General features: G+C 63.8%; 53 protein-coding genes (2 of these 53 running past the window's edge). 31 read left to right on the plus strand and 22 right to left on the minus strand.

All coding sequences use genetic code 11. The features are described from left to right. On the minus strand, positions 1 to 910 hold the 5' portion of the coding sequence (locus Amn_RS03445) for an AIPR family protein (RefSeq protein WP_286294568.1). Its footprint begins 863 nt before the window's first position; the window shows 910 of its 1773 coding nt (coding positions 1-910); the start codon lies at positions 908 to 910; its stop codon lies beyond the left edge, outside the window. A 163-nt stretch (positions 911 to 1073) separates the two neighbouring features. Then, entirely contained in the window at positions 1074 to 1538 is a 465-nt protein-coding gene (locus Amn_RS03450) for a hypothetical protein (RefSeq protein WP_286294569.1), read from the minus strand. A 163-nt stretch (positions 1539 to 1701) separates the two neighbouring features. Here Amn_RS03450 and Amn_RS03455 point away from each other — a divergent pair, with 163 nt between their 5' ends. The 7 genes from Amn_RS03455 (at position 1702) to olsA (ending at position 9719) form a co-directional block, all read left to right on the plus strand. Next, on the plus strand, positions 1702 to 1881 hold the full coding sequence (locus tag Amn_RS03455; RefSeq protein ID WP_067954483.1) for a hypothetical protein: 180 nt from the start codon (positions 1702 to 1704) through the stop codon (positions 1879 to 1881). Between the two features lie 400 nt (positions 1882 to 2281). Beyond that, positions 2282 to 2920, plus strand: coding sequence for a CDGSH iron-sulfur domain-containing protein (locus tag Amn_RS03460; RefSeq protein ID WP_286297828.1), 639 nt, complete (start codon positions 2282 to 2284; stop codon positions 2918 to 2920). A 174-nt stretch (positions 2921 to 3094) separates the two neighbouring features. Continuing rightward, a complete protein-coding gene (locus Amn_RS03465) occupies positions 3095 to 5113 on the plus strand; it encodes a hydantoinase/oxoprolinase N-terminal domain-containing protein (protein WP_286294571.1) in 2019 nt (672 codons plus the stop codon). Positions 5114 to 5260: 147 nt separating this feature from the next. Further along, on the plus strand, positions 5261 to 7432 hold the full coding sequence (locus Amn_RS03470) for a malate synthase G (RefSeq protein WP_286294572.1): 2172 nt from the start codon (positions 5261 to 5263) through the stop codon (positions 7430 to 7432). 281 nt (positions 7433 to 7713) lie between these two features. After that, on the plus strand, positions 7714 to 8397 hold the full coding sequence (gene tsaB, locus Amn_RS03475) for a tRNA (adenosine(37)-N6)-threonylcarbamoyltransferase complex dimerization subunit type 1 TsaB (RefSeq protein WP_286294573.1): 684 nt from the start codon (positions 7714 to 7716) through the stop codon (positions 8395 to 8397). Beyond that, the gene (locus Amn_RS03480) at positions 8394 to 8882 is read left to right on the plus strand and encodes a GNAT family N-acetyltransferase (RefSeq protein WP_286294574.1); all 489 of its coding nucleotides are present in this window, start codon (positions 8394 to 8396) and stop codon (positions 8880 to 8882) included. The genes tsaB and Amn_RS03480 overlap by 4 nt, the downstream gene beginning before the upstream one ends. Positions 8883 to 8918: 36 nt before the next feature. Continuing rightward, on the plus strand, positions 8919 to 9719 hold the full coding sequence (gene olsA, locus Amn_RS03485; protein WP_286294575.1) for a lyso-ornithine lipid O-acyltransferase: 801 nt from the start codon (positions 8919 to 8921) through the stop codon (positions 9717 to 9719). A 109-nt stretch (positions 9720 to 9828) separates the two neighbouring features. Here olsA and Amn_RS03490 read toward each other — a convergent pair whose 3' ends face one another. Further along, positions 9829 to 10539: an outer membrane protein gene (locus tag Amn_RS03490; RefSeq protein WP_286294576.1), complete on the minus strand. Its 711-nt coding sequence runs from the start codon at positions 10537 to 10539 to the stop codon at positions 9829 to 9831. 252 nt (positions 10540 to 10791) lie between these two features. Between Amn_RS03490 and miaB the strand changes: the two genes are divergently transcribed. From miaB to trmB, 8 genes are all read left to right on the plus strand, one after another. Continuing rightward, positions 10792 to 12192 (plus strand): tRNA (N6-isopentenyl adenosine(37)-C2)-methylthiotransferase MiaB, encoded by a 1401-nt coding sequence (gene miaB, locus Amn_RS03495; RefSeq protein WP_502874747.1) that lies wholly within the window; start codon positions 10792 to 10794, stop codon positions 12190 to 12192. 74 nt (positions 12193 to 12266) lie between these two features. Further along, positions 12267 to 13259 (plus strand): PhoH family protein, encoded by a 993-nt coding sequence (locus Amn_RS03500; RefSeq protein ID WP_371746544.1) that lies wholly within the window; start codon positions 12267 to 12269, stop codon positions 13257 to 13259. 18 nt (positions 13260 to 13277) lie between these two features. Next, the gene (ybeY, locus tag Amn_RS03505) at positions 13278 to 13790 is read left to right on the plus strand and encodes an rRNA maturation RNase YbeY (RefSeq protein WP_067954463.1); all 513 of its coding nucleotides are present in this window, start codon (positions 13278 to 13280) and stop codon (positions 13788 to 13790) included. A gap of 26 nt (positions 13791 to 13816) precedes the next feature. Beyond that, on the plus strand, positions 13817 to 14887 hold the full coding sequence (locus tag Amn_RS03510; protein WP_154385953.1) for a hemolysin family protein: 1071 nt from the start codon (positions 13817 to 13819) through the stop codon (positions 14885 to 14887). An 87-nt stretch (positions 14888 to 14974) separates the two neighbouring features. After that, on the plus strand, positions 14975 to 16567 hold the full coding sequence (gene lnt, locus Amn_RS03515) for an apolipoprotein N-acyltransferase (protein WP_286294580.1): 1593 nt from the start codon (positions 14975 to 14977) through the stop codon (positions 16565 to 16567). Between the two features lie 140 nt (positions 16568 to 16707). After that, entirely contained in the window at positions 16708 to 17127 is a 420-nt protein-coding gene (locus Amn_RS03520) for a helix-turn-helix domain-containing protein (protein ID WP_067954459.1), read from the plus strand. Positions 17128 to 17360: 233 nt separating this feature from the next. After that, a complete protein-coding gene (gene metK, locus Amn_RS03525; RefSeq protein ID WP_286294581.1) occupies positions 17361 to 18644 on the plus strand; it encodes a methionine adenosyltransferase in 1284 nt (427 codons plus the stop codon). A gap of 19 nt (positions 18645 to 18663) precedes the next feature. Then, a complete protein-coding gene (gene trmB, locus Amn_RS03530; RefSeq protein WP_067954456.1) occupies positions 18664 to 19365 on the plus strand; it encodes a tRNA (guanine(46)-N(7))-methyltransferase TrmB in 702 nt (233 codons plus the stop codon). A gap of 266 nt (positions 19366 to 19631) precedes the next feature. Here the strand turns inward: trmB and Amn_RS03535 are convergent, their stop codons facing one another. Both Amn_RS03535 and Amn_RS03540 read right to left on the minus strand, forming a co-directional pair. Continuing rightward, positions 19632 to 21023, minus strand: a complete 1392-nt coding sequence (locus tag Amn_RS03535) for a sensor histidine kinase (RefSeq protein WP_067954454.1) — start codon at positions 21021 to 21023, stop codon at positions 19632 to 19634. After that, the gene (locus tag Amn_RS03540) at positions 21023 to 21697 is read right to left on the minus strand and encodes a response regulator (protein ID WP_067954452.1); all 675 of its coding nucleotides are present in this window, start codon (positions 21695 to 21697) and stop codon (positions 21023 to 21025) included. The genes Amn_RS03535 and Amn_RS03540 overlap by 1 nt, the downstream gene beginning before the upstream one ends. A gap of 119 nt (positions 21698 to 21816) precedes the next feature. On the opposite strand from Amn_RS03540, the gene Amn_RS03545 reads away from it, so the two are divergent. The 4 genes from Amn_RS03545 to Amn_RS03560 all read left to right on the plus strand — a co-directional run bounded on the left by Amn_RS03545 (position 21817) and on the right by Amn_RS03560 (position 26165). Continuing rightward, positions 21817 to 22881, plus strand: a complete 1065-nt coding sequence (locus tag Amn_RS03545) for an ABC transporter substrate-binding protein (protein WP_067965754.1) — start codon at positions 21817 to 21819, stop codon at positions 22879 to 22881. A gap of 312 nt (positions 22882 to 23193) precedes the next feature. Then, a complete protein-coding gene (locus Amn_RS03550) occupies positions 23194 to 24138 on the plus strand; it encodes a Bug family tripartite tricarboxylate transporter substrate binding protein (RefSeq protein ID WP_067954450.1) in 945 nt (314 codons plus the stop codon). After that, the gene (locus Amn_RS03555; RefSeq protein ID WP_067954448.1) at positions 24135 to 24623 is read left to right on the plus strand and encodes a tripartite tricarboxylate transporter TctB family protein; all 489 of its coding nucleotides are present in this window, start codon (positions 24135 to 24137) and stop codon (positions 24621 to 24623) included. Before Amn_RS03550 ends, Amn_RS03555 begins: the two co-directional genes overlap by 4 nt. A gap of 27 nt (positions 24624 to 24650) precedes the next feature. Beyond that, positions 24651 to 26165, plus strand: a complete 1515-nt coding sequence (locus Amn_RS03560) for a tripartite tricarboxylate transporter permease (RefSeq protein WP_067954447.1) — start codon at positions 24651 to 24653, stop codon at positions 26163 to 26165. 202 nt (positions 26166 to 26367) lie between these two features. On the opposite strand, the gene Amn_RS03565 is transcribed toward Amn_RS03560, so the two are convergent. After that, a complete protein-coding gene (locus Amn_RS03565; RefSeq protein ID WP_169808283.1) occupies positions 26368 to 26532 on the minus strand; it encodes a hypothetical protein in 165 nt (54 codons plus the stop codon). A 272-nt stretch (positions 26533 to 26804) separates the two neighbouring features. Between Amn_RS03565 and rimP the strand changes: the two genes are divergently transcribed. The 10 genes from rimP to Amn_RS03615 all read left to right on the plus strand — a co-directional run bounded on the left by rimP (position 26805) and on the right by Amn_RS03615 (position 39310). Then, positions 26805 to 27437 (plus strand): ribosome maturation factor RimP, encoded by a 633-nt coding sequence (gene rimP, locus Amn_RS03570; protein ID WP_067954445.1) that lies wholly within the window; start codon positions 26805 to 26807, stop codon positions 27435 to 27437. Positions 27438 to 27488: 51 nt separating this feature from the next. Beyond that, a complete protein-coding gene (gene nusA / locus Amn_RS03575) occupies positions 27489 to 29081 on the plus strand; it encodes a transcription termination factor NusA (protein WP_067954442.1) in 1593 nt (530 codons plus the stop codon). A gap of 32 nt (positions 29082 to 29113) precedes the next feature. Further along, a complete protein-coding gene (locus tag Amn_RS03580) occupies positions 29114 to 29764 on the plus strand; it encodes an RNA-binding protein (RefSeq protein ID WP_067965752.1) in 651 nt (216 codons plus the stop codon). Continuing rightward, positions 29761 to 32445 carry a translation initiation factor IF-2 gene (gene infB, locus Amn_RS03585; protein ID WP_286294588.1) on the plus strand — a complete coding sequence of 895 codons (2685 nt, stop codon included), beginning with the start codon at positions 29761 to 29763 and terminating at the stop codon, positions 32443 to 32445. The genes Amn_RS03580 and infB overlap by 4 nt, the downstream gene beginning before the upstream one ends. Positions 32446 to 32559: 114 nt before the next feature. After that, complete coding sequence (gene rbfA, locus Amn_RS03590; RefSeq protein WP_067954438.1) at positions 32560 to 32967, plus strand: 30S ribosome-binding factor RbfA; 408 nt, start codon at positions 32560 to 32562, stop codon at positions 32965 to 32967. Position 32968: 1 nt separating this feature from the next. Continuing rightward, a complete protein-coding gene (gene truB / locus Amn_RS03595) occupies positions 32969 to 33916 on the plus strand; it encodes a tRNA pseudouridine(55) synthase TruB (protein ID WP_263005041.1) in 948 nt (315 codons plus the stop codon). A gap of 61 nt (positions 33917 to 33977) precedes the next feature. Beyond that, positions 33978 to 35072 carry a magnesium/cobalt transporter CorA gene (corA, locus tag Amn_RS03600; RefSeq protein ID WP_286294590.1) on the plus strand — a complete coding sequence of 365 codons (1095 nt, stop codon included), beginning with the start codon at positions 33978 to 33980 and terminating at the stop codon, positions 35070 to 35072. A 163-nt stretch (positions 35073 to 35235) separates the two neighbouring features. Beyond that, a complete protein-coding gene (gene rpsO, locus Amn_RS03605; RefSeq protein ID WP_154385943.1) occupies positions 35236 to 35505 on the plus strand; it encodes a 30S ribosomal protein S15 in 270 nt (89 codons plus the stop codon). A gap of 368 nt (positions 35506 to 35873) precedes the next feature. Beyond that, positions 35874 to 38015, plus strand: coding sequence for a polyribonucleotide nucleotidyltransferase (gene pnp, locus Amn_RS03610; protein ID WP_154385942.1), 2142 nt, complete (start codon positions 35874 to 35876; stop codon positions 38013 to 38015). Positions 38016 to 38293: 278 nt separating this feature from the next. Further along, positions 38294 to 39310 carry a class I SAM-dependent methyltransferase gene (locus Amn_RS03615; protein ID WP_067954430.1) on the plus strand — a complete coding sequence of 339 codons (1017 nt, stop codon included), beginning with the start codon at positions 38294 to 38296 and terminating at the stop codon, positions 39308 to 39310. A 56-nt stretch (positions 39311 to 39366) separates the two neighbouring features. Here the strand turns inward: Amn_RS03615 and Amn_RS03620 are convergent, their stop codons facing one another. The 4 genes from Amn_RS03620 to fabA all read right to left on the minus strand — a co-directional run bounded on the left by Amn_RS03620 (position 39367) and on the right by fabA (position 43699). Beyond that, entirely contained in the window at positions 39367 to 40905 is a 1539-nt protein-coding gene (locus Amn_RS03620) for a putative bifunctional diguanylate cyclase/phosphodiesterase (protein ID WP_154385939.1), read from the minus strand. A 197-nt stretch (positions 40906 to 41102) separates the two neighbouring features. Beyond that, positions 41103 to 41915, minus strand: coding sequence for an enoyl-ACP reductase FabI (fabI, locus tag Amn_RS03625; RefSeq protein WP_067954426.1), 813 nt, complete (start codon positions 41913 to 41915; stop codon positions 41103 to 41105). Positions 41916 to 41925: 10 nt separating this feature from the next. Beyond that, positions 41926 to 43149, minus strand: a complete 1224-nt coding sequence (gene fabB, locus Amn_RS03630) for a beta-ketoacyl-ACP synthase I (protein ID WP_067954424.1) — start codon at positions 43147 to 43149, stop codon at positions 41926 to 41928. A 31-nt stretch (positions 43150 to 43180) separates the two neighbouring features. After that, complete coding sequence (gene fabA / locus Amn_RS03635) at positions 43181 to 43699, minus strand: 3-hydroxyacyl-[acyl-carrier-protein] dehydratase FabA (RefSeq protein ID WP_067954422.1); 519 nt, start codon at positions 43697 to 43699, stop codon at positions 43181 to 43183. A gap of 273 nt (positions 43700 to 43972) precedes the next feature. On the opposite strand from fabA, the gene irrA reads away from it, so the two are divergent. Next, positions 43973 to 44371, plus strand: a complete 399-nt coding sequence (gene irrA, locus Amn_RS03640; RefSeq protein ID WP_371746543.1) for an iron response transcriptional regulator IrrA — start codon at positions 43973 to 43975, stop codon at positions 44369 to 44371. A gap of 80 nt (positions 44372 to 44451) precedes the next feature. On the opposite strand, the gene Amn_RS03645 is transcribed toward irrA, so the two are convergent. Continuing rightward, positions 44452 to 45009, minus strand: coding sequence for an SH3 domain-containing protein (locus Amn_RS03645; RefSeq protein WP_182575142.1), 558 nt, complete (start codon positions 45007 to 45009; stop codon positions 44452 to 44454). A gap of 160 nt (positions 45010 to 45169) precedes the next feature. Here Amn_RS03645 and Amn_RS03650 point away from each other — a divergent pair, with 160 nt between their 5' ends. Beyond that, entirely contained in the window at positions 45170 to 46171 is a 1002-nt protein-coding gene (locus tag Amn_RS03650) for a 2-hydroxyacid dehydrogenase (protein ID WP_067954416.1), read from the plus strand. A 220-nt stretch (positions 46172 to 46391) separates the two neighbouring features. Here Amn_RS03650 and Amn_RS03655 read toward each other — a convergent pair whose 3' ends face one another. The 11 genes from Amn_RS03655 to Amn_RS03705 all read right to left on the minus strand — a co-directional run. Next, entirely contained in the window at positions 46392 to 46805 is a 414-nt protein-coding gene (locus Amn_RS03655) for an aconitase X swivel domain-containing protein (RefSeq protein WP_067954414.1), read from the minus strand. Further along, the gene (locus Amn_RS03660; RefSeq protein WP_182575141.1) at positions 46802 to 48055 is read right to left on the minus strand and encodes an aconitase X; all 1254 of its coding nucleotides are present in this window, start codon (positions 48053 to 48055) and stop codon (positions 46802 to 46804) included. Before Amn_RS03660 ends, Amn_RS03655 begins: the two co-directional genes overlap by 4 nt. Beyond that, positions 48052 to 48534 (minus strand): GNAT family N-acetyltransferase, encoded by a 483-nt coding sequence (locus Amn_RS03665; protein ID WP_286294592.1) that lies wholly within the window; start codon positions 48532 to 48534, stop codon positions 48052 to 48054. The genes Amn_RS03660 and Amn_RS03665 overlap by 4 nt, the downstream gene beginning before the upstream one ends. Before the next feature lie 3 nt (positions 48535 to 48537). Further along, positions 48538 to 49296, minus strand: a complete 759-nt coding sequence (locus tag Amn_RS03670) for a molybdopterin-synthase adenylyltransferase MoeB (RefSeq protein WP_286294593.1) — start codon at positions 49294 to 49296, stop codon at positions 48538 to 48540. Positions 49297 to 49348: 52 nt separating this feature from the next. Beyond that, positions 49349 to 50500 (minus strand): DNA replication/repair protein RecF, encoded by a 1152-nt coding sequence (gene recF / locus Amn_RS03675; protein WP_286297834.1) that lies wholly within the window; start codon positions 50498 to 50500, stop codon positions 49349 to 49351. Positions 50501 to 50549: 49 nt separating this feature from the next. Then, on the minus strand, positions 50550 to 51668 hold the full coding sequence (gene dnaN / locus Amn_RS03680; protein ID WP_067954407.1) for a DNA polymerase III subunit beta: 1119 nt from the start codon (positions 51666 to 51668) through the stop codon (positions 50550 to 50552). Positions 51669 to 51870: 202 nt separating this feature from the next. Continuing rightward, positions 51871 to 53406 carry a chromosomal replication initiator protein DnaA gene (gene dnaA / locus Amn_RS03685; protein WP_067954401.1) on the minus strand — a complete coding sequence of 512 codons (1536 nt, stop codon included), beginning with the start codon at positions 53404 to 53406 and terminating at the stop codon, positions 51871 to 51873. Between the two features lie 835 nt (positions 53407 to 54241). Beyond that, the gene (gene rpsT, locus Amn_RS03690) at positions 54242 to 54508 is read right to left on the minus strand and encodes a 30S ribosomal protein S20 (protein ID WP_067965745.1); all 267 of its coding nucleotides are present in this window, start codon (positions 54506 to 54508) and stop codon (positions 54242 to 54244) included. Between the two features lie 134 nt (positions 54509 to 54642). Further along, entirely contained in the window at positions 54643 to 55416 is a 774-nt protein-coding gene (locus Amn_RS03695) for an enoyl-CoA hydratase (protein WP_154385934.1), read from the minus strand. A 50-nt stretch (positions 55417 to 55466) separates the two neighbouring features. Then, the gene (gene mutM, locus Amn_RS03700; protein WP_067965741.1) at positions 55467 to 56357 is read right to left on the minus strand and encodes a bifunctional DNA-formamidopyrimidine glycosylase/DNA-(apurinic or apyrimidinic site) lyase; all 891 of its coding nucleotides are present in this window, start codon (positions 56355 to 56357) and stop codon (positions 55467 to 55469) included. Further along, a protein-coding gene (locus Amn_RS03705) for a phosphopentomutase (RefSeq protein WP_067965739.1) crosses the window boundary here: on the minus strand, positions 56350 to 57447 show its 3' portion. Its footprint extends 141 nt past the window's final position; only the last 1098 of its 1239 coding nucleotides appear in the window; its start codon lies off the right edge, out of view; it ends in the stop codon at positions 56350 to 56352. Before Amn_RS03705 ends, mutM begins: the two co-directional genes overlap by 8 nt.

Consider the following 57447-nt stretch of genomic DNA (forward strand, 5'->3'; position numbering starts at 1 on the left):
ATATCCCAACGAGTTTTAAGCGGCGGCCGGATTTTCTGCGGGGTCCGAGCTCATAGTCAATAACAAATGCAGTAAGGCCGTTGTTGTAAACCCAAAAATTTTCGCTCTCGTTCTCCGCGGATTGCTTAATTCCGTGATTAATATTTGAATCACTGGCGCGAGACCCAAGATAGCCGCGCAGATTTGCGGAAAAAAGATTTGCTCCGTGCTGTTTGAAAATCTTATACAGCCACTTGCCAGATACACTTGTAACAACCGAAGACCAATCAGATCCTGCTATCTCAATAGCATCAGGAACATCTGCTGTTATGGTGTCAGTGACAAATATAACCCGTTCCGCCTGAACGTAGAATTTCTCAATGTGCTTTGCAGATATCTCTTCTGCGAATACATTAATTTCATTGCCTGATTCATAGCCGTGCAGAACAGAGCGAGCCGTCCTCTCGACAGTTTTCAGTTCTTCGGCAACTTGCTTTGATTCTGGAAGGTTGTGTACGTACCATATAAATAGTTGCTTGACTTGCCCGTCTTTGATTGCATCTCGCAGCTCAGTCGCCCGACTTTGCAATCCCACAGGCAAGCTCGCTACATCCGCACCAAGGAGCCAAGAAACGGCAGCGTTTAGATCGGATGCTTTATTCGCCGGGGCTTGATTTCGTGATTTCTTGCTTCGGTAGCACTGGGCGATGACTGCAATCTGTTGTTCCTTGTCAACGTATATCACGTCACATTTCTTGTCATCGCCGCCACCGGTAATTGCTTCGGCGGCAACGGCCTCGATATCTTCAAGTCGAAATTTCAGTTGGAGTGCGAAAACACCAATGGCGTCGTCACTAAGGTTGAGGTCTTTTTGAAGAGTATCGAGAGCGACTTGCCAGTCAGGCTCTACTGAATTCACTTTGCGCGCCATCGTATCCCCCATTCTGAACTTTCGATGTGCACATTCACCCACTGAGTGCGGCAAAGCTAGTCGCATCTTGTTTTTAATTACTTTTTTTGATGTGTACCCCACGATTTGCCGGATCGGAGTGAACTGCCGTTCTCCATGACGAAAGCTCGGCCTGGGTATGTCCTTACCGTCCAAACCGCATCACCCAGTTCTGCTCCCACGTCTCGCCGCCATCGACCGACATCGCCTGTTCCCAGCGTGGGTTGTTCCCGGGTGTCCATAGAAACCGCACGCGCACCGGCGCACCACCTTCGATATCGTCGCCATAGAAGATGCCGCGGCCGCCCTCGAACCGCCCGACAGTCGGCGGGAACAGCCGGTAACTCTTGGTGTCGCTCCAGTAGATCGACCACAGCCCTGTCTCGGAGTTGTAGAGCCTGAGCGTCATGCCGGTGAATCCGCGCTCGGGCACCGCCATCTGGTCGAGATTGCCGCCGAACGTGCCGTCGGGTGCCTGCATCACCTTTTCGATGTGCGAGAAGGCCGAAAAAGTCTCCCATTCGGTCGAGCCCACCAGCCGTTCGCGCAGGCGTTCGTTCGTCACCGTCCAGTCGCCGATCAGGAAATCGAAATCGTCAAAGCCGCTCATGCCATCCTCCCCTTTGGTTTGCCCAGGAATAGCAGACCCCTGCTGACAGGCTTCTGTCAGCAACTGCCCGCGAAGGCCGGCAAGCGATGGCTTGACCTTGCCGGCACCTCGGGCTCATCTGCCGCCGCGATCCCGCCACAGCTTCCGCGTAACGCCCGCCCCTATGAAACTGCTCGCCGCTCTCCTTGCTTTGGCCATCCTGCCCGCTTGCGGTACCCGCGCGCCGGTGCCGCCGGCAACAGTGGCTGCTCCGCCGGCCGCCGTGCAGCCCGCCGTCGAACCGCTGCCGGCAGGGGTAAAACCGCTGACGGTCGAGCAGGACGAGCAGATTTCGCAGGGGTGAGGGATAATCTTGCCCCGCAGGCTTCTTCGCTTTTTTCTGCTTGGTATCGTTCCTTCGCACCCCCCCCTCTGGCCTGCCGGCGTTCGATGCTCGAAAAGCCAAGCAATTGGCTTTTCGTCCGCTGCGCGGACCTCATCGCACCCCCCACAAGGAGGGAGATTAGTCGCGTCGCCGGCGGCGCAAGTCCTGCAAGATTGCGGGGATTCAGCTTACTGTCTCGGCGATTGGGCGCGGCGACGATGACAGCGTGATCTCCCTCCTTGCGGGGGAGATGGCCGGCAGGCCAGAGGGGGGTGCGAAGGAACGCAAGCTCTCAGAATCTGCGTCTAGCGCAAGCAGCCCTTGCCAGCGCAGGCGGGAGCGATAAGCTCCACCCATATCCACGGAGGCCGTGAAAAACATGGCCAAGGGCATGGTCGAGGGCGAGAAGATCGATGTCGGCTTTTCCGGTCGCCGCTGCATCCATTCGCGCAATTGCGTTCCCGCCAATCCTTATGTCTTCGAGCCAAACGCGCCGGGCGAGTGGATCCATCCCGACGCAGCGTCTGTCGAGCAGATCGTGGCGATCGCCGAAAGCTGCCCCTCGGGCGCCATCACCTATCGCCGGAGGGATGGCGGGCCGGACGAGGCGCCGCCGGTGGTCAACACCGTGCGCATCCGCGAGAACGGACCGCTGGCCGTACATGCCGAGATCGTCTTCAACGGCGAGACCTTCCACCGCGCCACCTTGTGTCGCTGCGGTGCCTCTGGGAACAAGCCGTTCTGCGACGGCAGCCACACAAAGATCGGCTTTGTCGCGACCGGTGAGCCGGCGTTGAAGGACAGCCAGCCGCTCGCTGCCCGGGATGGGCCGCTGGTCGTCACGCCGCAGCCCAACGGCAACCTCAAGCTCGAGGGCAATGTCGAGATCGTCACCGGCACCGGCCATACCGTCGACCGCGCGACAAAGGTCTGGCTTTGCCGCTGCGGCCAGTCGGCCAACAAGCCCTGGTGCGACAACAGCCACAAGCGCGTGTCGTGGTCGACGGAAGGTCGATGACAAGCCAACGATTTGGCTTGGCAAACGGCTAAGCGCCCGGAACCACAGCGGAGGGCAGGCTTCATTGCATGACGTGCTGAGCTGAGCCGGTCGTTTCATCAGGCTGGCCAATTTTGCTTTGCAGGCGATATCGGCTAAGCGGAACGGAACTCACGAACGCCGGAAGCCCAGCGCATGCACGCCAGCCATCCCCTCTATCTCGGCATCGACACCGGCGGCACCTACACTGACGCCGTCTTGTGGTCCGAGGCGCATGGCCCGCAGGGCAAGGTGCTGGCCAAAGCCAAGTCGCTGACCACCCGCCACGACCTGGCTGTCGGCATTTCGGGCGCGGTCGACGCGGTGCTCGACAAGGCGGGCGTCAATCCCGCCGCCATCAAGCTGGTGTCGATGTCGACGACGCTTGCCACCAACGCGCTTGTCGAGGGCCAGGGCGGGCGCGTGGCGCTGGTCATGATCGGCTTTTCCGAGGCCGACCTCGCCCGCGACGGGCTGAAGACCGCGCTCGGCACCGATCCGCTGGTTTTGTGCGAGGGCGGCCATGACGTCCACGGCAACGCCCGCACGCTTGAACTCGGAGCCCTCGAAGCGGCCTTGCCGGAATTGGCGAAATCCGTCTCGGGTTTCGCCGTCTGCGCCTATTTCGCCACCCGCAACCCGGCTCATGAGATCGCCGCCCGCGACCTCATCCGCGAGGCGACGGGCATGCCAGTCACCACCAGCCACGAGTTGTCGGCCAAGCTCGGCGGCCCGCGCCGGGCCCTGACCACGCTGCTCAATGCCCGCCTGATCTCGATGATCGACCGCCTCGTCGCCGCGACCGAAGGGTTCCTCGACAAGCGCAAGATCAATGCGCCCTTGATGGTGGTGCGCGGTGATGGCGCGCTGGTGTCTGCCCAATTCGCCCGCCAGCGGCCGATCGAGACAATCCTGTCCGGTCCCGCTGCCAGCCTCGTCGGCGCCCGTCACATGACCGGGATCGACAATGCTGTCGTCTCCGACATCGGCGGTACCACCACCGATGTCGCCGTGCTCGACCATGGCCGCCCGCGCCTCGACCCCGAGGGCGCCACCGTCGGCGGCTTCCGCACCATGGTCGAGGCTGTCGCCATGCGCACCTTCGGCCTCGGTGGCGATTCCGAGGTATCGCTGGAGGAAGGCGGGCTGAAGCCGAAGATGTCGCTCGGCCCGCGCCGCCTGGTGCCGCTGGCGCTTGCCGGCATGGTCCATGGCGAGGCGGTCTCGGTAGAGCTGGAACGCCAGCTGCGCGCCCCCAATCCCGGCCGCATGGATGGCCGTTTTGCTGTGCGCACCGGCGTGCCCGAGCAACTGGCGGCAGGGTTGACCGCGCCGGAGGCAAAGCTCTACGACCAGATTACCGGCGTGCCGCAGCCGATCGACCGTTTGCTCACCTCCAACGCCCAGAATGCCACGCTCAATCGGCTGGTGTCTCGCGGGCTTGTCCATGTCTGTGGCTTCACGCCTTCGGACGCCGCTCATGTGCTTGGCCGTCAGGCCAATTGGGACGAGGCGGCGGCCAGGCTCGGCGCCGAGTTGTTCGCCCGCAAGCGCGACGGTCGCGGCCAGCCGGTCGCGGCGAGCCCGGAGGCGATTGCCGAACGCGTGCTGGCGACGTTGACCCGCCTGTCGGCGGAGGTGATCCTCGAAACCGCCTTCGCCGAGGATGGGCTCGACGGTGCTGCAACCGTGGCACACGCCCTGGTACAGCGCGCCGTCGACGCCCATCCTGGCATCGCTCGCTTCACGGTCGCGCTCGACCGTCCGGTCATCGGTCTCGGCGCCTCGGCCCCGCTGCATTATGCCGGCCTGCCGCCGCTGGTCGGTAACGAATGCGTGGTGCCTAGGGATACCGACGTCGCCAACGCGCTGGGGGCGGTTGTCGGCCAGGTCCGCGTGACGGCCGAGGCCCGCGTCAGCCAGCCCAAGGAAGGTCTGTTCCGCGTCGCCGTCGGCGAATTGTTGCGCGATTTCACCGACGAGGAGGCGGCGATGGCGCTGGCGGAAGCCGAAGCGCGCGCCATAGTTGGCGCGAGGGCTCGCGATGCCGGCACCGATGCGGCAGAGGTCGAAGTGACTGTCGATCTCAAAGTCTCGACGGTCGAAAGCCAGCGCATGTTCATCGAGGCGCATGTGCTTGCGACCGCCAGCGGCCGGCCCCGGATCGCGGTTTGACGGCTAAATCGATTTGCAGCGGCAATGGCCGTAAATCATTGCTGCCTTGCAACATTCGACGAATTGACCGTGCGCGTTTTGCATGCCAAACGCCCGAAAACTTTATTTAGAACGCCCCTGCGGCGCCGGAATTCTGGAGCGCATCTCATGACCGATACTGTCTCCCTTCATGGCCTTTCTGTTGCGCGCGAGCTCCACGACTTCGTGGTCGCGGAGGCTCTGCCAGGGACGGGTGTCGATGCGGAGGCCTTCTGGGAAGGTTTCGCCGCGATCGTGCATGATCTGGCGCCGAAGAACCGGGCGCTGTTGGAAAAGCGCGACGACTTCCAGCTCAAGCTCGACGCCTGGTACCGCAAGCATGGCGCCCCTCACGACATGGCGGCCTACAAGGCGTTCCTGAGCGAGATCGGTTATCTTGTGCCGGAAGGTCCGGCCTTTGCTGTCACGACGGAGAATGTCGATCCCGAGATCGCCACCGTCGCCGGACCGCAGCTGGTCGTGCCTGTCATGAATGCGCGTTATGCGCTGAACGCCGCCAATGCACGCTGGGGCTCGCTCTATGATGCGCTCTACGGCACCGATGCGATCCCGGATGCCGACGGCGCCGAGAAGACCAAGGGCTACAATCCCAAGCGTGGCCAAAAGGTCATTGCCTGGGCCAAGGCCTTTTTGGATCAGTCCGCGCCGTTGGCGTCGGGCAACTGGTCTGACGTGACGGGTCTTGCGGTCGAAGGCGGGCAGCTGAAGCTTGCGACCGCGTCTGGTTCGGTTGCACTGGGCGACGGCAAACAATTCGCCGGCTATCGTGGTGCTGCCGGCAATCCCGACGCGGTGCTGCTGGTCAAGAACGGCCTGCATGTCGAGGTGGTGGTCAACCGCGACAGTGCGATCGGCAAGACCGATCCGGCCGGCATCTCCGACATGATCCTGGAATCGGCTTTGACCACCATCCAGGACTGCGAGGATTCGGTCGCGGCAGTCGACGCCGAAGACAAGGTCGCCGTCTACCGCAACTGGCTCGGCCTGATGAAGGGCGACTTGTCCGAGAGTTTCGACAAGGGCGGCAAGCTTGTCACCCGCAAGCTCAATGCCGACCGTGCCTATACCGGTGCCGATGGCAAGACCGTCTCGCTGCCCGGCCGCTCGCTGATACTGGTGCGCAATGTCGGCCACCTGATGACCAGTCCCGCGATCCATGACCGTGACGGCCACGAGGTGCCCGAAGGCATCATGGATGCGGCAATCACCGCTTTGATCGCCCTGCACGACGTTGGAGCCAAGGGCCGTCGCATGAACTCCCGCGCCGGCTCGATGTATGTGGTCAAGCCGAAGATGCATGGCCCCGAGGAAGTGGCCTTTGCCGTCGAGATCTTCGACCGCGTCGAGCGCCTCGTCGGCATGCCCAGAAAGACCATCAAGATGGGCATCATGGACGAGGAGCGGCGCACCACGATCAACCTCAGGGAATGCATCCGTGCCGCCAAGGAACGCGTGGTGTTCATCAACACCGGCTTCCTCGACCGCACCGGCGACGAAATCCACAGCTCGATGGAAGCCGGACCGATGGTGCGCAAGGGCGACATGAAGCAGGCGCCATGGATCAATGCCTATGAGGCGTGGAACGTCGACACCGGTCTCGAATGTGGCCTGTCGGGCCATGCCCAGATCGGCAAGGGCATGTGGGCGATGCCCGACCTGATGGCAGCGATGCTGGAGCAGAAGATCGCTCACCCCAAGGCTGGCGCCAACACCGCCTGGGTGCCGTCGCCGACGGCGGCGACGCTGCATGCCACCCACTACCACAAGGTCGACGTGCATGCCGTCCAGGCCGAGCTGAAGAGCCGGCCCAAGGCGCGGCTCGACGACATCCTGTCGGTGCCTGTGGTCGTCCGTCCCAACTGGACGCCCGACGAGATCCAGCGCGAGCTCGACAACAATGCGCAGGGCATCCTCGGTTATGTCGTGCGCTGGATCGACCAGGGCGTCGGCTGTTCCAAGGTTCCCGACATCAACGACGTCGGGCTGATGGAAGACCGCGCCACCTTGCGCATCTCGTCCCAGCACATCGCCAACTGGCTGCGCCACGACGTCTGCTCGCACATCCAGGTGATGGATTCCTTGCAGCGCATGGCGGCGATCGTCGACCGGCAGAATGTCGGCGATCCGCTCTACAAGCCGATGGCGCCGGAGTTCGACCAGTCGACCGCCTTCCGCGCCGCCTGCGACCTCGTCTTCGAAGGCCGCGCCCAGCCCAACGGCTATACCGAACCGGTCCTCCACAAGCGCAGGCTCGAACTCAAGGCGAAGGAACGGGGCTGATCATTGCCAACGGAATGCTAAGCAGTCCGTGGTAGCCTATCTCGTATGACAGCGTTTCTTCACGCCCCCCTCTGCCCTGCCGGGCATCTCCCCCACAAGGGGGGAGATCAGGCCTTCATGCCCGCCTCAGCTAATCAACTGCGACGCAAAGGAAACTTCTTAAGACCTTGCAGAGCGCGCGGTAGGCAGCACTTGCTGATCTCCCCCCTCGTGGGGGAGATGGCCGGCAGGCCAGAGGGGGGCGCGAAAGAGCTCGCCATACCCGCAAGGTACTGGGCATCATGATCCTGCTCGCCATCGACTGTGCCGCAAGCCTCTGTGCCGCCAGCATCTACGACATCACTGCCGGCCGCGAGCTTGGCCGCAGCGTGCGCGACCTCGGCAAGGGCCATGCCGAGCATCTGATGGCCGTCATCGACGAGGCGTTGGCGCAGGCCGGCAAGACATATGCCGACCTCGGGCGCATTGGCGTTTCCATCGGCCCCGGCTCGTTTACCGGCGTGCGGGTTGCTGTATCGGCGGCGCGTGGCTTCTCGCTGGCGTTGAAAATCCCGGCAGTCGGCGTGACGACGCTGGAGGCATTGGCGGCCGAAACGCGCGCGGCACTGGGGCCATGCAAGGTGCTTGCTGCCCTTGATGCCGGGCGTGCGGAACTGCATGCCGCCGTCTATGATGAAAACGGACAAGCGGTTCATGAACCGGCGGTCCTCACGCTCGATGAGGCCGCAACCATCGCCGCAGCGGAAACGATGGCGCTGGCCGGCACCGCGGCGCAGCTGATCGCCGGCGCTGCCACCGGCATGGACATCACATTAGGGCCCGTGTCGGCCACCGCCGACATCGGTACCTATGCCCGTATCGCCGCCGGCAAGGCTGGCGATGGCGAGCGGCCGAAGCCGATTTATCTGAGAGCACCGGATGCCAAGCCGCAGGCTGGCTTCGTGCTGCCTAGGGAACAGAAATGAAACTGCCGTTCTGGCCGCTGAAGCGCGACTACGCCCTCGAACTCCTGACCATTGGCGACAGCGCCGCCATCGCTCCCTTGCATCGCGAGGATTTTGTCAGGCCCTGGTCGGGCGAGGAGTTCTCGCAGCTTCTGGAACAGGACACGGTGTTCGGCTTTGCCGTCCGCGAGGTCGGCCACGGCACGGAAGCCCCTGCCGGCTTCGTGCTGGCCAGGCTCGCCGCCGGTGAGGCGGAAATCCTGACCATCGCGGTGTCGCGCGTGCACCGCCGCCACGGGCTGGGCTGGCGCTTGATGGACGCCGTGCTGCGCGAACTGCATGCCCAGCGCGCCGAGGCGCTGTTCCTCGAGGTCGACGAGACCAATGCGCCGGCGATCGCGCTCTACCGCAAGTTCGGTTTCCACGAGGTCGGCAAGCGCCCCAATTATTACCAGTCGGCCCAAGGGGCGACGGGCGCGCTTGTCATGCGGCTCGATCTTCGCTAGCCAGAAGCCCGAAATTAATAGGGCATCGAGCACTACATGATCGGAAAGATCCGTACGGGGCTCGCGCTCTTCTGGATGGTTGCGGCCTCGCTGGTGCTGGTGCCGCTGCAGGTCATCTCGATGAAGACCGGCTTGTGGCCGGAAACCGTGATCCTGAAGATCTGGCACCGCGCCATGCTTTGGGCGCTGGGCATGCGCGTGCATGTCGTCGGTGAGATGGTGAAGACCCGACCGCTGCTGATCGCCTCCAACCACATCTCCTGGACCGACATCATGGCTATGGGATCGCGGTTCGACGTCACCTTCATCGCCAAGTCGGAACTGAACGGCTGGCCGATCTTCGGCTTCCTGTCGCGGCTGCAACGCACCGTCTTCATCGAGCGCGAACGCAAGCGCAAGTCCGGCGACCAGGCCAGCGAGATCGCCAGGCGTCTCGCCGCCGGCAACGCCATGGTGCTGTTTGCCGAAGGCAGCACCGGTGATGGCAACATGCTGTTGCCGTTCAAGAGCACGCTGTTTGGCGCCGCCTCGATGGCGATCGCCGAAGGTGCCGCCGAACATGTCGTCATCCAGCCGGTGTCGATCGCCTATACCCGCATCCATGGCATTCCGCTTGGCCGCCAGCATCGCCCGCTTGCCAGCTGGATCGGCGACATGGACCTGGTGCCGCATGTCGGTCAGTTGCTCGCCGAAGGCGGGCTGGACGTCGAGATCCGCTTCGGCGAGCCGATCGACTTTTCCGCCAGGTCGAGCCGCAAGGAAGCGACGCGGCTGATGGAAGAGCGCGTCCGCGACATGATGCAACAGTCGCTCGGTCAGCCGCTGCCGGTGCGCTGAGCATCCGCCGGTCAACGGGCGGCGTGGCCCTTCGAGAGATGCAGGCCGGGCCAACGCAAACAGACAAAAACCCCGACCGGAGCCGGGGGGTCTGATTGTTTGCTGTCGATCAGAACTTCTTGATGAGGCCTATCCGGATCATGTGAAGGTTGTCGGACACGTCATAAGTTTCATCGAAACCATCGGTTTCGATGTGGGAGCCAAAGTCCGAGTAAGCATAGTCCAGGCGCCCGACCCAATCTCCCGCGAATGCATGCTCGATGCTCGCGCCGATCGTGAATCCTGCACGGGCACCGTCTCCGAAGATCGAGGAGTCAGGATCCGGCTCGCCGTTCACGCCGCCGTCTATGTCGCCATAGCCATAGTCGATGTCGGCAACGATTACACCGGCCCGGGCAGTGATAAGGGTCCGGTCAATGGCGAAACCAAGACGGCCTGCCAGACTGCCGTACAGTCCATACTCGCTGCGGGCAAAGTAGTCATCGCCATCTGGAAACCAGAAGTCATCCTTGGCACCGAGATAGCCAACCTCGCTTTCCACACCAAAGACCAACTGATCTCTTTGCCAGTTGTAGCCGGCTACGGCTCCCCCGGCAAAACCCTTGGGGCTGAGGTCGGCTCTATCTTCGGGCGCGGACCCATCGAAGCCGTTATCGCTGATCGCGGAAGAGTCTCCAGTTCCATAACCGAGCAACACGCCGGCATAGAACCCTGACCAGTTGTACGTAGCGGAGCCTGCTTCGGGTGCTACGCTGTCGGCAGCACCAGCTGCGGTTACGATCGCCAGCATCGCCACAGTTGCCGCAAGAATCTGTCTCATCGAAAAGCCCCCAGAACTCATGCTGACCTAGATGTACATACCTGCGTGGTTGAGAGAAAGCGTTTGCTTTCTCACAGGTTGCAAAGGGGCGATGATAGTTGCTTTCCTGCCACATCAAGTTCCGTCGGCAGTTGCTGCATGTGAGCCTCAGCGGTCTTGCCTCGCGGGAGGTCGCGCTGCCACGTCCCCCATCCAGGGCTGGCGGCCTAAACCGTCTGTTTTTTGCCGCGGAAAGGCGCTAAGAGGCGCCGCATGGAAATCGACGATATCGCTGAAATCATTCCGGCCGGCACTGCCGCCGCAGCAAAGGGCGCTGCCAGGAAGGTCTTCATCAAGACCTATGGCTGCCAGATGAATGTCTACGACTCGCAGCGCATGAGCGATGCGCTCGCTGCCGATGGCTACGCCGCGACCGAGACCATCGACGACGCCGACCTGGTGTTGCTCAACACTTGCCACATCAGGGAAAAGGCCGCCGAGAAGGTCTATTCGGAGCTTGGCCGCCTGCGCCAGCTCAAAGCCGAGCGGGCCGAGGCCGGGCGCGAGATGATCGTTGGCGTCACCGGCTGCGTCGCCCAGGCCGAGGGTCGCGAGATCATCCGCCGTGCTTCGGCGGTCGATCTCGTCGTCGGGCCGCAGACCTATCACCGCCTGCCCGAGGTGGTGAAGAAGGCACGCGGCGGCCAGAAGGTGGTCGAGACCGAATATGCGCTCGAGGACAAATTCGAGCACCTGCCGCAGCCGCGCAAGGCCGAGGTCGCCCGCCGTGGCGTCACCGCCTTCCTGACCGTCCAGGAAGGCTGCGACAAGTTCTGCACCTTCTGCGTGGTGCCCTATACCAGGGGCTCTGAGGTGTCGCGCTCGGTCGCCCAGATCGTCACCGAGGCCGAAAGGTTGGCTGAAGCAGGCGTGCGCGAGGTCACCTTGCTTGGGCAAAACGTCAACGCCTGGCATGGCGAGGGCGCCGACGGCAAGGAGTGGGGGCTTGGCCGCCTGCTTTACCGGCTCGCGGAAATCCCCGGCATCGCCCGGCTGCGCTACACCACCAGCCACCCGCGCGACATGGATGACGAGCTGATTTCAGCCCATCGCGACCTGCGCGCCCTGATGCCCTATCTGCATCTGCCGGTTCAGTCTGGCTCGGACCGCATACTCAAGGCGATGAACCGCAGGCATACTGCGGTTGATTATCTCAAGCTGATCGATCGAATCCGCGCTGCCCGTCCCGACATCGCCATGTCGGGCGATTTCATCGTCGGTTTTCCCGGCGAGACGGATGCCGATTTCGAGGCTACAATGGAGATCGTGCGCCAGACCAGTTACGCCTCGGCCTACACGTTCAAATATTCGCCGCGTCCCGGCACGCCGGGCGCCGACATGGACGGCCATGTCGAGGAAAAGGTCAAGGACGAGCGCCTGCAGCGGCTGCAAAAGCTGATCACCGAGCAGCAACACGCCTTCGCCGACGGGCTGGTCGGACAGACGATTTCGACGCTGATCGAAAAGCCGGGTCGCCAGCCTGGGCAGATCGTCGGACGGTCGCCATGGCTGCAGCCGGTTATTGTTGATGAAAAGGCCGGCGAAATCGGTGACATTGTTGATGTGCGAATCACGAAGACAGGCACCAACAGCCTGTTCGCCGAGGCGGTCTGATCGGCCGTACGGCAGATGAGGAGAGACGGTTGAGCGCTGCTGAACTCAAGAACCTGCCCTCCGGGGCGTCTGACATGGCGCACATCGTACTGACCTTCGACAACAACAAGCTAGCCAGTGCGCTTTATGGCCAGTTCGACGAGAACCTGGCCCGTCTCGAACAGAAACTCGGCGTCGACATCCGCTCGCGCGGCAACCAGCTGACCATCAAGGGCAGCGCGACTGCTGCCGAGCAGGCGCGACGGGCGCTCGATCATCTCTATGCCATCCTGCAGAAAGGCGGCGAAGTGGCGCAATCCGACGTAGACGGCGCCGTGCGCATGGCGGTTGCTCCCGACGACCAGCTGACGCTGCCGACGCTGGAGCGCAAGGGCAAGATGGCCGCCGCCCAGATTTCGACCCGCAAGCGCACCATCTATGCCCGCTCGCTCAACCAGGACGCCTATATGCGGGCGCTGGAGCGCGCCGAGCTCGTCTTTGGCATTGGCCCTGCCGGTACCGGCAAGACCTATCTGGCGGTGGCGCATGCCGCCATGCTGCTCGAGCGCGGCATGGTCGAGCGCATCATCCTGTCGCGTCCGGCGGTCGAAGCGGGCGAACGCCTTGGCTTCCTGCCCGGCGACATGAAGGAAAAGGTCGATCCCTATCTGCGCCCACTCTATGACGCGCTCTACGACATGATGCCGGCCGACAAGGTCGAGCGCGCCATTGCCGCGGAAGTGATCGAGATCGCGCCGCTGGCCTTCATGCGTGGCCGCACGCTGGCCCATTCGGCCGTCATCCTCGACGAGGCGCAGAACACCACCTCGATGCAGATGAAGATGTTCCTGACCCGTCTCGGCGAGGGCTCGCGCATGATCATCACGGGCGACCCGACGCAGATCGACTTGCCGCCCAACACCAAGTCGGGCTTGGTCGAGGCGCTGCGCATCCTCGACGGTGTGCCGGGTGCTGTGACCGTGCGCTTCAACGACGCCGACGTCGTTCGCCATCCGCTGGTCGCCGAGATCGTCAGAGCCTATGACCGCGACGGCAAGGTCGCGCGCGGCCTTGGCACCGAGGGTTGATCGGGAAAAGTTTTGGTCATGCCTGACAAGAAAACACCGGCGTCCGCCGTTGCGGCGGGCGCTCTCGACATTGACTTGATGATCGAGGAAGGCGGTTGGCCGAACGAAGATACGCTGCGCGCAATCGTCGACCGGGCGGTGCCTGTTGCCTTGGCCGAGGCAGAGGTCAAAATCGTCGACGGCGTCGAGCTCAGCCTGGTTTTCACTGACGACGACAGCATCCAGAGCCTCAACGCCGAATGGCGCCAGAAGGACAAGCCGACCAACGTGCTGTCCTTTCCGGCCTTCCCGATGGCGCCGGGCGACGCTTTGCCGCCGATGCTCGGCGACATCGTACTTGCCTACGAGACGGTGCAGCGCGAGGCCGAGCTTGAAGGCAAGCCACTCGAAAACCACATAACCCACCTCATAATCCACGGACTCCTGCACCTTTTGGGGTATGATCACGAGACCGACGAGGAGGCCGAGGAAATGGAGGCGCTTGAACGCCAGGCGCTGGCGAGGCTTGCCATTCCCGATCCCTACGCGTAACAGGGACGAACAACGACCGGACGACGATGAACGACAAGCAAGAGACTGCCGCCACGCCCGACACGGGAACCGCGGCAAGGGCCTCCGACCAGACCGAGGACGGACCTAGTAGCAGTGCGCCGTTACAAGCGACGCACGACCCCCAGGCCGAGCGGCCAACATTCATCGAGCGGTTGAGCCGGTTTTTCCGCCACCGCAGCAACGGCACCAATATCCGTGAGGAAATTGTCGATGCGCTGGCCGAAACCGGCAGCGACGTCGATTCGTTTTCGCCCGGCGAACGTGCCATGCTCAACAACATCCTCCGGCTCCGCGAAGTCAGGGTCGAGGATGTCATGGTGCCGCGAGCCGACGTCGAGGCGATCGAGCTGTCGACGACCCTCGGCGAATTGCTTTCGGTGTTCGAGCAGTCGGGCCATTCGCGCATGCCTGTCTATGTCGAGACGCTCGACGATCCGCGCGGCATGGTCCACATTCGCGACGTGCTGGCTCACATCACCCGTGGCGCGCGTGTCAAGAAGGGCAGGGCGCGCAAGACGCAAGCCGCCGACATGCAACTGGATCTCGCCCAGGTCGACCTCAAGCGCACGATCGGCGACCTCAACCTGATCCGCACGGTGCTGTTCGTGCCGCCGTCGATGCTGGCCTCCGACCTGATGAGCCGCATGCAGGCGACGCGCACCCAGATGGCGCTGGTCATCGACGAGTATGGCGGCACCGATGGTCTCGTCTCGCTCGAGGACATCGTCGAGATGGTCGTCGGCGACATCGAGGACGAGCATGACGACGACGAGCCGATGATCACCCAAGCCGGCGATGGCGTTTATGTCGTCGACGGCAAGGCCGAGATCGAGGAAGTCGCCAAGGTTCTCGGCGAGGAGTTCTCGCCCGGCGAACACAGCGAATATGTCGACACCATTGGCGGCATGATCTTCAACGCCCTCGGCCGCGTGCCGGCGCGCGGTGAAGTGGTGCAGGCGATCCCAGGCTTCGAGTTCCATGTGCTCGACGCCGATCCGCGCCGCGTCAAGCGCGTCCGCATCGTCCACAGCGTCAAGAGCGAGCGCCGCCGTCGCGCCAAGGCTGAACAGGCGTGAGCCTGTTCCCGCCGGGCGGTCCGCCATTTGGTGCCGCCCTGCGGTGCTGCTACACCTTCGATCCGTGATTCTGCGACGAGGGCACGGATGGAGCGTCATGCTGGGCGGATAATTCTGCTGTGGGGATGGAAAAGGGCGCTTGTCGCCTTTGTGGCCGGCGCCTTTGCCGTCCTCGGTCAAGCGCCTTACGATTTCTTCGCCGCCTGCTTCGTCTCGTTCCCGATCCTGGTCTGGCTGCTCGACGGCGCCGTCGCCGACAGGCCGGCGGGTTTCATCCGCCGCCTCATGCCGGCCTTTTCCACCGGCTGGTGGTTCGGCTTCGGCTATTTCCTCGCCGGCCTGTGGTGGGTCGGCGGCGCATTGCTGGTCGAAGCCGAGAGTTTTGCCTGGGCGCTGCCTTTCGCGGTCGTCGGCATCCCGCTGATCCTGGCTTTTTTCTACGGCTTCGCTGCCGCGCTGGCGCGGCTGTTGTGGAGCGACGGCATTGGCCGCATTGCAGCGCTTGCCTTCGCCTTCGGCCTGATCGAGTGGCTGCGAACCTTCCTGTTTACCGGTTTTCCGTGGAATCCGCTCGGCTTCGCGGCCATGCCCGTGCCTCTGTTCATGCAGAGCGTGACGATTGCAGGCGTCACCGGCATGAACGTGCTGGCGGTCTTCGTCTTTGCCATGCCGGCGCTGCTCGCCGACCGGCGTAACCTCAAGCTCGGCACAGCCCTTGCCGCAGTGCTGGTCGCGGCCCATGCCGGATATGGCTATTTCAAGCTGTCCAGGCCGGCACAGCCTGCCGGGCGAACGCTCAATGTCCGCATCGTTCAGCCCAATATCGACCTCAGCGAAAAATGGGATGGCCGCGTCCGCGACCGCATCTTTGCCAGCATGCTGCAGCTCTCGGCCGAGGCGCCCAAGCCGGGTGCGAAAAAGCCGGACCTGATCATCTGGCCCGAAACCTCGGTGCCGTTCCTGTTCACCGAACGGCCGGATGCGCTGGTGGCGATCGGCGACATGCTGGGCGACGGCCAAACCCTGATGGCCGGCACCGTGCGCGCCGAAGGCGAATCGGTAGCCGGCGCCGACACCCGCTATTACAATTCCGTCGTCTCCATCAACGACAAGGGCGAGATCGTCGATGCCATCGACAAGGTCCATCTCGTACCCTTCGGCGAGTACATCCCTTTCGCCGGACTGATGGAGCGGATCGGGCTGACGCAGCTCGTCGCCGGGCCGATGAACTTCTCCGCCGGCACCGACCGGCGACCGCTCGAGCTGCCCAGCGGCATCAAGGCATCAGCCTTCATTTGTTATGAAATTATCTTTCCCCGCATGGTTGCAGTTGACGCAGCGTCAACTGGGATTATTGTAAACGTGACCAACGACGCATGGTTTGGCGACACTCCGGGCCCCTACCAGCATTTCCGGCAGTCGCAGGTCCGCGCGGTCGAAAACGGGTTGCCGGTCCTGCGCGCGGCCAACACAGGAATTTCCGGCATTGTCGACCCGAGCGGGCGAGTTGTGGATGCACTTGCGATGAATGTTCGCGGCACCATCGATGTCTCGCTTCCGGTGGCCGCCATTGGCGCTGCCTCGCCGCCGTTTTCGCGCGTTAACGCTTTCCTGATCATGTTGTTGATTGCCGTAGCGGCAAGTGGCTTGAAGCTCAGACAGAGGCTCAGGGCGAATTGACACTGCGCTTGTTAGAAACTCATATGTCGCCGCGCAGCCAGAAGCTGTGCCAATCAACGTCTGCACCCGGACGCAATAAACTGCCCTGAATGGGGTGCCTGCCCAAATAATAAGCTGGAAAAATCCGGCGAGGAAAGACAGTGGAAAAAGAGAACAAGAAAAAGCCAAATCCGACCGACGTCTACGTCGGCGGACGCATTCGCCTGCGACGCAATATGCTTGGAATGAGCCAGGAGAAACTTGGAGAGAGCCTCGGCATTACTTTTCAGCAAATCCAGAAATATGAAAAAGGAACAAATCGTGTCGGAGCGAGTCGCCTTCAGGCCATCGCTTCCATCCTGAGCGTTCCGGTTGCTTTCTTCTTCGAGGATGCCCCCGGCGCCGAGGGCGGCGAGCACAAGGGGCTGTCGGAAGATTCGTCCACGTCTTTTGTGGTCGATTTTCTCTCGAGCGCCGAAGGCCTCCAGCTCAACCGCGCTTTTGCCCGGATTTCCAACCCCAAGGTTCGGCGCAAGGTTATCGAGTTGGCTAAGGTCCTGGCCGACGACGAAGACCAGTAGCAGCGCAGCGTTGCGCGTCCCGCCGGATGCGCGAGCCGCGCCCCGACTGCCCGAAAATCGCTTCTGATCTTCGGGCCGATGCGCGAGTGCGACGGCGATGCGCCGTCGCAACTCCCTTGCATTAACAGCGCTTCCGCGATGAAGCCTGCTTGACGAGGTCTGGCAGGCTTCGCTAACACGTGTCGCGCCAAATGATCGGCATCGCGCCGATCGCTTTCTAGAGGGGACATCCCGTGCAGCGGCAGAATTATCTTTTCACCTCCGAGTCCGTATCCGAAGGTCACCCCGACAAGGTGTGCGACCGCATTTCCGATGAGATCGTCGATCTCGTCTATCGTGAAGCCAAAAAGACCGGCATGGATCCGTGGAAGGTCCGCGTTGCCTGTGAAACCCTGGCAACCACCAACCGCGTCGTGATCGCCGGCGAAGTTCGCGTGCCGGACACGCTGCTGAAGAAAGACAAGAACGGCCAGGTCGTGACGGACGCCGCCGGTCATCCGGTCGTCAATCCGTCCAAGTTCAAGTCGGTGGCCCGCAAGGCCATCCGCGCCATCGGCTACGAGCAGGCCGGCTTCCACTGGAAGACCGCCCGCATCGACGTGCTGCTGCACGGCCAGTCGCCCGACATCGGCCAGGGCGTCGACAGCGCCGCCGACCGCCAGGGCGAAGAGGGTGCCGGCGACCAGGGCATCATGTTCGGTTATGCCTGCCGCGAAACGCCCGACCTGATGCCGGCGCCGATCTATTACAGCCACAAGATTCTCGAATTGCTGGCTTCGGCCCGCCACGAGGGCCAGGGCGATGTCGGCAAGCTCGGTCCGGATGCCAAGAGCCAGGTCACCGTGCGCTACCAGGACGGCAAGGCCCATGAAGTCACTCAGATCGTGCTTTCGACCCAGCACCTCGACGGCAGCTGGGATTCGGGCAAGGTCCGCAAGGTCGTCGAGCCCTACATCCGCGAAGCCCTTGGCGACCTCGAGATCGCCAACGACTGCAACTGGTACATCAACCCGACCGGGAAGTTCGTCATCGGCGGTCCTGACGGCGACGCCGGCCTCACCGGCCGCAAGATCATCGTCGACACTTACGGCGGCGCTGCCCCGCATGGCGGCGGTGCGTTCTCCGGCAAGGACACCACCAAGGTCGACCGCTCCGCAGCCTATGCCGCGCGCTACCTCGCCAAGAACGTCGTTGCGGCCAAGCTTGCCGACCGTTGCACAATCCAGCTGTCCTACGCCATCGGCGTTGCCCAGCCGCTGTCGGTCTATGTCGACCTGCATGGCACCGGCAAGGTCGACGAGGCGGTGCTGGAAGATGCGCTGCGCCAGGTCATGGACCTGTCGCCGTCGGGCATCCGCCGTCACCTCGACCTCAACAAGCCGATCTATGCCAAGACTTCGTCCTACGGCCATTTCGGCCGCAAGGCCGGTCGCGACGGTTCCTTCTCCTGGGAGAAGACCGATCTGGTGAAGGCACTCAAGGACGCCGTTGCCGGCAAGGAAGCGGTCGCCGCCTGAGGCGACCGTAGGACCACCAATGGAACAGGAACCGCGCCGCAGCCGCTCGACGGAAGCCTTCTTCGGGCGTCGGCGCGGCAAGCCCATCCGCCCCTATCAGGCGGAGGCGCTTGAGCAAGGATTGGCACGCCTCGGCATCGACCTGGGCGTGGCCGCTCCTGCCGATCTTCGCACCATGTTCGAAGCCGAGGTTTCAAAGGTCAGGCTCGAGATCGGTTTCGGCGGCGGCGAACATCTTCGCCATATCGCTGCGAACAATGCCGATGACGGCTTCATCGGCATTGAGCCCTTCGTCAACGGCATGGCCAAGATGGCTGCGGCACTCCATGAAAAGCCGCTCGCCAACATCCGGCTCTACGACGAGGACGCCACCCAATTGCTCGACTGGCTGCCGGAGGCCTCGGTCGACGGCATCGACCTGCTGTATCCCGACCCGTGGCGCAAGAGAAAGCACTGGAAGCGCCGTTTCGTCAGCCCGGTCAATCTCGACCGCTTCGCCCGCGTGCTGAAAAGCGGCGCGAAGTTCCGCTTCGCCTCGGACATCGACACCTATGTCAACTGGACCCTGCAGCACTGCCGCGCCCACCCTGCCTTCGACTGGCAGGCCGCTGATGCCAAGGACTGGCACACCCCCTACGAAGGCTGGACCCGCACCCGCTACGAAGCCAAGGCCATCCGCGAGAACCGCACGCCGGCCTATCTGACCTTCGTCAGGACGTAGGGCGCGATCCCTCTCCCCTTGTTGGAGAAGGTGCCCCGAATGGGCGGATGAGGGGTGTTGGATGTAGCGCGGCGACGTCATCCCGGCCGAGCGGAGCAAGAGCCGGGACCCATTGACTGGATCATCGTGAAGGGCTGCCAGGTCCTTGCTTCGTTGGCCTTCATGGATGCAGCCGCAAGCCAGATCCCGGCAATGCTCGTCAATGGTCCCGGACAACCTGCGCTTCGCTCCGGTTTTCGGGATGACGAGCGCTCCTGCTCGGGCTGCTAGGCGTCGGCGGCCTTCCCGAACGCCACCCTGACCCTGAGCCCACGGCCATCGGCCCCGGCCAACAACTCCAGCCGGCCGCCGAACAGCGAGGCGATTTCCTCGACGATCGGCAGGCCGAGACCGGCGCCGGGCTTGTCGCCGGCTCGCCCGCGGACGAAGCGCTGTCGCACGCCTTCAAGATCGGCGGGCGCGATCCCCGGACCGGTGTCTTCGACCTCCAGCACCACCTCGGTGCCGCCGTCGAGCACCTTGACCGTCGCCTCGGCGTCGCTGCCGGCATAGGCAAGCACGTTCTCGATCAGGTTGCGGATCATTTCGCCGAGCAGCATCGGCTCGCCGCGCACGAACAGCGGCTCTTCGCCCTCGAAACCAAGGTCGATGCCGGCGGCATGCGCCTGGGTGACGCGGTCGGCGGTGAGCTGCTGGGCAAGCTCGGTCAGGTTGACCGTGCCAAGGTTCTTCAGCCGGTCGGATGCCGCTTCGTCGACCTTGGCGAGCAGCAGCAGCTGCGCGATGACGCGCTCGGCATGGGCTACCGCCTCGTCGCCCATCCGGGCCGCCTGCCGCGCCTCTTCCAGCGAATGAGCGCGCGAGGCGAGCGCCAGCTGGGTGCGGATGATGGTCAGCGGCGTGCGCAGCTGGTGGCTGGCATTTCCGGTGAAATGCCGCATCGCACCGAGCGCCGAGCCGAGCCGGCCCATGAAGGAATTGACCGTGTCGACGAGCCCGCGCACCTCCTTCGGCACCGACTGCTCGATCGGGTGCAGGTCGTCGGGATTGCGCTCGGCAATGGCGTCGCGCAGCCGGTAGAGCGGCCTGAGCGAGAAGGTGACGGCGAACCAGACGATCGCCGCCGCACTGCCGATCAGGATGGCGAGTCTCAGCGCCGAGCGCAGCAGGATTGTCTGCGCCAGCTGGGTGCGGGCGATCGTCGTTTCGGCAATGGTGACGACGAACGGGATCGAAGTCGCACCCGTCGAGGCGGCGCGGGACAGTGAAGTGAGCCGGATCGGCTCACCGCGGAAGCTGGCATCTTCATACCCGCTCTCTTCGAGCTCCAGCCCGTTGATGACGGGCAGCGTCTGGTAGCCGGTGATGAAGCCGTCGGGGCCGTCGACGCGGTAGAAGACGCGGTCCTGAGCCGCCGAGGTCAGCATTTCGAGCGCGACATAGGGGATGTCGACCTCCAGCGCCCCGTCCTCGGCCACCACCACGCGCTCGGCGATGGCCAGTGCCGAGCCGGCGAGCACGCGGTCGGAGACGGCGTTGGCCGTTTCCACGGCTTCGTTGTAGGTGTCGGCCAGCGCAATCAGGCCGAGGGTGACCAGCGGCACAAGGAGCCACAGCAACAGCCGTCGGCGGAGCGAATAGGGCCGCGTCCGCGCCATCAGGGGTTTTGGATCTTTTCGAGATAATAGCCGATGCCGCGCGCGGTCCTGACTGTCAGGCCATAGGGCGCCAGCCGCTTGCGCAGGCGGCTGACATATTGCTCGATGGCGTTGGCGCTGAGGTCCTCGTCGAAACCGGCCAGCGATTCGATGATCGCCTGCTTGGCGACGACCTTGCCGGCGCGCATGAACAAAGTTTCGAGCAGTGCCAGTTCCCGCGCCGGGATGTCGATGGCCGCCCCGTGCGAGGAGAAGCTGCGTGTGTTGAGGTCGAGCTGGACCTCGCCGAAGCTGACTGTGGCGGCCTTCAACCCGGCGCGGCGGCGCAGCAGCGTGCGGACACGCGCCTCCAGCTCGCCGACGTCGAAGGGCTTGACCATGTAATCGTCGGCGCCGAGGTCGAGGCCCTTGACCCGCTCGTCGAGCGAATGCCTGGCCGACAGGATCAGCACGGCGGCGTCGTGCTGGCGCCCGCGCATGGTGCGCAGCACGTCGATCCCGTCCATCTCTGGCAAATTGAGGTCGAGGATGACGAGATCGAAACGTTCGGTGGCGAGCACCGCGACAGCCGACGCGCCGTCGCCGACCACGTCGACGGCATAGCCGCTGCCCTTGAGCACCGCCGCCAGCCCCCCGGCCAGCGTCGCGTTGTCCTCGACCACCAGAATGCGCAACCCTGTTCTCCTTGCCCGCCCCATCCGAACGATGCCCATTCGCCGGGCAAAGGTCCAGAGGCCGTTCGACGCATCCGCCCGTTGTGTCGTCCGGCGCGCTGAGGCATGGTCCGGCGATCATGCGCCTAGCCATTCTCACCGCCCTTGTCTGCCTTTCTGCGCCCGTGCAAGCGGAAGTCACCGTTTTTCCAGCTCTCAACGGTGCGTCGGACGCCCGCACGCTCGTCGTCTATTCCTCGCTTGATGCGCCGCTGAACAATCCGATGATTGCCGGCTTCCAGAAGGCCAATCCCGGCGTCGCCGTTCGTTACGAGGAACTGCAAACGGTCGACATTTACGACCGTGTCCTGGCCGAGACCGACGCCGGCAAGGGCACTGCCGACATCGCCTTTTCCTCGGCCATGGACCTGCAGGTCAAGCTCGCCAATGACGGTTACGCCCAGGAAAGCCGGCTGCCTTTGTCCGATCGTTGGCCGAGCTGGGCCAATTGGCGCGACACCGCCTATGCCTTGACCTACGAGCCGGCGGTGTTCGTCTACCACAAACCGAGCTTCAAGGACGTCGACCCGCCGGCGACGCGTGGCCAGTTCGTCGACTATCTCAAGTCTCAGGGCGACAGGGTCTATGGCCGCATCGCCACCTACGACATCGAGCGCTCCGGCGTCGGCTTCATGTTCATGGCTCGTGATCAGGAACAGTATCCCGACATCTGGTCGGTGATCCGGGCCATGGGGGCAGCGGGCGTCAAGCTCTATTCGACGAGCAGTGCCATCCTTGAGCGCATCGCCGACGGCCGCTTCGTGCTCGGCTACAACATCCTCGGCTCCTATGCTGCCGACTGGGCGGCGCGCAACCCGGATGTCGGCATCGTCCTGCCCAAGGACTACACGGTGGTGATGTCGCGCATCGGCCTGGTGCCGGCGGCCGCCAAGTCGCCCGACCTCGGCCGCCGCTATCTCGAATATTTCATGTCGGCCGAAGGCCAGACGGTCATGGCGCGGCAGCTGCATATCGCGGCCGTCAATCCCGAGGTGTCCGGCGAGAACACCGCCAACCGGATGCAGGAGGTTCTGGGCGGGCAATTGCGCCCGGTGCCGGTCAGTCCAGGCCTGATGGTCTATCTCGATCAGGTCAAGCGTTCCCGCGTCATCGAGCGCTGGAACGAGGCGCTGCGCAGCCCCTGACGACAGGATGTTCCCCAAGCTGTTGCATCGGTGTCAGTCTGATGTCAGGTTGCTGCGATAGGGAAGTTTTGGCCCATCCGTTGGAGGCGGCGAGGCTCGGAAAGTTCGGGAGGACTTCGAACACGTTTCCGCTAAGGCTACCCGACGGCGGTTCTCACCGCCGCGCAGAGGGGCCGGGAAACGCTGCTGTGATGGCAGGCCCCTAAGCCGGCCAGTTCCTTTCTCCCCAGGTTCCGGGACGTTGCCTCAGGCGCGGGCTCCGAAACTGAAAAAGCATTCTGTCCCGCGCATGCGGGCAAGGGAGGAACAGCAATGAAGCAGTTCGTATTGGCATCCATCATCGCGGGCGCGCTTGCCCTGCCGGCCGCCGCGGCCGACTACAAGATCATGGCTCCGGCAGCGCCTGGCGGCGGCTGGGACCAGACCGCGCGTTCGATGCAGACCGCACTCCAGGACGAGAAGATCTCCGGCTCGGTCCAGGTCAACAACGTTCCGGGCGCCGGCGGCACCATCGGTCTCGCCCAGTTCGTCAACCAGGCCAATGGCGACCCGGCACAGCTGATCGTCGGCGGCTACGTCATGGTCGGCGCCATCCTGACCAACGCCTCGCCCGTCACGCTCGACCAGGTCACCCCGATCGCACGCCTGACCGGCGAATATGAAGCGCTGGTCGTTCCAGCAGCTTCCGACATCAAGGACATGGCTGGCCTCGTCGCCAAGCTGAAGGCTGATCCGGGTTCGGTTTCCTGGGGCGGCGGCTCGGCCGGCGGCACCGACCACATCACGGCCGGCCTGATCGCCAAGGCTGCCGGCGTCGACCCGACCAAGGTCAACTACATCGCCTATTCCGGCGGTGGCGAGGCTCTCGCTGCCATCCTCGGCGGCCAGGTGACGGTCGGCATATCCGGCTACGGCGAATTTGCCGAGCAGATCAAGGCCGGCACGCTGCGCATCATCGGCATCTCGTCGGATGCCAAGGTCGAAGGCATCGATGCCCCGACCTTCAAGGAAGGCGGCGTTGACGTCTCGATCCAGAATTGGCGCATGGTCGCTGCTGCTCCCGGCATCTCGGCCGAGCAGAAGGCGGCCGTCCTCGCCGACGTCGAAAAGATGGTGACCTCGGCCTCGTGGACCAAGATCCTCGCCGACAAGGGTTGGGCCAATACCTATCTCGCCGGCGACGACTTCGCAGCCCAGCTGAAGAAGGACACCGAGGCGACGTCCGCCATCCTGAAAGACATCGGCCTGGTGAAATGAGCCTGGACAACCAGCAACAAGAAAGGCGCCGCCCCGATCGGGCGGCGCTTGTCATCGCCGCCCTGCTGATGGTGGTGTCTCTGATCATTGCCTGGAGCACAGCCAGCCATGGCGCCGGCGCCAACTATGCCCGCGTCGGCCCGACAACGTTTCCCTATGTAATTGCTGTGGCCTTTTTCGGCCTGTCAATTTGGACGTTCTTCGAAGCCTGGCGTGGCGACTTCCCCGAGCGCGAAAAGCAGGAGATCAGCCCGATCCTTTGGATCGTCGGCGGTCTTGCCGCCCAGATGCTGCTGCTCAAGACAGCTGGCTTCTCGATCGCCACCGGATTGCTCTTTGCCGCAACGGCAAGAGCTTTTGGCCGCGGAGCGCTGTGGAAGACGATCCCGATCGGCATCGTGCTTGCATTCGTCGTCTGGATCATTTTCGCCAAGGGACTGCAGCTCTCGCTGCCCGCCGGCCCGCTCGAACATCTGTTGTTCTGAGCGATTATCAAGGGAGCTCGGCTCTAAATGGATACCTTCGGTCTGCTCGCCCAGGGACTGCTCACGGCACTCGAGCCGATGAACATGCTTTATGCGCTGATCGGCGTGACGCTCGGCACGGCTGTCGGCGTTCTTCCCGGCATCGGCCCGGCACTGACCGTCGCCCTGCTTTTGCCGGTCACCTACAAGCTTGATCCCGCGGGCTCGCTGATCATGTTCGCCGGCATCTACTACGGCGGCATGTATGGCGGCTCGACGACGTCGATCCTGCTCAACACGCCTGGCGAAAGTGCCTCGATCGTCACCGCGCTCGAAGGCAACAAGATGGCGCGTGCCGGGCGAGGCGGCCCGGCACTGGCAACGGCCGCCATCGGCTCGTTCGTCGCCGGACTGATCGCCACGGTCGGTCTCGCCTTTGTCGCGCCGACGGTCGTCAAGATGGCGCTGTCCTTTGGCCCGGCCGAATATTTTGCGCTGATGATCCTGGCCTTCATGACCGTCTCCGCCGCCTTCGGCGATTCGACGTTGCGCGGACTGACGGCGCTGTTCATCGGCCTCGGCCTTGGTCTCATCGGCATCGACCTGCAGACCGGCCAGGCGCGCCTGGCTTTCGGCATTCCCGACCTGCTCGACGGCATCGAGGTGACGACGCTTGCGGTTGCGCTCTTCGCCGTCGGTGAAGCGCTCAGCGTCGCTGCCAGCAGGGGCGGCGATTCGACCATCCAGGCGATCAAGGGTTCGGTGTGGATGACGCGCGAGGACTGGAGCCGGTCATGGAAGCCATGGCTGCGCGGCACCGCAATCGGCTTCCCGATCGGCGCCATGCCGGCCGGCGGCGCCGAAATCGGCACCTTCCTGTCCTATTCGGTGGAAAAGAACCTGGCCAAGAAGCCGGAAGAGTTCGGCCATGGTGCCATCGAAGGCGTCGCGGGCCCCGAGGCGGCCAACAATGCTTCCGCGGCCGGCACGCTGGTGCCGCTGTTGACGCTCGGCCTGCCGACGACGGCGACCGCTGCCATCATGCTCGCCGGTTTCCAGCAATTCGGCCTGCAACCGGGACCGTTACTGTTTGCGACCAACCCGCAGCTCGTCTGGGGCCTGATCGCCTCGCTGCTGGTCGCCAACCTGATGCTCCTGGTGCTCAACCTGCCGCTGGTCGGCGTCTGGGTCAGGCTGCTGACCATCCCACTGCCCTGGCTTTATTCGGGCATCCTGCTGTTTGCGACGCTCGGCACCATTGGCGCCAACCCCTCGACCTTCGAACTTGGCATGCTCCTGGCATTCGGTCTGCTCGGCTATGGTCTACGCCGCTTCGGCTATCCTATCGCGCCCGTCGTTGTCGGTCTGATCCTTGGGCCGATGGCGGAGCAGCAGCTTCGCCGCGCGCTGGCCATCAGCCAGGGCGACCCGACGATCCTGGTGCATTCGCCGATCGCGATCGTGTTGCTGCTGCTTGCGGCGACCGCCGTCCTGCTGCCGCTGTATCTGCGTGCCCGTGGCCGGGGCAAGGTGCTGGCCCAGTTGGGCGCCAACGAGGACTGAGTTCGTCTCGTCCTCTGAAACGAAAAAAGCCGAGGCCCGGAATCCCGGCCTCGGCTTTTCTTTGCCTCAATGGGGAGGCTGAGTACCCAGGGACAGAGCGACGGTCAGAATAACCGGCCGCTCCGGAGCACTGCCCGGCTGGCCCGTCTCGGCTATCGCCAATGACCGGCCAGCGGTGCGCTCTCTACCCTGAATGCCTTGATCAGTATTTGCGGATGCGGTCGAAGTGCATCGGATCGATGCCGAGCATCACCAGGTCCTGGTTGGTTGGGCGATGACCGCGCTCGACGGCTGCTGCTGCAGCGACGGCGCTACCAAAGGTGCGAACCAGTACGCCAATGCGGCCAAATTGCTTGCGGGTGCTCATCTCGGTGTCCTCTTTTGCGCTGCATCATCATTTTTGTGCAACGCACCAAATATAGGTGACGCAGAGAGAAGCGGTAGGGGTGTCCGCGCATGTTTGCCATGCATCTGCTGCAATGGTCGGCTAAACAGCTGCCAGTGGACGCAACCGGCCACAGGACTTGAAAGGCGCGCCGCCTTCGGCTATATCAGCCTCAAATTCTTGGTCGGTATGACGAAGAGTGGGTCCACCCGGTCCCGCTCTTTTTTGTTACCTGCCGACCGTCTGGAGAACCAATGACCGAAAACGCAGTCGAACAGACAGGCGACGACCGCATCATTCGCGAGACCGGCATCGACGCCCGCATCGCCCTGATCGTTCAGCCCGTCCTTCGCGCGATCGGCTTCCGCCTCGTTCGCATCCGCCTCTCGGGCCAGAACGGGCTGACGCTGCAGATCATGACCGAGCGCGAAGACGGCACCATGACCGTCCAGGATTGCGAAGAGGTGAGCCGCGCGGTTTCGCCTGCTCTCGATGTCGATGATCCGATCGAAAAGGCGTATCATCTCGAAGTCTCGTCGCCGGGCATCGACCGGCCGCTGGTCCGCAAGTCGGATTTCGGCAACTGGATCGGTCACATCGTCAAGATGGAGACCTCGGTCATGGTTGCAGATCGCAAGCGCTTCCGCGGCAAGATCGCCGAAGTCGACGAAGAGAGCGTCCTGATCCAGCGCGACCAGGCTGCTTACGGCGAGGAGCCGACCGTGCGCGTGCCTTTCGAGGCGATCTCGGATGCCCGGCTGATCCTCACCGACGATCTTATTCGCGATGCCCTGAGCAAGGACAATCAGGCGCGCAAGGAAGCACGGAAGCGTCGCGGCGAACCCGAAGATGCGCCGGAAGACGAAGAAACCGAAACGGAAGATTGATAGAGCCGAACGGCTGGACCTGATCCGGCCGGACGCTCCGGGAGAAAGACAATGGTTGTAAGCGCCAACAGGCTCGAACTGCTGCAGATCGCCGATGCGGTCGCCCGCGAGAAGTCGATCGACAAGTCGATCGTCATCGCCGCCATGGCCGACGCGATCCAGAAGGCAGCGCGCTCGCGCTATGGTCAGGAGACCAACATCCGCGCCGACATCAACCCCAACACGGGTGAGATGAAGCTGCAGCGCCTGATGGAAGTCGTCGACAAGGTCGAAGACTATGCCACCCAGATCGCCCTGACCTCGGCACGCGAGCGCAACCCCGACGCCCAGCTCGGCGACTTCATCGCCGAACAGCTGCCGCCGATGGATTTTGGCCGCATTGCCGCCCAGTCGGCCAAGCAGGTCATCGTCCAGAAGGTGCGTGAAGCCGAGCGCGATCGCCAGTACGACGAATACAAGGATCGCATCGGCGAGATCGTCAACGGCACGGTCAAGCGCGTCGAATACGGCAACGTCATCGTCGACCTCGGCCGTGGCGAGGCGATCATCCGCCGCGACGAGCTGATCCCTCGCGAAAACTACAAGTATGGCGACCGCGTCCGCGCTTACGTCTACGACGTGCGCCGCGAGCAGCGCGGCCCGCAGATCTTCCTGTCGCGTACGCACCCGCAGTTCATGGCGAAGCTGTTCACCATGGAAGTGCCGGAAATCTACGACGGCATCATCGAGATCAAGTCGGTCGCCCGCGACCCCGGTTCGCGTGCCAAGATCGCCGTCATCTCGCGTGACAGCTCGATCGACCCGGTCGGCGCCTGCGTCGGTATGCGCGGTTCGCGCGTCCAGGCCGTCGTCGGCGAGCTCCAGGGCGAAAAGATCGACATCATTCCGTGGTCGCCTTCGGCTGCCTCGTTCATCGTCAACGCGCTGCAGCCGGCTGAAGTCGCCAAGGTCGTTCTCGACGAGGACGCCGAGCGCATCGAAGTCGTGGTGCCGGACGATCAGCTGTCGCTGGCCATCGGCCGCCGCGGCCAGAACGTGCGCCTGGCTTCGCAGCTGACCGGCTGGGACATCGACATCCTGACCGAGCAGGAAGAGTCTGAGCGCCGCCAGAAGGAATTCGTCGAGCGTTCGACCCTGTTCATGGAATCGCTCGACGTCGACGAGATGGTCGGCCAGGTTCTGGCCTCCGAAGGGTTCACCTCGGTTGAGGAAGTCGCTTACGTCGATGCCGACGAAATCGCATCGATCGACGGCTTCGACGAGGACACAGCTTCCGAGATCCAGACCCGCGCCCGCGAATATCTTGGCAAGATCGAGGCCGAGCACGACGAGAAGCGCAAGTCGCTCGGCGTGCAAGACGAGCTGCGCGAGATTCCCGGCATCACCACCGCGATGCTGGTGGCGCTCGGCAATGACGGTGTCACGACTGTCGAGGACTTCGCCGGCTACGCCGCCGACGATCTCGTCGGCTGGAAGGAACGCAAGGACGGAGAGACCAAGTTCTTCCCGGGCGTGCTCGCCGACTTCGGCGTCTCGCGCACCGACGCTGAACAGATGGTTGTTGCTGCCCGACGCATGGTTGGCTGGATCGCTGAGGACGAGATTGCGTCCGAGGAAGAGCCTGCCGACGTCGCCGGTGAGTGACGTGAGGCCGGCCGGGGAATCTGTTGGACGAGATGAACGATCGCACCTGCATCGTCACGCGCAAAAGCGCCGAACCGGATGATCTGATCCGTTTCGTCGTCGGCCCGGATTCGGCCGTCTATCCCGATCTCAAAAGAAATCTGCCCGGCCGCGGTTGCTGGGTGACGGCCGACCGCCTACATATCGACAAGGCGGCGGCCAAGGGCATGTTCGCCCGTGCCTTCAAGGCGCAGGTCGTCGTGCCGCCCGATCTGGGCGCAATGGTGGATAATCTGCTCGCCCGGTCAGCACTTGGCTCGCTTGGGCTTGCCCGCAAGGCCGGTCTGGTGGCACTAGGTGCCGCCAAGGTCGACTCCACGGTCCGTGCCGGCAAGGCGCTTCTGGTACTCCATGCTTACGAGGGCGCCGAGGATGGCGTCCGCAAGATCACCCAGGCCCGCAAGGCCACAGTGCATATCGGCGGGCCTGCCACGCCCGCTTACAAACTTTTTTCGGAAGCGGAATTGGGTTTGGCATTGGGGGCAACAAATGTGATACATGCTGCCGTCCTCGCGGGAGAAGCGGGCAAGGCGGTCGCGAAGCGCATGGTTGCGCTTGACCGATATCGGGGCGGATCCCCGGATGATCTGGCAATGATTGCGGCGATTGCCTACGACGATGATGCCGCAGAGGATATGGAATGAGCGATAGCAAATCGGGCGATGACAACACGTTGAGCGTCACTCCGAAGAAGACCTTGACGCTGAAGCGCCCGGGATCGGAGCAGGGAACGGTACGCCAGAACTTCTCGCACGGCCGCACCAAGCAGGTCGTCGTGGAGACGAAGAAGCGCAAGTTCTCCATGCCCGGCGACAAGCACGAGCCGACGCCGACGGCACAGACTGTTTTCGCGCCCAAGCCCCAGCCGGCAGCGCCCGCGCCGGCAGCTCCGGTTGCGCCCGTGGCAGCAGCGCCTGTTGCTCCGACGCCGGTCGCGGCAGCTCCTGCGCCCAGGCCTGCCCCGACGCCCGCGCCCGCGCCCGCCGCGAAAGAGGCACCGCGGCCTGCGCCGCGCCAGCCCGAGCGCTCGGGCATGGTGCTGAACTCATTGTCGCGCAGCGAGATGGACGCCCGTCGTCGTGCGCTCGAAGGCTCGGTCGCGCGAGAACAGGAAGATCGCGCCCGTGCTGCCGAAGACGCACGCCGCCGTGCCGAAGAAGACGAGCGCCGCCGCAAGGAGCGCGAGGATTCGGCTCGCCGCCAGGCGGAGGAGGAAGCCCGCCTCAAGACCGAGGCTGAATCCCGCCGCCGCGCCGAGGACGAAGCCCGCCGCCGTGCGCCGGCCGCTGCCCTCGAAGCCAATGTGCCTGACGAAGTGGAAGCCAAGCCGAAGGGCCGCGTTGGACCCGGTGCTGCAACCGCATCGCCGATCCGCCGCGTTGCGACCCCGGAGATCGCCCGTCCGGCCAAGACCAAGACCGAGGACGACCGTCGTCGTGGCAAGCTGACGCTCAACACGGCGCTGTCTTCCGCGGATGGCGACGCACGTTCGCGTTCGCTGTCGGCGATGCGTCGCCGCCAGGAGAAGTTCAAGCGTGCGATGCACCAGGAGACGCGCGAAAAGATCGTGCGCGAGGTCATCCTTCCTGAGACCATCACGATCCAGGAACTGGCCCAGCGCATGTCCGAGCGCGCCGTCGAGGTCGTCAAGTTCTTCATGAAGCAGGGCCAGATGCTGAAGCCGGGCGACGTCATCGACGCCGATACGGCCGAGCTGGTGGCTGGCGAGTTCGGCCACACGGTCCGCCGCGTTGCTGAGTCCGACATCGAAGAAGGCCTGTTCGACATCGCCGATCACAGCACGACGCTTGTGTCGCGTCCGCCTGTGGTCACCATCATGGGCCACGTCGATCACGGCAAGACGTCGCTGCTCGATGCCATCCGCAATGCCAATGTCGTGTCGGGCGAAGCCGGTGGCATCACCCAGCACATCGGCGCCTACCAGGTCGAAAAGAACGGTCAGAAGATCACCTTCATCGACACCCCCGGCCACGCCGCCTTCACGGCGATGCGTGCCCGTGGCGCCCAGGCGACCGACATTGCGATCCTGGTGGTTGCGGCCGACGACAGCGTCATGCCGCAGACCATCGAGTCGATCAGCCATGCCAAGGCTGCCGGCGTGCCGATCATCGTTGCGATCAACAAGATCGACAAGCCGTCGGCGAACGCCCAGAAGGTCCGCACCGAGCTGCTGCGCCACGAAGTCTTTGTGGAATCGATGGGCGGTGAAGTTCTCGACGTCGAGGTTTCGGCGAAGAACGGCACCAATCTCGACAAGCTGCTCGAAGCGATCCTGCTGCAGGCCGAAGTTCTCGACCTGAAGGCCAACCCCGACCGTACGGCCGAGGGCGTGGTCATCGAAGCCAAGCTCGACAAGGGCCGTGGTCCGGTTGCGACCGTGCTCGTCCAGACCGGTACGCTGCTGCCGGGCGACATCCTCGTCGCCGGCGACCAGTGGGGCCGTGTCCGTGCCCTGGTCGACGATCGTGGCAACCGCCTCGAAGAAGCTCCGCCGTCGATGCCGGTCGAAATTCTCGGCCTCCAGGGAACGCCTCAGGCTGGCGACCGCTTCGCGGTCGTCAACAACGAGGCCCGCGCCCGCGAGATCACCGAGTACCGCCAGCGTCTGGCGCGCGACAAGGCTGTCGCCAAGCACGCCACCCAGCGCGGCTCGCTCGAGCAGATGATGTCGCAGCTGCAGTCGTCCGGCCTCAAGGAGTTCCCGCTCATCATCAAGGGTGACGTGCAGGGCTCGGTCGAAGCGATCATCGCAGCGCTCGACAAGCTCGGCACCGACGAGGTGCGTGCGCGCATCGTCCATTCGGGCGCCGGCGCGATCACCGAAAGCGATGTCACGCTCGCCGAAACGTCGGGTGCTGCAATCATCGGCTTCAACGTCCGCGCCAATGCGCAGGCACGTCACGCCGCTGAGCAGCAGGGCATCGAGATCCGCTACTACAACATCATCTACAGCCTTGTGGATGATATCAAGGATGCGATGTCGGGCCTGCTGTCGCCGGAGCGTCGCGAGACCTTCATCGGCAACGCCGAAATCCTCGAAGTCTTCAACATCACGAAGACGGGCAAGGTTGCGGGCTGCCGTGTCACCGAAGGCAAGGTCGAACGTGGTGCCGGCGTTCGCCTCATCCGCGACAACGTTGTCATCCACGAAGGCACGCTCAAGACGCTCAAGCGCTTCAAGGACGAAGTCTCCGAAGTGCCGGTCGGCCAGGAATGTGGTATGGCCTTCCAGAACTACGAGGACATGCGTCAGGGTGACATCATCGAGTGCTTCCGCGTCGAGATGATTACCCGGAGGCTCTAAGCCTCTGGCATTAGTCTAGTCATTTGGACGGTGGCCGTTCGGCCGCCGTCCGTTTTCGTGCAGCAGGATGTGCGGTTCCATTCCGCCTCCTGCGACATATGGATTTTCAGGACCATGTCGCGTTTTCAGAGTTCAGGCCCATCCCAGCGCCAGCTTCGCGTCGGCGAGCAGGTGCGTCATGCGCTGTCCGAAATGCTCCCGCGCGGAGAAATCATCGATCCGGTGATCGAAACGACAGTCATCTCGATCACCGAGGTGCGGATGTCGCCCGATCTCAAGATCGCCACAGCCTTCGTGTCGCCGATCGGCGCCAAGGACCCGGACGCGGTCATCTCGGCACTCAACAAATACGCCAAATTCATCCGTGGCCGCGTTTCATTTGCCCTCAAGCAGATGAAATACATGCCGGAATTCCGTTTCCGGCTGGACACCAGTTACGACAATTTCGCCAAGATCAACGATCTGCTGCGCTCGCCCGAAGTGGCGCGCGACCTCGACGGCGAAGAAGACAAGGAAGACTGACATGTCGCGTCGCGGCAAGAAGAAAGGCCGGCCCGTCTCCGGCTGGCTGGTGCTGGACAAACCGGTGGGCATGGGCTCGACCGAGGCCGTCTCCAAGATCAAGTGGCTGTTCAACGCCGAGAAGGCCGGACACGCCGGAACCCTCGACCCGCTCGCCTCCGGCATGCTGCCGATCGCGCTCGGCGAAGCCACCAAGACCGTGCCTTACGTCATGGATGGCGCCAAGGTTTACCGCTTCACCGTCTCGTGGGGCGAAGAGCGCTCGACCGATGACCTGGAAGGACCGGTAACCAAGACCTCGGACAAGCGTCCGTCCGAGGAAGAGATCCGCGCCGTCATGCCGAAATATACCGGCGTCATCATGCAGACGCCGCCGCAGTTCTCGGCGATCAAGATCGCCGGCGAACGCGCCTATGACCTCGCCCGTGAGGGCGAGACCGTCGACATTCCGGCCCGCGAGGTCGAGATCGGCCGTCTCGAGATCATCGAAAACAGTGCTGATCGCACCGTATTCGAGATCGATTGCGGCAAGGGCACCTATGTCCGCTCGCTTGCCCGCGACATGGGACGGGATCTCGGCTGCTTCGGCCACATCTCCGAGCTTCGCCGCACCGAAGTCGACCCCTTCACGGCAGAGGACTTCGTCACCATTGCCGAGCTCGAGGCGGCTCGCACCGCCGGCCAGCCGGAAGGCGAAGACGGCAAATGGGACTTCACAGCGATCGATGAATTTGTCGTCGACACCTCGGCGGCACTCGACTGCCTGCCGCAGGTCGCCGTGACCGACGAAGCCGCCTCCAAGATCAGGCTCGGCAACCCGGTCATCGTTCGCGGCCGCGATGCCCCTGTCGAGGCCGAGGAAGCCTGCGCCACCGCGCGCGGCAAGCTCGTCGCCATCGGCGCCATCGAGCAGGGCATGTTCAAGCCCAAGCGGGTGTTCACTGCCTGACGCTTGTCTGCCGGTGCCGTTTCCGCTTGGATCGCTGACATGATTCCGCGAGCGAGGCGAAATGGCACTGGCTGAACCCAACGGCAATCGTCGCCATCGCCAGCACGCACGGCCGCCGGTCGGCGCGTCACCCGGCACGCTGATCGCCGATCCGTCGGCGCGCCAGTCGGCGCTGAACCTGACGCTGATCTCACCTGATACCTGCGAGTTCGTCGACGACGCCAGCCTTGATGACGTCGAGGCGGCTTGCAACAACTGGCCGTTGATCTGGCTCGACTGCGTCGGGCTCGCCAATATCGGCCTGATCGAGGAGATCGGCAGGATCTTCCACCTGCACACGCTGGCACTCGAGGATGTGGTCAACACAGGCCAGCGCTCCAAGGCCGACTTCTTCGACGAGCATGCCTTCTTCGTACTGTCGATGATCGACGACGCCAGGACCAGCCGCTACGAGCAGATTTCGTTCTTCTTCGGCGACAAGTTCGTCGTCACCTTCCAGGAGCGCGAGGGCGACCCGTTCGAGCCGGTGCGCCAGCGCATCCGCACCTCCAATCCGAGCCGCCTGCGCCATCGCAAGGCCGATTATCTTGCCTATGCGTTGATCGATGCGGTGGTGGACAGCTACTTCCCGATTGCCGATGCCACCGGCGACAAGGTCGACGCCATCGAGGACGAGCTGCTAGCCGCGCCCAGGAAGCAGCACATCAGCCAGCTGCACGGCTTGCGCCGGGCAACCAGCCTGCTCAAGCGCACGATCATGCCGTTGCGCGACGCCCTGACGACACTCATCCGCTCCGATGCCCCCTTCATCACGGCCGAGACGAAGGTCTATTTCAACGACACGCTCGACCATGCCATCCGTCTCGCCGAAACGGTCGAATCCCAGCGCGAAACGATGATCGGCCTGATCGAGATGCAGCTGTCGCTATCGCAGTCACGGACCAACGAGATCATCGGTGTGCTGACCATCGTCTCGGCGATCTTCATCCCGCTGACCTTCCTCGCCGGCATCTGGGGCATGAATTTCGACCCCGCCAGCTCGCCCTGGAACATGCCTGAGCTGCTATGGCCCTACGGCTATCCGGCGGCGCTTGGCTTCATGGCCTTTGTCGCGATCTCGCTGGTGCTGTTTTTCCGCTGGCGCAAATGGCTCTGAAGCGCGGCCCGGAGCCGGCTTGCGAATGGGACTGGCTTTTGTTGCCAAATTCCACTATATGCGCCGCAACATCGCGCTTTTGAGCGCCTTGTTCGATTGGCCCCAGCTGGACGACATCCCGGCCGAGGGCGTCCCGTTTCCTCCAGATTGAAAGGAAAACACGATGTCGATCACTGCAGAGCGCAAGGCCGAGCTTATGGCTCAGTTCGCAACCGCCAAAGGCGACACCGGTTCGCCGGAAGTCCAGGTTGCCATCCTCTCCGAGCGCATCAAGAACCTGACCGAGCACTTCAAGGACCACAAGAAGGACAACCACTCCCGTCGTGGTCTTCTGGCGCTCGTCTCCCTGCGTCGTTCGCTGCTTGACTACCTCAAGCGCAAGGATGACGCACGCTATCAGACGCTGATCGAAAAGCTCGGTCTGCGCCGCTGATGAATTGACCGGCGGGTTCTCCCCCAGGGGAGGACCCGCCGGTCGCGCATTCGGGCCATCCTCATCGGTGGTCCATCGGTCCGATCTCGCCACAGGGGCGGGGTCGCGCTGAAAAAGGTTCCGGAGCGCCGCAGCGACGCGCCCGAACCGCCCATGGGCGGTCATGGGGCAGGATTGCAGGACGTTCGGCCGGCCGCATTTGCGGCCATTTCTCCCGCCGAGCTTCTTGTTGTCTTGCCCGTGGCTGGCCAAACCGAAGCCAAGGCGCGAGCGGAAGACCAGGAGGTTTTCCTATGGCGCGCCGAACAAGCCAGGGAATTGGCGCGCCGAGATGCGGCGTCGACCGTTCCCGCCACGAAGGACAGAATATGTTCAATCACCACAAAGTTGAAATCGAATGGGGCGGCCGTCCGCTCATCCTCGAAACCGGCAAGATCGCGCGCCAGGCCGATGCCGCCGTGCTCGCCACCTATGGCGAAACCGTCGTCCTCGCCACCGTCGTTTCGGCCAAGGAGCCGAAGCCGGGCTTCGACTTCTTCCCGCTGACCGTCAACTACCAGGAAAAGACCTACGCAGCCGGCAAGATTCCTGGCGGCTACTTCAAGCGTGAAGGCCGTCCGAGCGAGAAGGAAACGCTGGTTTCGCGCCTGATCGACCGTCCGATCCGCCCGCTCTTCGCCGAAGGCTACAAGAACGACACCCAGGTCGTCGTCACCGTCGTTCAGCACGACCTCGAGAACGACCCTGACATCCTGTCGATCGTCGCCACCTCGGCTGCGCTGACGCTTTCGGGCGTGCCCTTCATGGGCCCGATCGGCGGCGCGCGCGTCGGCTACATCAACGGCGAATATGTGCTCAACCCGCACATCGACGAGATGCAGGAATCGAAGCTCGACCTCGTCGTCGCCGGCACTGACGCCGCCGTGCTGATGGTCGAGTCGGAAGCCAAGGAACTGGCTGAAGACGTGATGCTCGGCGCCGTCATGTTCGGTCACCGTGGTTTCCAGCCGGTCATCGACGCCATCATCAAGCTGGCCGAAGTGGCCGCCAAGGACCCGCGCGACTTCACCTCGCCCGACAATTCCGATCTCGAAGCCGAGATGCTGAAGATCGTCGAAGGTGAACTGCGCGACGCCTACAAGATCACCGACAAGCAGGCCCGCTACGCCGCCGTCGACGCGGTCAAGGCCAAGGTCAAGGCAGCGTTTGCCGCTGAAGGCGAGGAAGCTCCGAAGTGGTCGTCCGAGAAGGTTGCCACCGTGTTCAAGGAGCTCCAGGCCAAGATCGTGCGCTGGAACATCCTCGACACCGGTTCGCGCATCGACGGCCGCGACCTCAAGACGGTCCGCGCGATCGTCTCCGAAGTCGGCGTCTTGCCGCGCACCCACGGCTCGTCGCTGTTCACCCGCGGCGAGACCCAGGCGTTGGTCGTTGCCACGCTCGGCACCGGCGAAGACGAGCAGTATGTCGACTCGCTGACCGGCATGTACAAGGAGAAGTTCCTCCTTCACTACAACTTCCCCCCCTACTCGGTGGGTGAGACCGGCCGCATGGGTTCGCCCGGCCGCCGTGAAATCGGCCACGGCAAGCTCGCCTGGCGCGCTGTCCGCCCGATGCTGCCGGCTGCCGAGCAGTTCCCCTACACGCTGCGCGTCGTCTCCGAGATCACCGAGTCGAACGGCTCGTCGTCGATGGCCACCGTCTGCGGCACCTCGCTGGCGCTGATGGATGCCGGCGTTCCGCTGCAGAAGCCGGTTGCCGGCATCGCCATGGGCCTGATCAAGGAAGGCGAGCGTTTCGCCGTCCTCTCCGACATCCTGGGCGACGAGGATCACCTCGGCGACATGGACTTCAAGGTTGCCGGCACGACCAACGGCATCACTGCGCTGCAGATGGACATCAAGATCGACGGTATCACCGAAGAGATCATGAACATCGCGCTCGGCCAGGCCAAGGACGGCCGCCTGCACATCCTCGGCGAAATGTCGAAGGCTCTGTCGGAAGGCCGCAAGGAACTCGGCGAATTCGCTCCGCGCATCGAGGTCATGCACATCCCGACCGACAAGATCCGTGAAGTCATCGGTTCGGGCGGCAAGGTCATCCGCGAGATCGTCGAGAAGACCGGCGCCAAGATCAACATCGAGGACGACGGCACGGTCAAGATCGCTTCGTCGAACGCCAAGGAGATCGAGGCGGCCAAGAAGTGGATCCACACCATCGTGGCCGAGCCGGAAGTCGGTGAGATCTACGAAGGCACGGTCGTCAAGACCGCCGACTTTGGCGCTTTCGTCAACTTCTTCGGCCCGCGCGACGGCCTCGTCCACATCTCGCAGCTTGCCAACGACCGCGTTGCCAAGACCTCGGATGTGGTCAAGGAAGGCGACAAGGTCTGGGTCAAGCTGATGGGCTTCGACGAGCGCGGCAAGGTCCGCCTGTCGATGAAGGTCGTCGACCAGGCCACCGGCAAGGAAATCGTCAAGAAGGCCGAAGGCGAAGAAACCGCCGCTTGACAGGCTTGTAATCTGATAGGAAACGGGCGCGCCGCAAGGTCGCGCCCGTTTTCGTTTTGAGTTGGCCGGACAGAGGCACAGTTTGCGGAACAGGCGTTCCTTCGCTCCCTCTGGCGGTCATCCCCCGCAAGGTGGGAGATCGGCAGCTGCTGTCGCTGTGCTGATGCTTGCGATGTTGCCGGTTGGCGCCGGCGGGCGTGCTTGGCCAATCTGCCCATGCGGGGGAGGTGTCCGGCAGGCCAGAGGAGGGGAAGAAACACGATGTTTGAGGATCGGCCATGCCACGCGACGCACTGAAAACCCTGTTCTATCCCTTCGAGGCCGAGCTGTTGGCGATGCCGGGGCAGGGCATGCGTGCCCTGTTCATTGGCGCTGAGCCGGGCTTCAGGAAGCCGCAGGGCTTCGACGCCAGGCTTTCCCTTGTCCAGGGCTTCCGCCCGCATGTGCTGGCCCTGGCGGCGGCCGGACACGGTGTTGCGGCGCGCGCCGAGGACGACGGTTTCGACATTACCCTGGTGCTGGCCGGGCGTCATCGCGGGCTCAACGAGCTGCGTGTCGCCGAGGCGATCGAACGCGTTGCGCCGGGCGGGCTGATCGTCGTTGCCGGCGGCAAGGAGGACGGCATTTCGAGCTTGCGCAAGCGCCTTGGCGGTTTGCTCGAGATCGAGGACCATTTGCCCAAATATCACGGCACGGCGCTGTGGTTCCACCGAACCGCCCAGGCCGAGGCGGCCGCAGCAACCTTGCGCGCCGACAATCCCGAAGTGCTGGTCGAGGGCCGCTTCCGCACCGCGCCCGGCATGTTCTCCTTCGAGCGCATCGACGCAGGCTCGCGCCTTCTGGTCGACAACCTGCCCGCCGACATCAAGGGCAAGGTCGCCGACTTCTGCGCCGGCTGGGGTTATGTCGCGGCGGAGGTGGTTTCGCGTGCGAAGGAGCTCAAGGCGCTCGACCTGTTCGAAGCCGATTTCGAGGCACTGGAGGCAGCCAGGTCCAACGTGGCGGCCACATCCGTCCAGCCTGGCTTCCACTGGCAGGACCTCGCCAAGGAGCCTGTCGAGCGGCGCTACGACGTGGTGGTGATGAACCCGCCCTTCCACCAGGATCGCGACGCCGATCCCGAGATCGGCCACCGCATGATCAAGGCGGCGGCCGCGGCGCTCAAGCCGGGCGGGCGGCTGTTCATGGTGGCGAACCGCCACCTGCCCTACATGCCCGTTTTGGCGCAGGCTTTCTTCTCGGTCGAGGAAATCGCCGTCGACAACGCCTTCAGGGTCTATTCCGCCAAGCGTTGAGGTTGGGCATCGGCGCCAGGCGCGGAACCGCCATCAGGCCACGGCGCTGACGGGGGTCAGTGCAGATGGGCGATGCCTTCGGTGCCCTGGGTCAGTGCCGGGTCGCCGAGGCTGAGCGGCGCGGGCCGCCCGTAGAAATAGCCCTGGACCTCCTGGCAGCCGGCAGCCCTGAGCAGGGTCGCCTGTGTCTCCGTTTCCACGCCCTCGGCAATGGTGCGCACGCCGAGTGCCCTGGACAGGCCGACGATCGTCGACACCACGGCGCCCGAATTGCTGTCGGTCTCCATGCGGCTGACGAAAGAACGGTCGATCTTCAGCTTGTGGAACGAGAAGTCGATCAGATAGGCGAGGTTCGAGTAGCCGGTGCCGAAATCGTCGACTGCCACCGAGATGCCCATGGCGGTCAGCTGCTTCAGGATGGACGCCGCGCGATCGCGGTCCTGCATCATCGCCGATTCGGTCAGTTCGAGTTCAAGCCGCTTCGGCTCGATGCCGGTGTCCTTGATGATGCGCTCGACGATGCCGACGAAATCGCGGGTCATGAACTGCACCGGCGAAATGTTGACGGCAACGAAGCAATCCTCCGGCAGCAAACGGGCGTCGGTGCAGGCCTTGCGCAGCACCCATTCGCCGATCGGCGCGATCATGCCGGTCTCCTCGGCGACCGAGATGAACTCGACCGGCGGGATCATGCCACGCTCGGGGTGGCGCCAGCGGATCAGCGCCTCATAGCCGACGACGCGGCCCGACGTCAGGTCGAGCTGCGGCTGGTAGTGCAGGTCGAAATCGCCCCGTTCGAAGGCGCCGTGCAGCTCCGATTCGATCCACCGGCGGTGGTCGGCTACCCGGCCCATTTCGGGCTGGAACACGGCCCAGTCGCCGATGCCGCTGGCGCGCGCATTCTGCAGCGCAAGGTTCGAGCGGCGCAGGAGTACGACCGGGTCGTAGCCGTCCTTGGGCATGGCCACGACGCCGACGGAGACGTTCACCGACTGCTGGTGCGACGGCAGCTGGTACGGCCGCATCAGGTCGTGGATCAGGCGCCCGATCAGCGTGTCGAGCGAACAGCGCAGCATCTGGTCGGGATAGAGGATGGCAAACTCGCCGGCGCCGATACGACCGATGACCATGTCGCGCGGCAAAGCCGCCTTGAGCCTCGCGGTAAAAGCGCGGATCAGCGCGTCGCCATTGCTGTAGCCGATGGCGTCGTTGATCTGCTTGAAGCGGTCGATATCGATGTCGATAAGGAACATCGGCTTGCCGGTACGGGCCGTGGACGACGCTGCCTCGGCGATCTTGCCGACCATCGCGGGCCGCGCCAGAAGCCCGGTCAGCTTGTCGAAATGCGTTTCGTTGAAGACGAAATCAGCCGATTCGTCGACGCCGGCGAAGAACGACATTGCGGCGATCGAGGCGGCAAGCGCGCAAAGGGCTGCGATAACAGCGCTGATCGCGTCGCCCGACATGTCGCCGACATTGTTACCAAGGCCAAGCCTCAGGACCCACAGGCCCAGCACAAAGCTGCCCATGCCGGAAGCGGCGATGGTAATGAGCCGAAACGTGGAGCTTCGACGGGGATTCCTGGCGGCAGGCATGCTGATTTTCCTAACTTGCGCGGCATTTCTACCGATTCGCTCGTTAAGATCGATTTTGACGATTGTCTACAATTTTACCAGCAGGCGTTTTTGTTTCCGCGCCACGCGCCCCGTCCGGATGCGAGAATGGCGCCGCATATCCTGAAGTCGAGCTCGACCATGCTCGAAAATCGACGCCGATTTTCGAGGGGAGGGCGCTAGTCGCGCCCGCCATCCATCTGCTTGAGCTCGTCCAGCGTCGGCATCGAGACGATGTGGTAGCCCGAATCGACGTAGTGGATCTCGCCTGTCACGCCCGACGACAGGTCGGACAACAGGTACAGCGCCGAGCCGCCGACCTCTTCGAGGCTGACCGTGCGGCGCAGCGGCGAGTTGCGCTGCTGATAGGTGAACATGTGGCGCGCATCGGCGATGCCGGCACCCGCAAGCGTGCGCACCGGTCCGGCCGAGATGCCGTTGACCCGGATGCCGCGCGGGCCGTAGTCGTTGGCGAGGTAACGGACGCTGGCCTCGAGGCCAGCCTTGGCGACGCCCATGACGTTGTAGTTCGGCATGACGCGGACAGAGCCGGCATAGGTCAGGGTGATCATCGAGCCGCCGTCGTTCATCAGCGCCGCCGCGTGCTTGGCGACCTCGGTGAAGGAGAAGCACGAGATCACCATGGTGCGCACGAAGTTCTCGCGCGTGGTGTCGGCGTAAAGGCCCTTGAGCTCGTTCTTGTCGGAGAAGCCGATGGCGTGCACCAGGAAGTCGATGCCGCCCCACTTTTCCCTGAGCGTCTCGAAGGCGGCAGCCACCGAAGCGCTGTCCTCGACGTCACACGGCACCAGGATCTCGGCGCCGACCTTTTCTGCCAGCGGCTTGACCCGGCGGCCGAAAGCTTCGCCCTGATAGGTAAAGGCGAGTTCGGCGCCATGCTCGGCAAGCTTCTGTGCGATGCCCCAGGCAATCGAATGGTCGTTCGCGACGCCCATGATGAGCCCGCGCTTGCCCTTCATCAATCCGTCCATGTCGGTGTCCCTATGCCGAGAGGCGCTGGAAAACGAGCGTGGCGTTGGTGCCGCCGAAACCGAAGGAGTTGGACAGCACGGTGTCGATCTTGGCGTCGTCGATGCGCTTGCGCACGATCGGCATGCCTTCGAATTCCGGGTCCAGCTCTTCGATATGCGCGCTTTCCCCGATGAAGCCGCCCTGCATCATCAGGATCGAATAGATCGATTCCTGCACGCCGGCTGCACCCAGCGAGTGACCGGTCAGCGACTTGGTCGAGGTGATGTTCGGCAGCTTGCCGGCGAAGACTTCGCGGATGGCGCCCATTTCCTTCGAATCGCCCACTGGCGTCGAGGTGCCGTGGGTGTTGATGTAGTCGACCTCACCCTTCACCGTCGACAGCGCCTGGCGCATGCAGCGCATCGCGCCTTCGCCCGACGGCGCGACCATGTCGTAGCCGTCAGAGGTCGCACCGTAGCCGACCAGTTCGCAATAGATCTTGGCGCCGCGCGCCTTGGCATGTTCGAGCTCTTCGAGCACCAGCACGCCGGCACCACCGGCGATGACGAAGCCGTCTCGGTTGAGGTCATAAGCGCGTGAAGCGACCGAGGCGCGGTCATTGTATTTGGACGACATCGCGCCCATGGCGTCGAACAGGTTCGACATGGTCCAGTCGAGGTCCTCGTGGCCGCCGGCGAACATGACGTCCTGCTTGCCCCACTGGATCATCTCCGCAGCATTGCCGATGCAATGCGCCGAGGTCGAGCAGGCCGACGAGATCGAATAGTTGACGCCGTGGATCTTGAACCAGGTGGCGAGCGTCGCCGAAGCGGTCGACGACATCGCCTTCGGCACCGCGAACGGTCCGATGCGCTTGGGGGAATTGTTCTTGAGCGTGATTTCCGACGCTTCGACGATGGTGCGCGTCGACGGACCGCCCGAGCCCATGATGATACCGGTGCGCGGGTTGCCGGAGACGACGCTCTCTTCGAGGCCGCTGTCGGCGATCGCCTGCTTCATGGCGACATGGTTCCACATGCCGCCCTGCGACAGGAAGCGGGCGGCGCGACGGTCGACCAGCTCGGTCGTGTCGAGATTGGGCGCGCCCCAGACCTGGCACTTGAAGCCGTGTTCGGCGAAATCGTTGGAGAAGCTGATGCCGGACTTGGCGTCCCGCAGCGATGCCGTGACCTCGTCGGCATTGTTGCCGATGGACGATACGATACCAAGGCCCGTTACGACGACGCGTCTCATTCAGATTTTCCTTTCAGAATGTCCGGCGGCCTCAGGCCGCGGCTTCCTGCTTCGAGAGCCCGACCTTGAGGTCGGTGGCCTTGTATATGGTCTCGCCATCGGCTTTCAACCAGCCGTCAGCGATGCCCAGGACCAGGCGGCCGCGCATCACGCGCTTGAAATCGATGCCGTATTCAACCTTCTTGACCGAAGGCGTCACCATGCCCTTGAACTTCACCTCACCGGTGGAAAGGGCCATGCCCTTGCCCTGCTCGCCGAGCCAGCCGAGGTAGAAGCCGGTCAGCTGCCACATGGCGTCGAGGCCGAGGCAGCCCGGCATGATCGGGTTGCCGATGAAGTGGCAAGGGAAGAACCAAAGGTCCGGCTTGATGTCGAACTCGGCGCGGGCAAAGCCCTTGTCGAACTCGCCGCCGGTCTCGCTGATCTCGGTGATGCGATCGAACATCAGCATCGGCGGAGCAGGCAATTGGGCATTGCCGGGTCCAAACAGCTCACCGCGGGCGCAAGCCAGCAGCTCCTCGTAGCCGTAGCTGGATTTCTGTTCGGCCATGAACACCTTCCCGTCATCGTTTTGGGCGGTGCCACGCCCTTCTTGTGTGCTCTCACTAGCACAGACTGTCTCAAGCCGGAAACCGGCGTTTGCGATTAACGCGCCCATCCGCCTGGGTCAATGCGCGCTATTGATCGCATTTGAGCTACAGAATATATGTCAACCATAGCTTGCCGGCTGCCGATCAGATTTTGCGCGCTTGCGGGCTTAATATGGGGCGAAGGCAAAACTTCGACGAGGCGACGAGTGGATTCCCACAAGGCAAGCATTGCTGTGGAAATGCGTGTCCGCGACGCGGGGCTGAGGCCCACGCGTCAGCGTATCGCTTTGGCTGAACTGCTGTTTGCCAAGGGCGACCGGCACCTTTCCGCCGAGGAACTGCATGAAGAAGCCTTGTCGGCCGGTGTGCCGGTGTCGCTTGCGACCGTCTACAACGCGCTGCACCAGTTCACGGAGTCAGGCCTTCTGCGCATCCTGGCCGTCGAGGGGTCGAAGACCTATTTCGACACCAACACCTCTGACCATCACCACTTCTACATCGAGGGCGAGAACCGCATCTTCGACATCGAGTCGAATTCGGTTTGTGTGTCCAACCTGCCGGAACCTCCGGAAGGCATGGAAATCGCCAATGTCGATATCGTGGTCAGGCTGAGGCCCAAGCGCCCGGCCTGACCGGGAGCCTGCAGCCGCTCTTTTCGATTGATCGCTCAGCCGCGTTCGCCGCGCGCCCGGAGACAGCCGGGCGTCGACGATCAGTTCTCGATGCTTTCGCCCGGGTAGGCGCCCCAGACCTGCGACTGGTTGAGCCAGCCGCTGGTGCCGGCAAACGACATCTCGCACCATGTGCCGTTGCACTGCTTGATCGAGCCGACGACGCCGGGGTCGATGATGGCGACAGTGCGCGCGCCGTTCTCGGGCTTGGCGAGCAGGTTGAGCTGCGCCGGCTTGCCACGCTGCCAGGGGGCCGTCATCGCGGTGCGGTGACCAGACAGCAGCGACTGGTTGATCCAGCCCTCTGCACCTTCGGAATCGCGCACGCGGCGCCAGTTGTCATATTCCTGGATGATTTCCATCGGCAGGCCCGGCTTCATATAGAGCCAGTCGACCGGATAGTTGACGCCGGGACCGATGCGCGAATTGACCTTGCCCGACTTGAGACTGACGAATCGCGGCAACGGCAGGCCGCTGGGGCCGATCGTCCCATTCGGGGCGGCCGTGGCCGGGCCGACGAAACCGCTATCGGGCGAAACGAAAGCAAGGCCGATCAGGGCAGCGCTGACGGCCAGACGGAGCGACGCGAAACCAGACACTTCCGTAACCTCTGTTTGAACTTGGTGCCCTTTAGGCGGACACCCTTTTTCTTTGTCTTCGGCGGCACTGCTTGTTACACAGATTACCACTCATGGATCGGATTGCAGTTTCGCCGGTCTTGGTTAAAGAGGTCTCAACGAGATCTTCGTCGAGGATAGAATGGCCGGTCGAAAAAAGCCTCTCGTCGTCATTACGCGCAAGCTGCCCGACCAGGTCGAGACGCGGATGCGCGAACTCTTCGACGCGCGGCTGAATGTCGACGACCGGCCGATGAGCCAGCCGGAGCTGGTGGCGGCGGTCAAGGAAGCCGACGTGCTGGTACCGACTGTGACCGACACCATCGACGCCGCCCTGATCGAGCAGGCCGGCCCCAACCTCAAGCTGATCGCCAATTTCGGCAATGGCGTCGACAAGATCGACGTCACCGCCGCCGCCAAGCGCGGCATCACCGTCACCAACACGCCGAACGTCCTGACCGAAGACACCGCCGATATGGCGATGGCGCTGATGCTCGCCGTTCCACGCCGCCTGACCGAGGGTGCCAGTGTTCTCACCGGCGACAAGAAATGGGCCGGCTGGTCGCCGACCTGGATGCTCGGCCGCCGCATCGGCGGCAAGCGCCTCGGCATCGTCGGCATGGGGCGCATCGGCACCGCGGTTGCCCGCCGCGCCAAAGCCTTCGGTCTGTCGATCCATTACCACAACCGCCACCGTGTGCTGCAGTCGGTCGAAGACGAGTTGGAGGCGACCTATTGGGAAAGCCTCGACCAGATGCTCGCCCGCATGGACATCATCTCGATCAACTGCCCGTCGACGCCGGCGACCTTCCATCTGCTGTCGGCCCGCAGGTTGGCGCTGATGCAGCCGCACGCCTATCTCGTCAACATCGCCCGTGGCGACATCATCGACGAGGACGCACTGGTCAAGATGCTGCAGGACGGCAAGCTTGCGGGGGCCGCCCTCGACGTCTTCGAGCATGAGCCGGCGGTCAACCACAAGCTGCTCAAGCTTGCCGCCCGCGGCAAGGTGGTGCTGATGCCGCATATGGGCTCGGCCACCATCGAGGGCCGCATCGACATGGGCGAAAAGGTCATCATCAACATCCGCGCTCACGTCGACGGCCACCGCCCGCCGGACCGGGTGCTGCCGCTGAGGACCTGAGCGGACGCGATTTTCGCTGCGTCCCTCGAGGCTCGCCTCTTGGGCTCGCACCTCTGGATGAGGAAGGTCGTCGCTTTTCAGCTTGCCGCCTCGATGGTCCAGAACTTGGTGCGGAGTGCTCCGACTGCCCCATCCAGAGGTGCGAGCCCTCATCCACCTTGCATGGTTGGGGCTATGGGCTGGCGGCGGCCTCGAAGGACGCACGGCCCAGCCGCCCGCTTCAGTTGGAAACGCTGATCGCCCCATCAGCACCAACCTGCAGCTGCCTTCCCTCGAACGCGGCGAACATCTCCCGCGGCAGCCTCACCGCCACCGGTGTCTCCCAACCCATCTCTCGCGCCACGATCAGCCCGAGCAGGAGGATGGCGTCGGGCTCGTGCAGCACCAGTGCCGCCGGCGCATGACCGGCATGGACAAGTTCCATCAGTACGGCTGATGCCGACGAAGAGCCGATAGTGCCAGGCAAAAACAACACCTTGCCCGACATGCTCTGACCGCATTCGGGATGGCGTACGTCGGCGATGCGCCCGGATTTTGGATCGACGCCGCCCCAGAAGCTGATCGGCGCCGACAGCACCAGTGCCGGGCCTTGACCCGGCTTGCCTGCGACGAGGATGTTGCCGCGTGCGCTCACGAGCCGAGCCTCGCAAACACCGGCCGCCCGGTGACGGCACTTTCGACGCAGTCGGCGAGCGAGCCATAGAGCACGGCGTAGCCGGTGTTTCCGGGTGCATAATGGGCGAACTTTCCCGAATTGGTCATCAGCACGCCGCCGGCACTGTCAGGCAGGATCGGCGTCACCACCACGCAGGTATCAGTGACGATGACCACGCCGAGCGCTTCCAGCGCCTTGCGCTGGCCGTTGCGGTCGAGCTCGGCCAGCACATGTCGGCCGGTGCAGGCATGGATCGGTACGGCAAGCCGCCGACCAGCCATCAGCCGTTGCAGCGCGCCGAACTCGTCAAGCGACAGATGGGGGCTGCCGATGGCGACGGCGTCGATGCGCTCGGTGTTGCCGGCTGTCGAAAGCCTGGCCTGGGCGGAGGCGACCATGGCGGCCGTTACCAGGATCGTGATCTCGGCTGTGATGCCGCCCAGCGCCGTTTCGGCATCGGGCGCTTCCGGGGTGACGCCGTCAATATGGAACAGGCCGACCGCACCAGACGATGCGGCCGCAGCACCAAAGGCCTTGAGCGCGTCCTCGCCGGGGTTTCGTGGTATCCCCGTCACCACGCCGACGGCATTGCCGGCCTCGCGGCCATAAAGGCTGCCGAGCACCGGCCAGGCGATTTCAGAGGCGAGGAATTCGGGGGGCAGGGCGGAAACATCGAAAACCAGCGTCGCGCGGCGGTTCTCCTTGAGGTGCAGGCCATAGTCGGGCGCGCGGCCCGAGATCGCGCAGGCGATGTCGAGGAAGTCGCCATAGCGGTTGGTGCGGGCGCCAAGCACCGAGTTGCAGAAGACGACAGCGTTCGATTCGCCCCAGGCGACGTCGCTGCCGAAGGCAGGGCGGTGGCCGGCCTGGTAGGGCGCGCAGGTCCAGCTCTGCTCGCAGCCGAGCTTGCGGTAGGCCTCCATCATCCGACGCGCCATCGACCGTTGCGGCTCTTCGAGGCGCACGCGCGAGCAGCCCATGAGATCGAGCGCGCCGACATTGAGCGTCGAGCGCACAGCCACTTGGGCGCCGCCTTCGACCAGCCGTTCGGCGAACAGCGTGCCCGAATCGCCGTGATAGAGCGCACCGTCTATATGCGCCGAGGCGATTGGGATCAGCCTGGGCGCGCCGAGAAGGGACGCACTTTCGGCGACGATGCGCATCGCCATGGCAGCGCCATCGGCCCCGCCGGCGATTCTCCGTTCGTCGGCGGTGAGAGCGAGACTCACCGAAGCGTCTTTCGAAAGGTGATCGAGGTCGGGCGGTCGAAGCCGTCATGCGCGGTACGCTCGAACTCGACGAAGCCCATTTTGGCAAAGGTAGCGTGGTTGGCAGCGAGCTCGATTCGCGTTTGCAGATCGAGCACCGGCTTGCCCCGCTCTGCGGCATGGCGCTCGGCCGCCAGCATCAGCGCCCGGCCGATGCCAAGGCCGCGAGCGCTGTCGTCGACGGCAAGCTTGCCGACATAGATGACATCGTCCCGCTCGGCGGCGAAGATGCAGCCGACAAGCCGTCCGTCCAGGGTGGCGATGAAGCCGACCTCATCCCCGGCCTTGTCGCGCAGACTGGCTGCAGTCAGCCGATGCGCCGAGGACGGCGGGTCGATGACGCCGTCCATATAGGCGAAGGCGCGCATGATCAGGCCGAGCAACTCGTCCCAGCGGTCGAAAGCCTGCGTCAGCCGCGCGATGTCAGCTTTGCCTGCCATGGTTCAGGAGGCTTTGTAGCGCACGGTGTCGAAACGTGCACCGAGCGCATCGTAGAGCAAAAGCCGGCCGACAAGCGGCTCGCCGATGCCGGTAATCAGCTTGATCGCCTCCATTGCCTGCAGCGTGCCGATCACGCCGGTCAGCGCGCCGAGCACGCCGGCCTCGGCACAGGACGGCACCAGCCCCGCCGGCGGCGGCTCGGGAAAGAGGTCGCGATAGGTCGGGTTCTTGCGGCCTTCGGCGTTCGTCTCGAACGGCTTCAAAACGGTGATCGAACCGTCGAAGCGTCCCACAGCGGCATGTACCAGCGGCCGCCTCACCTCGGCTGCGGCATCGGCCACGGCATAACGCGTCTCGAAGTTGTCGGAGCCGTCGATGACCATGTCGTAACCGGCGATCAGCTCGGCAGCGTTCGCCGAGGTCAGCCTGAGCTTGTGCAATTGGACCGTCACATGCGGGTTGATGCGGGCAATGGTTGCGGCGGCACTGTCAGCCTTGGAGATGCCGACTGAATCAGTGGCGTGGATGATCTGGCGCTGCAGGTTGGACAACGAGACATGGTCGTCGTCGACGATTCCAAGCGTGCCGACGCCGGCCGCTGCGAGATATTCGAGCACCGGGGCGCCGAGCCCGCCGGCACCAATCACCAGCACGCGTGCGCGCTTCAACTTCTGCTGGCCCGGCCCGCCGATCTCCGGCAGCACGATATGCCTGGCGTAGCGTTCGAGTTCTTCAGGGGAGAGCGGGGCTGGCTGGTTCATGGCGCTACCATATCGCCACGGCTTGTGCTTGTCAGTCGGATAGCCGCGCGAACTATCGGTCCAGACTATCGGGCAACGGCGTTTCGCTGACGCTGCCATGGTCGACGGTCAGGAACTGCGCCCGGCCGGCGAGGCTTGAAAACAGGCTGGGCTCGGTGCCGGTCATGAAGGCCTGGCAATTGAGCTCTTCGAGGATTTCGAACAGTGCCGCGCGCCGTCCGGCATCGAGATGGGCGGCGATCTCGTCTAGCAGCAGGATGGGAGCAGCACCCGCCATCTCGCCGGTGAGGCGGGCATGCGAAATGACGATGCCGACCAGCAAGGCCTTCTGTTCGCCGGTCGAGCACAGCTCCGCCGGCATGGATTTCGGCTTGTGGCGCACGACGAGATCGGAGCGGTGCGGGCCTTCGAGCGTGCGTCCCGCCGCGCGGTCGCGCTCGCGCCCGCCGGCCAGGGCCTGGCGGAAACGCTCCTCCAGCTCCACCGCCGGCATGTCGCCGATGCTCTGTTCGAGCGTACCGGCCAAACTCAGCTCGGCTTGCGGGAAAGGGCCGGTTTCCGGCATTCGCCCGATCATCGCCGTCAGAAGTCGCACCATCTCGACGCGCGCGGCGGCGATCGCGGCACCCGTCTCGGCCATCTGGATCTCGATCGCATCGAACCAGGCGTTGTCGCGCCGGTCTTCGGACAGCAGGCGATTGCGGCCGCGCATCGCCTTTTCATAGTCGAGCGCGCGCTGGCCATGCGCCGGGTCGATCGCCAGCACCAGCCGGTCGAGAAAACGGCGACGGTCGCCGGCCGGCCCGGTGAACAGCGCGTCCATCGACGGCGTCAACCACACCACGCGTAGCCATTCCAGCATGTCGTCGGCCTTGGCGGCGGCACCATTGATGCGCACGCGGCGCCCGGCCTCGCCTACAGCGTCCGGCGTCGTGCCCGTGCCCAGCTCGGCATCTCCGAACGGCCCCTCGATCGCCGCATGCACGGCAAAGGCACCCGCGCTGCTTTCGCGGGCGACGTCGGGATAGGGCGCACGGCGCAGGCCGCGTCCCGGCGTCAGGAAGGAGATGGCTTCGAGAAGGTTGGTCTTGCCGGCACCATTCTCGCCGGTGAACACCACCGCGCCCGGCCTGAGGTCGAGCGAGAGCGAGCTGTAATTGCGGAAGTCGGTAAGCTGAAGCTTACCGATATGCGTCGAGGGGATGCGCTTCCGCGTCTCCCCCGTATCTGGCTCCAACACGGGCGTGTGGGCGCTACACGCGCATCGGCATCAGCACGTAGAGAGCGTTCTCGTCGGCTGTGTCGTGGATGAGCGTGGGCGACCCGGCATCGGCCAGCATGAAGCGGGCTTCGCTGCCCTTGAGCTGGGCGGCAACGTCGAGCAGGTACTTGGCGTTGAAGCCGATCTCGATCGGGTCCGAGGAATAGTCGGCGGCCAGCTCTTCGACGGCGCTGCCCGAATCGGGATTGTTGACGGCCAGCGTCACCAACCCGTCGGCGATCGACAGCTTCACCGCGCGGCCACGCTCGGACGAGATCGTCGAGACACGGTCGACGGCAGCAGCAAAGCTCTGGCGGTCGATGATCAGCTTCTTGTCGTTGCCGCTCGGAATGACGCGCTGATAGTCGGGGAAGGTTCCGTCGATCAGCTTCGAGGTCAGGATCACGCCGCCGATGGTCAGGCGCATCTTGGTGTCGGAAATCTCGGTGGTGACGGCGACGTCCGGATCGTCGATCAGCTTCTGCAGTTCGGAAACGGTCTTGCGCGGAATGATGATGCCCGGCATGCCCTCGGAGCCGGCCGGCGCCTCGACCTCGGCGCGCGCCAGGCGGTGGCCGTCGGTGGCGACCGCGCGCAGCATCAGCTTGCCGCCGCTCTCATGCGTGTGCAGGTAGATGCCGTTGAGATAATAACGCGTCTCTTCGGTCGAGATGGCGAACTGGGTCTTGTCGATCAGGCCCTTGAGCGCGTTGGCGTCGAGCCGGAAGATGTGGGAGAAAGTGCCGGCGGAAAGCTCGGGGAAATCCGACTGCGGCAGGCACTGGAGGCGGAAGCTGGAGCGGCCAGACACCACCGACATGGCGTTGCCGTCCTCGTCGGTCTTCAGCATCACTTCGGCGCCGTCAGGCAGCTTGCGCACGATGTCGTAGAGCAGGTGCGCGGGAACCGTGGTCGCGCCGCCCTGTTCGACGGAGGCCGGTGTTGCTTCCGAGATCTCGAGATCGAGGTCGGTCGCCTTCAGTTCGAGGCTCGCGCCATTGGCCTGCAGCAGCACGTTGGACAGGATCGGAATGGTGTTCCGGCGCTCGACCACGCGGTGCACGTGGTTCAGGGACTTCAACAGGTTGGAGCGTTCCAGGATAACACGCATGACGAAACAGGCTCGCTTGTTTGAAGGTGCGGGCTCGCGGGCTCGAATGCGCCCGGGAAAGCCCGCAACACGATCGGAATTCACCTGAGTCTGACAGGAAAAACGGCGGAAAGGCAAGCCCGCGCGACGACTTGGCGGCCGTGGCGCGGGCGTTCTGGGGATAAGTCGCAGGCGTCAATCCGTCGCCTGCGTTTGCAGCCCGTCAGGCCTGGTCGTTGATCAGCCGCCTCAACAGTTCGAGCTCCTGGGCGAGCGTGTTGTCGCCGCCCGACAGATCCTCGATCTTGCGCACGGCATGCAGCACCGTGGTGTGGTCGCGACCACCGAAACGCCGGCCGATCTCGGGCAGCGAACGCGGCGTCATCACCTTCGACAGATACATCGCGATTTGGCGCGGCTTGACGATGGTGCGGGTGCGGCGGTTCGACAGAAGCTCGGTCTTCGACACGTTGTAGTGCCGCGCCACGATGCGCTGGATGTCTTCGATGCGCACGCGCTTCGGCTCGCCGGAGCGGTAGATGTGGCCGAGAATCTCGTCGATGCGCTCGATCGACAGCTGCGGCTCGAACGACTGGCGGAAGATCAGCTGGTTGAAGGCGCCTTCCAGCTCACGGCCCGAGCCGGTCACGGTGCGGGCGACATGGGTGAGGATCTCCTCGTCCATGGCAAGGTTGGGGTCTTCGTGCTTGGCGCCGGCGAAGCGCAGCTTGAGCATGCCAAGGCGCATGCCGAAGTCCGGTGCCGACATTTCGAGCGCCACGCCGCCATTGAGGCGCGAACGCACGCGCGGCTCGAGCGATTCCAGTTCCGCCGGCGGCCGGTCGGCCGCAACCACCACCTGCTTGGCCGAATCGAGCAGCATGTTGATGAGATGGCAGAACTCGTGCTGGATCGACTTGCCCTGCAGGAACTGCATGTCGTCGATGATGAGCAGGTCGATGTCGCGCAACTGTTCCTTGAGCGTCAGCGCGTTGTTGTCGCGGATCGCGGTCGCAAAGCGCCACATGAAGTATTCGGCCGTCAGGTAGACGACACGCGACTTCGGGTTCTGGCGCAGCGATTCTGCGGCGATTGCCTGCAACAGGTGCGTCTTGCCGAGACCGACGGTGGCGTGGAGGAACAGCGGGTTGAAGCGCGAGTTCGATTCCGCCACAGCACGCGCCGCTGCAAGGGCCACCCGGTTGGACGGGCCTTCGACGAAGGACTGGAAGGTGTAGCGCGGGTCGAGCGGCGAGCCGAGCACGCTCTGCTTGAATTCCTGGTCGGCGGTGCCGTTGCGCACCGGGGCAGGGCGCTCGGCAGCGCGCCCTGCAGCCACGGTGCTGGTGGCAAGGGCGGTCTGCGCCTGGCGCACCGGCTTGCGCAGTGCAGCCGTGTCGGCTTCCACGCCGGGGCGCGCCGTGCGGGTTGCCGTGCGGATGATGATCTCGAGCTTCAGCAGCCCAGGCTCTTCCTGGCGCCAGAGTTCGGAAATGAGATCGAGATAATGGCTGTTGATCCAGGAGCGCAGGAAAGCCGTCGGCACCGAGAGGCGCACGATGCCCTTCGAGGTCTCCGCAAGCTTCATGCGGCCGAACCAGCTTGAGAAGACCTCGCTGCCCAGGCGTACCTGAAGCTGCGTCTTGACCCGGTCAAAATTCTTCTCTGCGGCGCTGGTTGCTGCCACTTCATTGCCCTCGATCAGTTCGCCGGTAAAAAGAAAGCCCGCATTTGCTTCCCTTTCGATGCCGCTTTGCATTGTTTGCAATCCCTAACCTTCGGTCCTCGTTGCCGAATGGGGACGCGCCGCTCGCGTCTCCATCGGTGTATGTTCATTCGGGATGCTTGCCGTTTCCGGCGGAGCCCCAGTCACCTTCGCCTAGCGCCATGCAGCGCTTTCGGAAGGCCAGTGCCGCGGGGGCGGCAGCACCAGGCAAATGCGTAGCCACCCGGCGAAATCGCCGGTGCGATGCAAAGTCACCATGCCGTGTATCCCCACACGCCCCAAGTATACTTCGAAGTGGGCATACCTCCCCCGGACGCGGATTCCATCCACGCCGAGAACGCCGCCGATTTTGTGGCTTTGCAGAGGGCTTGCTGCCCGTCCCTTCGATAAAAAGACCTTACAAAAATCGCTGTGGACGAGGCAAGGCCGAGTCTAACCCGTTTTTAATGAATCTGCTTACCTCGGCTCCGGATTCAAAGCTTGCCGGTACCCCTCAAAGGGACAAAGCCGTTGTGATTCAAACCCTTTTCCGGGGATCGAAAAAAACCGCACGCCGGCCGAAATATTTTTAAAAGAATCCGCTTGACACCAACTTGTCCCCCGAGCCCTGCGGGCAGCTTGAACAAGCTGTGGATGACCATTCGCAAGTCTTTGAAATTGATAGGTAATTTCTGCCAGCCCGAGTCTGGTTGTAGGGCTACTTCTAACAGTTGTAGTTATCAGAATAGCCGCATATGCCGGCAAAATTTCGACCCCCTGCAGACCCTGCTTGGACGGCCCTTCGGATGGGTTTTTCGGCCCCCATCCGGCAAAAGAAAAACCCGGCTGGTTAGGCCGGGTTGATCAGAAATCCAATTGCTTGCAGGGCTTAGGCGGAAAGCGCCTTGAGCCGCTGTGCCAGGCGCGAAACCTTGCGCGAGGCGGTGTTCTTGTGCAGCACGCCCTTGGTGGCGGCGCGCATCAGTTCCGGCTGGGCGGCGTTGAAGGCGGCTTCCGCCTTTGCCTTGTCGCCCGAGGCCAGTGCCTCTTCGACCTGGCGGACATAAGTCCGGACGCGCGAGCGGCGGTTCTTGTTGACCGCTGCGCGGCGGGCGATCTTACGCGTTGCCTTCTTGGCCGAGGAGGTATTGGCCATGGTGCCTCTCTTTGGTCTCTAGGTGGGCGCCCGCGGGTATCCGTAGAGCGCAAAAATAAATCGGGCGTCCCTGGGGGCGCCTCAGTTGGTGCGGCTTATAGTTCAGCTTGCCGCCAACGTCAACGCGATTCAGGTCAGCGGTTGCGGAAATTCGCAGTCCTTTTCTCGGCAAAGGCCGCCATGCCTTCCTTCTGGTCGTCGAGTGAAAACATTGAATGGAACACGCGGCGCTCGAAGCGCAGGCCTTCGGACAGCGTTGCTTCATAAGAACGATTGACCGCTTCCTTGCACATCATGACAGCCGGAAGCGAGAAGTCGGCGATCTTTGCCGCCGCCTTCATCGCCTCTTCCATCAGATCGGCCGCGGGCACGACTCGCGAAACGAGTCCGGAGCGCTCGGCTTCGGCCGCATCCATCATCCGGCCGGTCAGGCACATGTCCATCGCCTTCGACTTGCCGACGAAACGGGTCAGGCGCTGCGAGCCGCCCATGCCGGGCATGACGCCGAGCGTGATCTCGGGCTGGCCGAACTTGGCCGAGTCGGCGGCGATGATGAAGTCGCACATCATGGCGAGTTCGCAGCCGCCGCCCAGGGCGTAGCCGGCGACAGCTGCAATCATCGGCTTGCGGTTGGCTGCAAAGGCCTCCCAGCCGGAGAAGAAGTCTTCCATATAGGCGTCGACATAGGTCTTGCCCTGCATCTCCTTGATGTCGGCGCCGGCCGCGAAGGCCTTTTCCGAGCCGGTGATGACGATGGCACCGATGCCCTGGTCGGCTTCAAAAGTGCCGGTGGCGGCGAGGAGCTCGGCCAGGACAAGAGAATTGAGCGCGTTGAGCGCCTTCGGGCGGTTGAGCGTGATCAGCCCGACCTTGCCGCGTGTTTCGACGATGATCGTTTCATAGGCCATCTTGCGGCTCTCCCTCTCTCGCAGCGTCACCAATGAGGCTTTGCTCTAACTCAGCGCTGGCACTGGCGGCAATAGAAGGTTGAGCGCCCGCTCTGCACGATGCGCTCGATGTGGCCCGCACAGCCGCTGTGCGCACAAGGTTCGCCCTCGCGGTCATAGACGGAGAAGGAGTGCTGGAAGTAGCCGAGCGAGCCGTCGGTATGGACATAGTCGCGCAGCGAGGACCCGCCGGCGGCGATCGCATCGGCAATGACTTCCCGCACCGATGTCGCCAGAAGCGTAGCCCGCTCCTTCGCCACCTTGCCATTGTCGGCGATTGTGCCTGCGGCCCGCGTCGGCGACAGCCCGGCGCGCCAAAGTGCCTCGGAGACATAGATGTTGCCCAGTCCGGCAATCAGCCGCTGGTCGAGCAGGGCCGCCTTCAGTGGAGTCTTCTTGCCTTCGAACAGATGGGCGAGCAGTTCACCGTCAAGCGTATTGCCCGTCGGCTCGACGCCAAGTCCCTGCAGCATCGGATGCTCGGTGCCGTTGCGCTCGGCAAACAGCATGAAGCCGAACCGCCTGGGGTCGTTGAAGACGACTCGCGCCGAAACCCCCTTTGGATCCGCGACGTGGAAGACGACATGGTCGTGAGCCTCGGACTTCGAGCGCTCGTGGTGGAAATTGCTTGGGGCGGCAGAGCCCTCGTCGGTTTCGACGCGGAACGAGCCGGACATGCCGAGATGGCAGATCAGCAGCGGCGCATCCTCGACATCGGCGATCAGATATTTGGCGCGCCGTCCGAGCGAGGTGATCTTGCGGCCTTCCAGGCGTTCGCCGAACCTGTCGGGGAAGGGGTAGCGCAGATTGGGGCGGCGGGTCTCGACGCGCTCGATGCGCGCGCCTTCCAGCACCGGCTGCAGTCCGCGCCGCACGGTTTCGACTTCGGGCAATTCAGGCATGGCTGGCGACCGTCTCCAGGAAGGAGTTGCCATGGCGGCCGGGCGCCAGGCCGAGATGGGCCGCCACCGTTTCGCCGATGTCGGCGAAGGTAAGCCTCAGCCCGATGTCCCCGCCGGAACCGCCCGCAGCGATACCGATCACCGGGATGCGCTCGCGCGTGTGGTCGGTGCCTGGCCAGGTCGGGTCGTTGCCATGGTCGGCGGTGAGGATGAGCAGGTCGCCCGGCTTCATCCGCGCAAAAGCCTCGGGCAGGCGCCTGTCGAAGGCCTCGAGGGCTGCGGCATAACCCGGCACGTCGCGGCGATGGCCGAACTCCGTGTCGAAGTCGACGAAGTTGGCGAACACCAGGTCGCCGTCCCGGGCGTCGTCCATGGCACCGAGCGCTTTGTCGAACATCGCCATGTTGCCGACGCCCTTGCGGATTTCGCTGATACCGCGATGCGCGAAGATGTCGCCGATCTTGCCGATGCCGATCACCTTGCTGCCGCGTGCGGTGAGGCGGTCGAGCAACGTGTCCTCAGGGGGCGGGGTGGCATAGTCGCGGCGGTTGGGCGTGCGCTGGAACGTTGCCTTGCTCTCGCCCAGGAAGGGTCGGGCGATGACCCTGCCGATCTTCAGCGGGTCGACGAGGCGGCGGACGACCTGGCATAGCTCGTAGAGCCGCTCCAACCCGAAATGCGTTTCATGTGCTGCGATCTGCAGCACCGAATCCACCGAGGTGTAGCAGATCGGCTTGCCTGTTCTGACATGCTCTTCGCCGAACCGTTCGATGATCTCGACGCCGCCGGCGTGGCAGTCGCCCAGAATGCCCGGAACCTTGCCTTCCCTGGATATCGCTTCGGTCAGCGAGGCGGGGAAGGCCGGAACAGTCTGCGGAAAATAACCCCAGTCGAAGGTGACGGGCAGGGCGGCGATTTCCCAGTGGCCGGAAGGTGTGTCCTTGCCGCTCGAAACTTCCTGTGCCGCACCGAAAAAGGCGCCGGCACGTAGCGGCGTGCCGGCGGCGAATTCGAACCCTGTCGCCCGCCTGGCGGCGAGGCCAAGCCCGAGCGATGCCATATTCGGCACCTCTAGCGGGCCGCTGCGCAA

It is taken from the genome of Aminobacter sp. Y103A (assembly GCF_030294925.1).
In the GTDB taxonomy this organism is placed as follows: Bacteria; Pseudomonadota; Alphaproteobacteria; order Rhizobiales; family Rhizobiaceae; genus Aminobacter; species Aminobacter ciceronei.

Coding starts and splice junctions, on each gene's coding strand:
- Amn_RS03695 (WP_154385934.1), bottom strand. CDS start 55,416: ATGGCCTATGAAACGATCATCGTCGAAACACGCGGCAAGGTCGGGCTG.
- fabA (WP_067954422.1), bottom strand. CDS start 43,699: ATGGCCGAACAGAAATCCAGCTACGGCTACGAGGAGCTGCTGGCTTGC.
- Amn_RS03535 (WP_067954454.1), bottom strand. CDS start 21,023: ATGGCGCGGACGCGGCCCTATTCGCTCCGCCGACGGCTGTTGCTGTGG.
- Amn_RS03510 (WP_154385953.1), top strand. CDS start 13,817: ATGAACGACAAGCAAGAGACTGCCGCCACGCCCGACACGGGAACCGCG.
- fabI (WP_067954426.1), bottom strand. CDS start 41,915: ATGGACGGATTGATGAAGGGCAAGCGCGGGCTCATCATGGGCGTCGCG.
- trmB (WP_067954456.1), top strand. CDS start 18,664: ATGGAACAGGAACCGCGCCGCAGCCGCTCGACGGAAGCCTTCTTCGGG.
- Amn_RS03550 (WP_067954450.1), top strand. CDS start 23,194: ATGAAGCAGTTCGTATTGGCATCCATCATCGCGGGCGCGCTTGCCCTG.
- Amn_RS03465 (WP_286294571.1), top strand. CDS start 3,095: ATGCACGCCAGCCATCCCCTCTATCTCGGCATCGACACCGGCGGCACC.
- Amn_RS03670 (WP_286294593.1), bottom strand. CDS start 49,296: ATGAACCAGCCAGCCCCGCTCTCCCCTGAAGAACTCGAACGCTACGCC.
- pnp (WP_154385942.1), top strand. CDS start 35,874: ATGTTCAATCACCACAAAGTTGAAATCGAATGGGGCGGCCGTCCGCTC.
- tsaB (WP_286294573.1), top strand. CDS start 7,714: ATGATCCTGCTCGCCATCGACTGTGCCGCAAGCCTCTGTGCCGCCAGC.
- Amn_RS03580 (WP_067965752.1), top strand. CDS start 29,114: ATGAACGATCGCACCTGCATCGTCACGCGCAAAAGCGCCGAACCGGAT.
- miaB (WP_502874747.1), top strand. CDS start 10,792: ATGGAAATCGACGATATCGCTGAAATCATTCCGGCCGGCACTGCCGCC.
- mutM (WP_067965741.1), bottom strand. CDS start 56,357: ATGCCTGAATTGCCCGAAGTCGAAACCGTGCGGCGCGGACTGCAGCCG.
- Amn_RS03480 (WP_286294574.1), top strand. CDS start 8,394: ATGAAACTGCCGTTCTGGCCGCTGAAGCGCGACTACGCCCTCGAACTC.
- lnt (WP_286294580.1), top strand. CDS start 14,975: ATGGAGCGTCATGCTGGGCGGATAATTCTGCTGTGGGGATGGAAAAGG.
- Amn_RS03565 (WP_169808283.1), bottom strand. CDS start 26,532: ATGAGCACCCGCAAGCAATTTGGCCGCATTGGCGTACTGGTTCGCACC.
- olsA (WP_286294575.1), top strand. CDS start 8,919: ATGATCGGAAAGATCCGTACGGGGCTCGCGCTCTTCTGGATGGTTGCG.
- Amn_RS03555 (WP_067954448.1), top strand. CDS start 24,135: ATGAGCCTGGACAACCAGCAACAAGAAAGGCGCCGCCCCGATCGGGCG.
- Amn_RS03470 (WP_286294572.1), top strand. CDS start 5,261: ATGACCGATACTGTCTCCCTTCATGGCCTTTCTGTTGCGCGCGAGCTC.
- truB (WP_263005041.1), top strand. CDS start 32,969: ATGTCGCGTCGCGGCAAGAAGAAAGGCCGGCCCGTCTCCGGCTGGCTG.
- ybeY (WP_067954463.1), top strand. CDS start 13,278: ATGCCTGACAAGAAAACACCGGCGTCCGCCGTTGCGGCGGGCGCTCTC.
- corA (WP_286294590.1), top strand. CDS start 33,978: ATGGCACTGGCTGAACCCAACGGCAATCGTCGCCATCGCCAGCACGCA.
- dnaN (WP_067954407.1), bottom strand. CDS start 51,668: ATGCGTGTTATCCTGGAACGCTCCAACCTGTTGAAGTCCCTGAACCAC.
- Amn_RS03450 (WP_286294569.1), bottom strand. CDS start 1,538: ATGAGCGGCTTTGACGATTTCGATTTCCTGATCGGCGACTGGACGGTG.
- Amn_RS03460 (WP_286297828.1), top strand. CDS start 2,282: ATGGCCAAGGGCATGGTCGAGGGCGAGAAGATCGATGTCGGCTTTTCC.
- Amn_RS03560 (WP_067954447.1), top strand. CDS start 24,651: ATGGATACCTTCGGTCTGCTCGCCCAGGGACTGCTCACGGCACTCGAG.
- rpsO (WP_154385943.1), top strand. CDS start 35,236: ATGTCGATCACTGCAGAGCGCAAGGCCGAGCTTATGGCTCAGTTCGCA.
- Amn_RS03650 (WP_067954416.1), top strand. CDS start 45,170: ATGGCCGGTCGAAAAAAGCCTCTCGTCGTCATTACGCGCAAGCTGCCC.
- Amn_RS03455 (WP_067954483.1), top strand. CDS start 1,702: ATGAAACTGCTCGCCGCTCTCCTTGCTTTGGCCATCCTGCCCGCTTGC.
- Amn_RS03620 (WP_154385939.1), bottom strand. CDS start 40,905: ATGCCTGCCGCCAGGAATCCCCGTCGAAGCTCCACGTTTCGGCTCATT.
- dnaA (WP_067954401.1), bottom strand. CDS start 53,406: ATGCAAAGCGGCATCGAAAGGGAAGCAAATGCGGGCTTTCTTTTTACC.
- infB (WP_286294588.1), top strand. CDS start 29,761: ATGAGCGATAGCAAATCGGGCGATGACAACACGTTGAGCGTCACTCCG.
- rpsT (WP_067965745.1), bottom strand. CDS start 54,508: ATGGCCAATACCTCCTCGGCCAAGAAGGCAACGCGTAAGATCGCCCGC.
- Amn_RS03490 (WP_286294576.1), bottom strand. CDS start 10,539: ATGAGACAGATTCTTGCGGCAACTGTGGCGATGCTGGCGATCGTAACC.
- rimP (WP_067954445.1), top strand. CDS start 26,805: ATGACCGAAAACGCAGTCGAACAGACAGGCGACGACCGCATCATTCGC.
- Amn_RS03615 (WP_067954430.1), top strand. CDS start 38,294: ATGCCACGCGACGCACTGAAAACCCTGTTCTATCCCTTCGAGGCCGAG.
- Amn_RS03500 (WP_371746544.1), top strand. CDS start 12,267: ATGGCGCACATCGTACTGACCTTCGACAACAACAAGCTAGCCAGTGCG.
- Amn_RS03545 (WP_067965754.1), top strand. CDS start 21,817: ATGCGCCTAGCCATTCTCACCGCCCTTGTCTGCCTTTCTGCGCCCGTG.
- rbfA (WP_067954438.1), top strand. CDS start 32,560: ATGTCGCGTTTTCAGAGTTCAGGCCCATCCCAGCGCCAGCTTCGCGTC.
- nusA (WP_067954442.1), top strand. CDS start 27,489: ATGGTTGTAAGCGCCAACAGGCTCGAACTGCTGCAGATCGCCGATGCG.
- fabB (WP_067954424.1), bottom strand. CDS start 43,149: ATGAGACGCGTCGTCGTAACGGGCCTTGGTATCGTATCGTCCATCGGC.
- Amn_RS03665 (WP_286294592.1), bottom strand. CDS start 48,534: ATGGCAGGCAAAGCTGACATCGCGCGGCTGACGCAGGCTTTCGACCGC.